At 69.4% G+C, this 57671-nt stretch carries 49 protein-coding genes and 2 pseudogenes (2 of these 51 cut by a window edge); 29 read left to right on the forward strand and 22 right to left on the reverse strand.

Annotated elements, in window-relative coordinates; all coding sequences use genetic code 11:
• The 3 genes from IEZ13_RS10310 to IEZ13_RS10320 all read right to left on the reverse strand — a co-directional run.
• Positions 1-59, reverse strand: partial view of an IS701 family transposase gene (locus tag IEZ13_RS10310; RefSeq protein ID WP_183220805.1) — the 5' portion only. Its footprint begins 1180 nt before the window's first position; 59 of the gene's 1239 nt are visible here — the first part of the coding sequence; the start codon lies at positions 57-59; its stop codon lies off the left edge, out of view.
• A gap of 617 nt (positions 60-676) precedes the next feature.
• A complete protein-coding gene (locus tag IEZ13_RS10315) occupies positions 677-1108 on the reverse strand; it encodes a restriction endonuclease (RefSeq protein WP_229794591.1) in 432 nt (143 codons plus the stop codon).
• A 101-nt stretch (positions 1109-1209) separates the two neighbouring features.
• Positions 1210-2082: a hypothetical protein gene (locus IEZ13_RS10320; protein WP_183220632.1), complete on the reverse strand. Its 873-nt coding sequence runs from the start codon at positions 2080-2082 to the stop codon at positions 1210-1212.
• A 256-nt stretch (positions 2083-2338) separates the two neighbouring features.
• Here IEZ13_RS10320 and IEZ13_RS10325 point away from each other — a divergent pair, with 256 nt between their 5' ends.
• Positions 2339-2806 (forward strand): DUF4440 domain-containing protein, encoded by a 468-nt coding sequence (locus IEZ13_RS10325; protein ID WP_183220807.1) that lies wholly within the window; start codon positions 2339-2341, stop codon positions 2804-2806.
• A gap of 278 nt (positions 2807-3084) precedes the next feature.
• Here IEZ13_RS10325 and IEZ13_RS10330 read toward each other — a convergent pair whose 3' ends face one another.
• The 4 genes from IEZ13_RS10330 to IEZ13_RS10345 form a co-directional block, all read right to left on the reverse strand.
• A complete protein-coding gene (locus tag IEZ13_RS10330) occupies positions 3085-3315 on the reverse strand; it encodes a DUF397 domain-containing protein (RefSeq protein WP_372441857.1) in 231 nt (76 codons plus the stop codon).
• 214 nt (positions 3316-3529) lie between these two features.
• A complete protein-coding gene (locus tag IEZ13_RS10335; RefSeq protein WP_183220634.1) occupies positions 3530-3709 on the reverse strand; it encodes a hypothetical protein in 180 nt (59 codons plus the stop codon).
• Positions 3710-3740: 31 nt separating this feature from the next.
• Positions 3741-4043 carry a hypothetical protein gene (locus IEZ13_RS10340; RefSeq protein WP_183220636.1) on the reverse strand — a complete coding sequence of 101 codons (303 nt, stop codon included), beginning with the start codon at positions 4041-4043 and terminating at the stop codon, positions 3741-3743.
• Positions 4040-4192, reverse strand: coding sequence for a hypothetical protein (locus IEZ13_RS10345; RefSeq protein WP_183220638.1), 153 nt, complete (start codon positions 4190-4192; stop codon positions 4040-4042). Before IEZ13_RS10345 ends, IEZ13_RS10340 begins: the two co-directional genes overlap by 4 nt.
• Positions 4193-4544: 352 nt before the next feature.
• Between IEZ13_RS10345 and IEZ13_RS10350 the strand changes: the two genes are divergently transcribed.
• Entirely contained in the window at positions 4545-5726 is a 1182-nt protein-coding gene (locus IEZ13_RS10350) for a helix-turn-helix domain-containing protein (RefSeq protein WP_183220640.1), read from the forward strand.
• Between the two features lie 201 nt (positions 5727-5927).
• Here IEZ13_RS10350 and IEZ13_RS10355 read toward each other — a convergent pair whose 3' ends face one another.
• Together IEZ13_RS10355 and IEZ13_RS10360 are read right to left on the reverse strand one after the other, a co-directional pair.
• Positions 5928-8564 carry a transglycosylase domain-containing protein gene (locus tag IEZ13_RS10355; protein ID WP_229794592.1) on the reverse strand — a complete coding sequence of 879 codons (2637 nt, stop codon included), beginning with the start codon at positions 8562-8564 and terminating at the stop codon, positions 5928-5930.
• Between the two features lie 316 nt (positions 8565-8880).
• Positions 8881-9732 (reverse strand): TIGR02569 family protein, encoded by an 852-nt coding sequence (locus IEZ13_RS10360; protein ID WP_183220644.1) that lies wholly within the window; start codon positions 9730-9732, stop codon positions 8881-8883.
• Between the two features lie 160 nt (positions 9733-9892).
• Between IEZ13_RS10360 and IEZ13_RS10365 the strand changes: the two genes are divergently transcribed.
• The 7 genes and pseudogenes from IEZ13_RS10365 to IEZ13_RS10395 all read left to right on the forward strand — a co-directional run.
• A complete protein-coding gene (locus tag IEZ13_RS10365; protein WP_183220646.1) occupies positions 9893-10897 on the forward strand; it encodes an ABC transporter substrate-binding protein in 1005 nt (334 codons plus the stop codon).
• Positions 10894-11955 (forward strand): iron chelate uptake ABC transporter family permease subunit, encoded by a 1062-nt coding sequence (locus tag IEZ13_RS10370; RefSeq protein ID WP_183220648.1) that lies wholly within the window; start codon positions 10894-10896, stop codon positions 11953-11955. The genes IEZ13_RS10365 and IEZ13_RS10370 overlap by 4 nt, the downstream gene beginning before the upstream one ends.
• Positions 11952-12986: a FecCD family ABC transporter permease gene (locus IEZ13_RS10375; protein WP_183220650.1), complete on the forward strand. Its 1035-nt coding sequence runs from the start codon at positions 11952-11954 to the stop codon at positions 12984-12986. Before IEZ13_RS10370 ends, IEZ13_RS10375 begins: the two co-directional genes overlap by 4 nt.
• Positions 12986-13792 (forward strand): ABC transporter ATP-binding protein, encoded by an 807-nt coding sequence (locus IEZ13_RS10380; protein WP_183220652.1) that lies wholly within the window; start codon positions 12986-12988, stop codon positions 13790-13792. Before IEZ13_RS10375 ends, IEZ13_RS10380 begins: the two co-directional genes overlap by 1 nt.
• Before the next feature lie 110 nt (positions 13793-13902).
• On the forward strand, positions 13903-15585 hold the full coding sequence (locus IEZ13_RS10385; RefSeq protein ID WP_229794593.1) for an ABC transporter ATP-binding protein: 1683 nt from the start codon (positions 13903-13905) through the stop codon (positions 15583-15585).
• Positions 15586-15596: 11 nt separating this feature from the next.
• Positions 15597-17327: an ABC transporter ATP-binding protein gene (locus IEZ13_RS10390; protein WP_229794594.1), complete on the forward strand. Its 1731-nt coding sequence runs from the start codon at positions 15597-15599 to the stop codon at positions 17325-17327.
• 88 nt (positions 17328-17415) lie between these two features.
• A pseudogene (locus IEZ13_RS10395) lies at positions 17416-17637 on the forward strand (phospholipase A2); the annotation flags it as partial.
• Between the two features lie 128 nt (positions 17638-17765).
• Here IEZ13_RS10395 and IEZ13_RS46390 read toward each other — a convergent pair.
• Positions 17766-18218, reverse strand: a complete 453-nt coding sequence (locus IEZ13_RS46390; RefSeq protein ID WP_229794595.1) for a PfkB family carbohydrate kinase — start codon at positions 18216-18218, stop codon at positions 17766-17768.
• Here IEZ13_RS46390 and IEZ13_RS46395 point away from each other — a divergent pair.
• The 3 genes from IEZ13_RS46395 to IEZ13_RS10410 all read left to right on the forward strand — a co-directional run bounded on the left by IEZ13_RS46395 (position 18205) and on the right by IEZ13_RS10410 (position 21242).
• On the forward strand, positions 18205-18621 hold the full coding sequence (locus tag IEZ13_RS46395) for a glycosyltransferase (RefSeq protein ID WP_372441858.1): 417 nt from the start codon (positions 18205-18207) through the stop codon (positions 18619-18621). The two genes, IEZ13_RS46390 and IEZ13_RS46395, sit on opposite strands and share 14 nt — an antisense overlap.
• A 91-nt stretch (positions 18622-18712) precedes the next feature.
• On the forward strand, positions 18713-20914 hold the full coding sequence (locus IEZ13_RS10405; RefSeq protein WP_203833761.1) for a glycerophosphodiester phosphodiesterase family protein: 2202 nt from the start codon (positions 18713-18715) through the stop codon (positions 20912-20914).
• Positions 20915-20918: 4 nt separating this feature from the next.
• Positions 20919-21242, forward strand: a complete 324-nt coding sequence (locus IEZ13_RS10410; protein WP_183220664.1) for an STAS domain-containing protein — start codon at positions 20919-20921, stop codon at positions 21240-21242.
• Between the two features lie 11 nt (positions 21243-21253).
• Here the strand turns inward: IEZ13_RS10410 and IEZ13_RS10415 are convergent, their stop codons facing one another.
• Positions 21254-22120, reverse strand: a complete 867-nt coding sequence (locus tag IEZ13_RS10415; RefSeq protein WP_306421509.1) for an EAL domain-containing protein — start codon at positions 22118-22120, stop codon at positions 21254-21256.
• A pseudogene (locus IEZ13_RS47450) lies at positions 22100-22315 on the reverse strand (diguanylate cyclase domain-containing protein); the annotation flags it as partial. The gene IEZ13_RS10415 and the pseudogene IEZ13_RS47450, both read right to left, overlap by 21 nt.
• Positions 22316-22371: 56 nt before the next feature.
• Between IEZ13_RS47450 and IEZ13_RS10420 the strand changes: the two are divergent.
• Positions 22372-22788 carry a hypothetical protein gene (locus tag IEZ13_RS10420; protein ID WP_183220668.1) on the forward strand — a complete coding sequence of 139 codons (417 nt, stop codon included), beginning with the start codon at positions 22372-22374 and terminating at the stop codon, positions 22786-22788.
• Between the two features lie 78 nt (positions 22789-22866).
• Here the strand turns inward: IEZ13_RS10420 and IEZ13_RS10425 are convergent, their stop codons facing one another.
• Complete coding sequence (locus tag IEZ13_RS10425; protein ID WP_183220670.1) at positions 22867-23889, reverse strand: tetratricopeptide repeat protein; 1023 nt, start codon at positions 23887-23889, stop codon at positions 22867-22869.
• 280 nt (positions 23890-24169) lie between these two features.
• Here IEZ13_RS10425 and IEZ13_RS10430 point away from each other — a divergent pair, with 280 nt between their 5' ends.
• Positions 24170-24721 carry a phospholipase gene (locus IEZ13_RS10430; RefSeq protein ID WP_183220672.1) on the forward strand — a complete coding sequence of 184 codons (552 nt, stop codon included), beginning with the start codon at positions 24170-24172 and terminating at the stop codon, positions 24719-24721.
• 166 nt (positions 24722-24887) lie between these two features.
• Positions 24888-26432, forward strand: coding sequence for an MFS transporter (locus tag IEZ13_RS10435; protein ID WP_183220674.1), 1545 nt, complete (start codon positions 24888-24890; stop codon positions 26430-26432).
• 5 nt (positions 26433-26437) lie between these two features.
• Here the strand turns inward: IEZ13_RS10435 and IEZ13_RS10440 are convergent, their stop codons facing one another.
• On the reverse strand, positions 26438-26611 hold the full coding sequence (locus tag IEZ13_RS10440; protein ID WP_183220676.1) for a hypothetical protein: 174 nt from the start codon (positions 26609-26611) through the stop codon (positions 26438-26440).
• Between the two features lie 146 nt (positions 26612-26757).
• On the opposite strand from IEZ13_RS10440, the gene IEZ13_RS10445 reads away from it, so the two are divergent.
• The 4 genes from IEZ13_RS10445 to IEZ13_RS10460 all read left to right on the forward strand — a co-directional run bounded on the left by IEZ13_RS10445 (position 26758) and on the right by IEZ13_RS10460 (position 33691).
• Positions 26758-27909, forward strand: coding sequence for an endo-1,4-beta-xylanase (locus IEZ13_RS10445; RefSeq protein WP_183220678.1), 1152 nt, complete (start codon positions 26758-26760; stop codon positions 27907-27909).
• Between the two features lie 139 nt (positions 27910-28048).
• Positions 28049-31831 (forward strand): GTPase, encoded by a 3783-nt coding sequence (locus tag IEZ13_RS10450; RefSeq protein ID WP_183220681.1) that lies wholly within the window; start codon positions 28049-28051, stop codon positions 31829-31831.
• Positions 31828-33411 (forward strand): GTPase domain-containing protein, encoded by a 1584-nt coding sequence (locus IEZ13_RS10455; RefSeq protein WP_183220683.1) that lies wholly within the window; start codon positions 31828-31830, stop codon positions 33409-33411. Before IEZ13_RS10450 ends, IEZ13_RS10455 begins: the two co-directional genes overlap by 4 nt.
• 40 nt (positions 33412-33451) lie before the next feature.
• Entirely contained in the window at positions 33452-33691 is a 240-nt protein-coding gene (locus tag IEZ13_RS10460) for a hypothetical protein (RefSeq protein WP_183220685.1), read from the forward strand.
• A 78-nt stretch (positions 33692-33769) separates the two neighbouring features.
• On the opposite strand, the gene IEZ13_RS10465 is transcribed toward IEZ13_RS10460, so the two are convergent.
• A complete protein-coding gene (locus IEZ13_RS10465) occupies positions 33770-35821 on the reverse strand; it encodes a family 43 glycosylhydrolase (protein ID WP_203833762.1) in 2052 nt (683 codons plus the stop codon).
• A 287-nt stretch (positions 35822-36108) separates the two neighbouring features.
• Entirely contained in the window at positions 36109-37377 is a 1269-nt protein-coding gene (locus IEZ13_RS10470; protein ID WP_183220687.1) for a CE1 family esterase, read from the reverse strand.
• A gap of 375 nt (positions 37378-37752) precedes the next feature.
• On the opposite strand from IEZ13_RS10470, the gene IEZ13_RS10475 reads away from it, so the two are divergent.
• The 5 genes from IEZ13_RS10475 (at position 37753) to IEZ13_RS10495 (ending at position 45498) form a co-directional block, all read left to right on the forward strand.
• Positions 37753-39360, forward strand: a complete 1608-nt coding sequence (locus IEZ13_RS10475) for a glycoside hydrolase family 27 protein (protein WP_183220813.1) — start codon at positions 37753-37755, stop codon at positions 39358-39360.
• Positions 39360-41165 carry a family 43 glycosylhydrolase gene (locus IEZ13_RS10480; protein ID WP_183220688.1) on the forward strand — a complete coding sequence of 602 codons (1806 nt, stop codon included), beginning with the start codon at positions 39360-39362 and terminating at the stop codon, positions 41163-41165. The genes IEZ13_RS10475 and IEZ13_RS10480 overlap by 1 nt, the downstream gene beginning before the upstream one ends.
• Before the next feature lie 45 nt (positions 41166-41210).
• The gene (locus IEZ13_RS10485; RefSeq protein ID WP_183220689.1) at positions 41211-42602 is read left to right on the forward strand and encodes a non-reducing end alpha-L-arabinofuranosidase family hydrolase; all 1392 of its coding nucleotides are present in this window, start codon (positions 41211-41213) and stop codon (positions 42600-42602) included.
• A gap of 418 nt (positions 42603-43020) precedes the next feature.
• Positions 43021-44493, forward strand: coding sequence for an endo-1,4-beta-xylanase (locus IEZ13_RS10490; protein WP_183220690.1), 1473 nt, complete (start codon positions 43021-43023; stop codon positions 44491-44493).
• 111 nt (positions 44494-44604) lie between these two features.
• Positions 44605-45498, forward strand: a complete 894-nt coding sequence (locus IEZ13_RS10495; RefSeq protein WP_229794596.1) for a fructosamine kinase family protein — start codon at positions 44605-44607, stop codon at positions 45496-45498.
• A gap of 34 nt (positions 45499-45532) precedes the next feature.
• Here the strand turns inward: IEZ13_RS10495 and IEZ13_RS10500 are convergent, their stop codons facing one another.
• Complete coding sequence (locus IEZ13_RS10500; RefSeq protein ID WP_183220691.1) at positions 45533-47248, reverse strand: IlvD/Edd family dehydratase; 1716 nt, start codon at positions 47246-47248, stop codon at positions 45533-45535.
• A gap of 43 nt (positions 47249-47291) precedes the next feature.
• Between IEZ13_RS10500 and IEZ13_RS10505 the strand changes: the two genes are divergently transcribed.
• Positions 47292-48146: an SMP-30/gluconolactonase/LRE family protein gene (locus IEZ13_RS10505; protein WP_183220692.1), complete on the forward strand. Its 855-nt coding sequence runs from the start codon at positions 47292-47294 to the stop codon at positions 48144-48146.
• 2 nt (positions 48147-48148) lie between these two features.
• Here the strand turns inward: IEZ13_RS10505 and IEZ13_RS10510 are convergent, their stop codons facing one another.
• The 3 genes from IEZ13_RS10510 to IEZ13_RS10520 form a co-directional block, all read right to left on the reverse strand.
• Positions 48149-50149, reverse strand: coding sequence for an ABC transporter permease (locus tag IEZ13_RS10510; protein ID WP_183220693.1), 2001 nt, complete (start codon positions 50147-50149; stop codon positions 48149-48151).
• Complete coding sequence (locus IEZ13_RS10515) at positions 50146-51522, reverse strand: extracellular solute-binding protein (RefSeq protein ID WP_229794597.1); 1377 nt, start codon at positions 51520-51522, stop codon at positions 50146-50148. Before IEZ13_RS10515 ends, IEZ13_RS10510 begins: the two co-directional genes overlap by 4 nt.
• Positions 51523-51671: 149 nt before the next feature.
• Positions 51672-52442, reverse strand: coding sequence for an IclR family transcriptional regulator (locus tag IEZ13_RS10520; RefSeq protein WP_183220695.1), 771 nt, complete (start codon positions 52440-52442; stop codon positions 51672-51674).
• Positions 52443-52552: 110 nt separating this feature from the next.
• Here IEZ13_RS10520 and IEZ13_RS10525 point away from each other — a divergent pair, with 110 nt between their 5' ends.
• The 4 genes from IEZ13_RS10525 to IEZ13_RS10540 all read left to right on the forward strand — a co-directional run bounded on the left by IEZ13_RS10525 (position 52553) and on the right by IEZ13_RS10540 (position 56361).
• Positions 52553-53800, forward strand: coding sequence for an FAD-dependent oxidoreductase (locus IEZ13_RS10525; protein WP_183220697.1), 1248 nt, complete (start codon positions 52553-52555; stop codon positions 53798-53800).
• A gap of 8 nt (positions 53801-53808) precedes the next feature.
• Positions 53809-54297 (forward strand): MarR family transcriptional regulator, encoded by a 489-nt coding sequence (locus IEZ13_RS10530; protein WP_229794598.1) that lies wholly within the window; start codon positions 53809-53811, stop codon positions 54295-54297.
• Between the two features lie 73 nt (positions 54298-54370).
• The gene (locus IEZ13_RS10535; protein ID WP_183220700.1) at positions 54371-55588 is read left to right on the forward strand and encodes a PQQ-dependent sugar dehydrogenase; all 1218 of its coding nucleotides are present in this window, start codon (positions 54371-54373) and stop codon (positions 55586-55588) included.
• Positions 55589-55695: 107 nt separating this feature from the next.
• Positions 55696-56361, forward strand: coding sequence for an NADPH-dependent FMN reductase (locus IEZ13_RS10540; protein ID WP_229794599.1), 666 nt, complete (start codon positions 55696-55698; stop codon positions 56359-56361).
• 40 nt (positions 56362-56401) lie between these two features.
• On the opposite strand, the gene IEZ13_RS10545 is transcribed toward IEZ13_RS10540, so the two are convergent.
• Both IEZ13_RS10545 and IEZ13_RS10550 read right to left on the reverse strand, forming a co-directional pair.
• Positions 56402-57400 (reverse strand): serine hydrolase, encoded by a 999-nt coding sequence (locus tag IEZ13_RS10545; RefSeq protein WP_183220702.1) that lies wholly within the window; start codon positions 57398-57400, stop codon positions 56402-56404.
• Positions 57401-57559: 159 nt separating this feature from the next.
• Positions 57560-57671 carry the 3' end of a LacI family DNA-binding transcriptional regulator gene (locus tag IEZ13_RS10550; protein ID WP_183220704.1) on the reverse strand. 902 nt of this gene lie beyond the right edge of the window, so only the last 112 of its 1014 coding nucleotides appear in the window; its start codon lies beyond the right edge, outside the window; it ends in the stop codon at positions 57560-57562.

Raw genomic sequence — 57671 nt, forward strand, 5'->3', positions numbered from 1 at the left:
AAGTCCCGGACCCGGCGCCGCGGCTCCGGCCGGGTGAAGCGTTCCCCGATCGTGTCCATCAGCTCGCTGAACAGTCCGGACCATCGCTGGACGTCTACTCTGTAAGCGGCAGCCACCGCCGTTTTCGGGGTCCACACAACCATCGGGACTCAGCGGTGGCTGCTTGCTGTCCACGGACAAACCCACACCGCTACGCAGCTCAGAACGGATCTCCTGCTGGAGTACTAGAGGACGCTCGTTCTGCTGCTACGGTGCTTGCCATTCGGGCGCCGGAGTGGTTCGACTGGCAATTGCGAGGTGGGGCGTGCGATTTTCGCTTCTGTGGCGATATGGCGCATCGTCGAGTCATGACAGGCTATCTGACAAGGAGCTCGGCTCGCTCCTGGCGGATCTGGATGACGGCAAATATGATACCGAGCATGGTGACGTCTGGCTTTCAGAAGAAGCCACAGGACGGGGCATTGGTGTTTTCGCCGGCGACCGTGGGCTGGTGGTCCTGGAAAACACTGAGCCAGGCGGCGAATCATTCCACCGAGTCGGGGTACTCCGTGAGGACGCCTTCACGTTGCTTCGACGCTTCGCCGATGGAGAGCTGGGCGCCATCCGAGGCGAATCCTGGCTCCGGGTTACGGATCCATGTGAGCGATCAGCGGCATGAGAGTAAAGACCATGATGGCTACCCAAGATGAATTCCACCGTGCGCCGTCAGAAGAAGATTTCGAGAATGCAAGAGCTCGATCAGGTCCTCAGGGCCACGCAATCGGCGAATATCATCGGCAGTAATTACCAAGACTCGTATACGTCGAATCAGCGCATTGGTGCCGATATTGAAGGCACGACTCCTGTGTTCCTGGTTTCCTGTAATTCCGCTGGCTGCAGCGAGGATCCCCAGTTCGCAACCGCGATCCGCCAAGACGTTTACAAAGTAACCCAAGGTTGTGCTGTCCACAGGGGTGGTCCAGTTCTTGCATTCGACGAGGAAGAAGTCCGGAAGCATGCGCAGCCCGTTGTCGGCCCGAGTATTGGCTACGGTAATATCCACCTCCTCGGTGCCGTATTGATTCAATGTGTTGCGCTGAGTCCGGCAGCCGGGAATAGACGTGAGCATGTAGTCGAGCATATTCTCGTATAGGCGCCCCTTCTTCAGGTGGGATGCGGCGGCACCCGCAAGCCGCAGATATGCGTCGAGTCTCGCCTCAAAAAGGGTACTCATTGACCGCTTGCCCCGTGCATAATGGCATTGCGCTCGTTGTTCAATATCTGCGCAAGCCCTTCATCCTGAAGCCTTGTTGCTAGCTCTTCGATGTTGAGCGCCATGATGTACGGCCAGGAAGCCCCTCCCCGAATCTTTACCCCACCGGCATCGGTGATCGAGAAATAAAGTAGGAGTGCCCAGGTGGCTCCCCGGCTATTGGCAGCTGCTCGCAATCTGTCTATGCTTCCGCGAGCGACCTCTGGCCTGCGCAGCAGCTTTACCTCAATCAGAAGAGGGCTGGAAAGGAACTTCTCAGTCCCTGGTATCCACGCCGCAAAATCGACCGGTTCATCGTCGCGGTCAATGGATACTGCCTCGCCGCCTGCAGCAGTAATAAGTTGAAGTGATGCTCTTTCGAGACGCTCGGCCGCCGCCGAAGGGTCCTGCTGCTGTGAATTTGAACGAATGTCGGCCAGATCTTCCTTGATTTCTCGCAGAATATTCCTGTCAATCATTGGAACAGGCGCGCTCACCGGTGACGGACTTCCGCTAAACGTTCGAACAAATAGACCAATCTGGTCATGCAGGGCCAGGGCACTTGTTAGCGGCACACGAGTGGTGGGTATTGATGATAGGGCTGGGTCTAGCCGTCTTGGCGGCTCGGCGATGACTAGAGTTGGTAGCTGCGCTCCGACGGCCTGGCCAATCTCCAAAAATATTGAAGCTGGCGTCTCCCATCCCGCGTCGGCCGAAAATACTGCACATAGAAGGTCGACTTGGGGAAGCCACCCAGGTCCAGGTGTGGAATCTCGGCCGAACACATCACCGGGCTCGACAATATCGATGTCCAATGAGACCAAGGCGGCGTACACCTCGGTCAGGTTCACACCGGGCTCGGCTATCAAGTAGCAACGCACGAGTTGAGATTAGCGGAGTTCGCGTTGGCGGTGCGCACTCAACTCGGCACGATCGGACGTCCACGGCCCGCGGCTCCGGTGACTCGCCGTAGTGTCCGATCGGCGGCAGGAGTCAATGCCTGCTGTTGCGCTGTCCGATCCATCGTCCTGACGACTGCTTGACCTCAACACGGGTTGAGTTTTTAGCGTCAGTGGCATGCGCGGGACCGATAGCGAGGAGCGGCTAATGGAAGAGATCACGCAACGGGTGGCGCTGGACGACTCGACCCTTCGTACGACTGCGACGAAAGTCGCTGCGGATCTGGCGGCGCAGTTGCAACGAGGCGGAGACGCCTTGGACGCCGACGTCTACGACGCCTGGTTCGCCGCCGACATCCTCTGGGGCAGTCCTTACGGAGCGACTCTGACAGGGTTCGAGGGGTTGAACGCGATTCACCACCGATTGATGAGCCAGTCGGCGCCGCTGACCGCGCCCCCGGCGCCGGCCTCACAATTCGAAGTCGTGTCGGTCCTGGCGCCCGCGCCCGGCGTCGTTGTGGCGCATATCCGCCGTCAGGCACTCGCTGTGGACGGCTTTTCCGAGATGGCCCTCTACGTGCTGATCGAACGCGAAGACCGGTGGTGGCTGGCCGCCGCTCAAAACACGCCGGTCAGGCGAACAGACAGCACGCGGCCCGCGTCTCCCGCCGGCTGAACCATCGGTGTCGGTGGTTGTGGCAACGCACTCACATCGGCGAAGCCGGGTGGCGGACGCCCGGACCCACCACCACCGGGAGTGACCGTTGGCGAGGCAGTGCCGCAGTCCGAACACTAACGCTGTTGCATGTTCGCTTGGCCTGTGCCGCTCAGGTGCCCTGTCGGCGGAGAACGCCGAACCGGCGAAGGGATCATCCACCTTCAACCGAGTCCGAGGGCGAATAGGCCAGCGGCCGGGGTCACCTTGCGCGTGGTCCCGGCCGCCGGCTCCTCGGATCAGCTCAGGTCGAATTCGCCGTCCTTCGCGCCGCCCACGAACGCATCCCACTCCGCCGTGGTGAAGATCAGCGGCTCCCTGTCCGGGTTCTTCGAGTCGCGGACCGCGATCGCCTGCCCGACGACCGCGACCTCTACACAATGTCCGGCCGAGCCGGACCGGCTGCTCTTGCGCCAGCCGGCGCCGGCCAGGTCAGCCTCGTCGACCTGCATCCCCTTGACCTCGATCACGATGTACTCCTTTCCTGCCCGGCCGGTGCGGCCGGGAAGCTCAGCCGCTGCCCGGCAGTGCCCAGAGCTCGGATTACCCGGACCACGGCGGCGCACTCTGCGGACCATCCACATGGGTGATGGTCAAAGTCGACGGATACGCCAGCGGGGGAGCATGAACCGCCACCTGTCGAGGCTTCGGTGTCCGCCGGGCACCGGGACCAGGTCGAGCGGATCAGTCACGGGCCGCCGCCGACGCGAGATGGAGGCGGTAGATGGCGTTCTCGCCCTCACCGTCGTCGAGCGGTGCGAGGGCGAGCTGGTCGGTGGGGACCCGTCGCACGTACCCGAAGCCGGATCCGCTGTCGATCCACACCTCGGCCCAGCCATCGGTCGGCAGTATGCGTGGGCCCACGGCCAAGAGCGGCGGGGGCAAAGTGTGCGGCTCAGGCATGGCGAATCGGCAGCCCCGATGCGGGGTTGCCGTGCGTGCCCCGGCAGATGCCGCACAGGGCGCGGGTGGCGTCTCGTGGCGTTGGACTGGACATCGGTGTGTAGAGGTGCGGGCCGTATCCGACCTGCTCCACCACCACGTGCGGCGTGTCGTCGACGTTGCCGCAGGGGCACCAGCGGTGGCTCGGGTAGTCCGTGATCGCCCGGAGCACCGGTAGGGTCGCCCGGTTGCCGTCGCCGGCCTCGCGGCAGTGCGGGGCGTGCAGTACGACGCCGGGTGGGTAGTCGCGCCTCATGCCGCCCGCCTTCTCTGTGCCCGCACCGGGTCGGGTACGGCCTGGCCGTCGTCGAGGATCCGGCGGACCGCGGCGGACCGCTCGGCGGCCTCGCGCCGGGCGGCGTCACGCTCGGCGTGTGCGGCGGCGACACGGCCTCGCCAGCACATGCGACGGATGATCTCTGCTATCACGCTCGCCTCCCCGGGGGTTCGGGGAGCGGCGGGCCGGACAGCCTCCACGAGGAGACGGCCCGCCGCTCACGGGTAGCGGCGGGTAATCACGAACTTCTCACGGTCACGCAAGACCCGCCGCCGCTGCACTGATAGTGCGATGCGGCAAGGCCACCGTGAGGCATCTCCCTGTTGACAACCGGTGCCGATCCAGACCACCCACACGAGGTATAAGGGCAGCGCCACTGTTGCCACCAGCCGTACCGCGGGGATCAGCGGCCACGGAAGGCAGGCGATGGTGTTGACAGGCGTTGACGCAGACGATCAGAGCGTGGGCAGCCCCGGCGAAATGCTGCGACGCTTACGAGACGCCAGCGGCTACTCACTCGGCGGCCTAGCCGCTCGGGCCGGCATGGACCGCACCCTGATCAGCCGGCTGGAAACCGGCGACCGGCAGATGCGGCTCCACCACGCCCGACAGCTGGACGCGGCACTCGGCACCGAACCGCTGCTGTTGTCCCTCGTTCAACAGCCACCGGAGGGAGGCGACGGCATGCGACGACGATCCACGCTGTGGATGCTCGGCGCCGCCCTGAGCGTCACCGCCGCCACCACCGGCCGGGCCACCGTCGACGAGCTGCTACGCCGCGGCCTCCTGGACGCGGTTGAGCATCCGGAGGACTGGGACGCCACCGTCGCCGAAATGCAGCGCCGCCTGGTGCTGGCCCCGGATGACGAGTTCGGAACCGCCCTCGGCGCGAAGTTGATCGTCGTACGGCAGGCCATCGCCGACGAGAAACGCGCCGACGACGTCCGCGCCGCCGCCATGCTTTCGCTGTTCTACGGACTGTGGCAGGGCAATGGCGGGCATTTTCCCGAAGCGCTCGGCTGGTATCGCACCGCCGCGGCGTTGGCCGAGCGCGGCGGCGACCCGCACACCGAGACCTATGTACTCGGCCGGGCCGCGTCCCGAGCCGTTTACGAGGGCATGCGCCGGCGGGAGGTGACCGCGATGGCCGAGCAAGCCCTGGCCGTCACCGACACGCCGACACTCGGCCGACTGGAAGCCGAATCCGCGTTGGCCGGCGTGGCCGCGATGACCGGCGACCTCGAGGGCGGCCGCGAGCGAGTGCAGGCGATGCGGCGGATCGCCGACCAGCTCGGCGACAACAGCCCGACCGGAGCCCACGCCCGCACCGTGAACTTCCACCTGTTCGTCGAGGCCCGGACCGGCGACATGAAAAGCGCCGAGCGGGCGCAGGAGGAGGCTGAGCAGGCACTCGTGCGGACGCCGCTGTGGCTGGCCGAGTCCCGCGTCTACTACGCGCTGGCCATGGCCCGGGCCGGGGCCGCGCGCGGAGCTGCAACGCTCGCGCTCGATGCGATCCAGACCGTACCGTGGTCTGTGCACACGCTCGCGATGGCCGCGGCCGACGTTCTGACCGCGGTCCCGCGGGACAACCGCACCGACGAGGTGGAGGAGCTCCGCCGCTACGCGTCGCCGGTGCCCGGTCCCTGGGAGACGCTATGACGGATGTACAGCGAGACCACGATCCGGGTCGGCAGTCCACGAGTCGCCGGCGTGAACGGGTGCGCGTAAGTGAACGTCACGAGCGCGGTCCGGTGAAACGGCGACGCCACGAGGATGCGAAGGCCGCCGGCGCCGACGAACAGCGGCAGGCTGTGAAGTAGTCCGAACGGATCCTTCCCGCCGCTGTATCCCCCCAGGGGCCTACCCGCCCGCCGCGCTGCTGGCGCCTCGGCCGCTGTCTGCCGGTTTCACCGATGTGGACGGGCCCGGATCCGGTGCTGGCGACGGTGACGTGGAACCCGATGGCGTGGGCTTCACCGGCGCTGTGGGTAGCGGCTGTGAGTGGACCGTGCGTTCGGGGAGATCGAACGTCCAACCCTGTTTCTTCAGCTTCGGGATCAGCCGGGTCAGCGCCTCGACGGTCTGGTCGCGTTCGCCGCCGCCGTCGTGTACGAGTACGACCGCGCGGGGTTGGAGCTGCTTCTCGATCCGGTCGGCGATCACGTCGGCGCCGGGCAGCAGCCAGTCGTCCGGGTCGACGACCCAGCCCAGGGGAGTGTGCCCGAGGTCGGTGCCGGCCATGGCCGACTTACCCCACGAACCGAAGGGCGCACGGAAGAACGGTACGGTGACACCGGGTACGGCCGCGGCGATGGCGGCGTCGGTGCGGGCGATGTCGGCGCTGGCCTCGGCCGCGGAGAGCCGGCCGAGGTCGTCGTGCTTCCAGGAGTGGTTGCACAGGACGTGACCCTCGGCGACGATTCGGCGTACCAGATCCGGGTATTTCTCCACCTCCTCGCCGACCACGCAGAACGTCGCCCGCACATGCTGCTCCGCGAGCAGGTCGAGCACCTGGGCCGTGTACGGCGAAGGCCCGTCATCGAAGGTCAACGCGAGCCGCTGGCCCTTGCCCGCGGTGCGCACGACCGGAATGCCGCGGCCGGGTTTGTCGTCGGAGCCCTTGTCCTTGTCCGTGGGCTTCTTGCTCTCCTTCGACCGCCCCGCGTCGCCGACATCCGTACGCCCGACATGGACCGGCTTCGGGAGCGCGGTCTTCGGAATGTCGTTCAGGGCGACCTGGGTGAAATCCCGCCAGAGCTGGGCCGGCAGGGTCCGTCCTTCGATCGCTCTGCCCAGACGGTCGCGGATCGGTCCCGGCTGGGCCTTGCCGATCCAGACCGCCGAGGCGAGTTCGGGCGTGTAGCCGACCATCCACGCGACCTGGTTGTCCTTGGTGTCGCCCCACTGCTGAACACCGGTCTTGCCGGCCGCGGGCCGGTTCGGCACCGCTCCGTCGTCGCGCACCACGGCACCGAGCACGGCGGACACGTCGGCGGCGGCTTCGCTGTCCAGGACCCGTTTCGAGGTGGGGACGACGGTCCAGACCTGGCGCCCGTCGGGTGCGGAGACGTTCTCGACGAAATGCCGGTCGTGCCGGACTCCACCGGCGGCGAAGGTCGCGTACACGCTCGCCAGATCGTCCGGAGCGACCGCGTATCGTCCGATGGCGATATCCGAGCGGGTCTTTCCGGGCGTCGGCTCGCCCTCGGCGTCCACCAGGGACCGGGCGCCCGCGTATTTTCGCTGGACACCGAGGTCGTACGCCATCGTCCGGACCTTGTCCGCCCCGATCTTCTCCGTGACCGCGTAGAACGGGGTGTTGAGGGATTTCACCATCGCCTGTTCCAGCGTGCAGACGGGGCACTGCTGGTTCGCGGGGTTCTCCAGCGGCACGCCGAGACGGCCGGTGAACGTACGTGGCGAACTGCCGTCCCAGCGTGACAGGTATCCGATTCCCTCACGCAGTGCCGCGGCGAGCACGATCGGCTTGAACGTGGACGCGGCGGGGTACGCCGCCGAGGCGTAGTCGAAGAAGCCCCGCCCCTGGTCGCCGCCGTAGTATGCCCGGACCCCTCCGGAACCGGGGTCGACCGCGACCAGCGCGACCTGGAGGTCCTTCGGCTGCCCCGCGAGATGGCCCGTGACCTGGGAGACGGCCGCGTTCTGGGCGACCGGATCCAGCGTGGTGACGATCGACAGGCCCTGGGTGTGCAACGCCCGCGAGGTGATGCCGTGTGCGGCCAGTTCCTGCTCGACACGTTCGATGACCAGGCCGTTCGGTCCGGTGTCGCCGGCCGGCGCGGGGTTGACCACGGGATAGTCGGGTACGGCGTCGAGCCAGCCCAGTTCACGCTCCGACTCGATCACCCAGTTCCACCGGGCCCGTGCCGCCTCGCCGTCGTTCGCCGGGTCGAGGTTGTAGGGGTCCCTGATCACCGCGGCCAGCACCGCACCCTGCGCGGCGGTGAGCCGTTCCGGGGTGATGCCGAAGTAGGCGTGGGCGGCTGCCGCGATCCCGTACGCGCCGCGGCCGTAGTAGATGGTGTTGAGGTACCGCTCGAGAATCTCGTCCTTGGAATACTCGCGCTCCAACTGGACGGCGAGCGCGAACTCCTTGCCCTTGCGCTCCACCGAGACCTCCTGGGTCAGGAACGCGTTACGGGCGTACTGCTGGGTGATGGTCGACGCGCCCTGGTGGCCACCGCTCACGTTGGCGGCGACGGCTCGCAGGACACCGCGGATCGAGACGCCGTTGTGGTGGTAGAAGTCGCGGTCCTCGGCGGCGAGCACCGCGGAACGGACGTCCGCGGGCACGGCCGAGAGCGGCACGTCATTGTGGTTGGTGGTCCCGACCCGGGCCAGGATGGTACGGCCGTCGCGGTAGTACAGCGTCGACGCCTGCGGCTCGGATGGATCGGTGGGCAGCGGGACCGACCGCACATACGCCTCTGCGGCCCCGGCCGTCGCGGCGCAGCAGACGACCGCGACGACGGCCACTCTCGTCACTATCCGTCGCCATCTGCTTCCCCCGCCTGCAGTCTGTACATTTTCCACGCCCACTGGACGCGGCCGGCACCATGATCCGTGGTATCGATTTGTCGACTACTTTGCGTGCGCGAATCACCACATCTGCATCTACTGCGGGTGACCTGGTGTTTCGTGGAGGTTGCCTGATCAGCCTATGAACCTTGTCTCTTTCCGCCCCGCGACCTCGAAAGTTCGATATTTACAGACCGTGAGCGGACGGGCACGTCGTCGAATCGACCTCCGTGGGGCTCGGCCGCTTCCTTCATTACCTAGCGTGTCGGAATGATTATGTACGGTGGGTGATCGTCGCGACGACGGGGCGGTACGCGTCCTCCGGCTCCTGTGGCCAGCCCGCCGCGTCCCATGTTCCCAACCGGAAGATCGCGGCCCGGACCAGCATCTGATTCCATCCCGGCAGATGCGCCCAACGGTCGATCACCTCGGGGCCGGTGCCGTGCCACACCATCGCGTCCACCGCCGCGACCGCCGAGGACCAGGACGGCGGCCGCCAGTACGCCGGCCAGTCGATCACCGCGGGTGGCAGGCCGTCGCTGAACAGGATGTTGCCCAGCAGGTCACCGTGGACGATCTGCTCGGGCAGGGTCACCGGCCGGCGCAGGGCGAGCAACTCGTCCAGCAGCCTTGACGGTCGGCGCGGACCCGGAGGTGGCGTGTCGCAGAAGGCGAGCTGCTCGCCGTACACCCAAGGGTTGTGTCGGGTGTCCAGAAACCCGGGCCGCGGCAGCGCCGCGACCAGCTCGTGGAACGCGGCACCCACCCGGATGACGTCGTCGACGCGGCGCTGGTCGGGGTGCCCGGCGACGGCCTCGGTCGCCTCCCAGCCGCCGGCCAGCCAGTCGCCGTCGGCGGCACGGACCGGCCGGGCGATCCGGAACCGCGGCGACTCGGGGAGGGCGGTCAGCACCTCGGCGCGCCAGCGGACCTCGTCGTCGCCCTCGGACGGCTTCATGACTATGTCCCCGACCCGCCAGGTGCCGCCCTTGCCGCCGGCGAGTCGAACCGCGTCGCCGACGGCGCCGAAGGCGGCACATACCGCGCGGGGCGGTCCCTGATCGTCCATCGCTGGTGGCCGTTTCTCGAGGTTGCCGCTGACGGCCCGGCACGATACCGGGAACATGCGTGAAACCGCCGACCGGCGCGGCTGTGCCCGCTAGCGTCGACTGCGCATATCCGATATATGCACCGAGACACTGATTTTAAGATCCTTTTGGTGAACACTGAGGTGAGGATTGCCTAATCGGCACTGACCAGCGCATTCACCGAAATCGGAGAACCACATGGCGACCACCCCGTCCCTACCGCGCCGGAACCTTCTCCTCGGCGCGGCGGCCGCCGGGCTGCTCGCGGCCTGCGGCGACAGCGCCGACAAGGAGACCCCCGACACGGGTACGTCCCCGGCGGCCGGCGGCGGAACCTTCCCGGCCACGGTGACCCACCAGTTCGGCAGCACGACCCTGGACGCGGCACCGCAAGCGGTCGTCTCGCTCGGCTGGGCGGACGCCGACGCCCTGCTCGCCCTCGGTGTCGTGCCGATCGGCATCCTCGACTGGTTCCAGGCATGGCCGACCGGGGTGGGCCCCTGGGCGCAGGACAAGCTGAACGGAGCGACGCCCACCGTACTCAAAGGCCCGGAGATCAACTTCGAGAGCGTGGCGGCACTACGGCCGGACTTCATCACCTTCACCAAGAGCGACAACGTCGAGGCCACCTGGGAACAGCTCGAGAAGCTCGCGCCCACGCTGTCCGGCCCGGCCGACACCCCACCATACGGAACCACCCTCAAGGACCAGACCGAGATGATCGCCGCGGCACTCGGCCGTAAGAGCGAGGGAGAGGCGCTGGTCGCCGCCAACGACAAGGCGCTCGCCGACGCGAAGGCGGCCAACCCGGAGTTCCACGGCAAGAGCGTGGTCGTCGCGGCCGCGTTCGGCGGGCAGTACGGCGCCTACACGCGCGGCGACGGCCGGGTGCAGTTCATGGAGGCGCTCGGCTTTGTGAACTCGCAGAAGATCGAGGACCTCAACCCCGCCAACTACTACGCCCCGATCTCCAAGGAAGAGGTCGGCCTGCTGGACGCGGACCTGACCGTGGTCTTCGGTATCGGCGGCGGCGAGGAACTCAAGAACGACCCGGTTCTCAACAGCATCCCCTCGGCCAAGGACGGCCGGATGCTCATCATCGACGACGCCGACCTGGCCAACGCCTTCTCCACCAACTCGGTACTCAGCACCCCCTACACCATCGAGCGATTCGTACCGATGGTGAAGGAAACGCTGGCGTGACGTCGGCGGCCGAGCGGGCCGGTTACCGACCTCCACAGGCACGGGTTCGCGCCCGGGGCGGGCTGACCGCGCGTGCCCTGGGTCTGCTGGTGGCGGTGGCGGTCCTCGTCGTGGTCGCCGCCGTCAGCATCGCGGTCGGCGCCAAACCCATCCCGCTCGGCGTGGTCTGGGACGCGTTGTTCGCCGACGGCGCGAGCGCCGAGAACGTCCGGATCGTGATCGACCTGCGGATTCCTCGTACGCTGATCGGGCTGGCCGCCGGCATCGCGCTGGGCCTGGCGGGGGCGCTCATGCAGGCGCTCACCCGAAACCCGCTCGCCGACCCGGGGATCCTCGGCATCAACGCGGGCGCCGCGGCGGCGGTGGTGCTCGCGATCCGGGTACTCGGCGTCACCTCGTTGATCGGTTACATCTGGTTCGCGTTCGCCGGTGCCGCCGCCGCGTTCCTGGTGGTCTACCTGCTCGGTACCAGCGGCCACGCCGCCGCGTCACCGGAGCGCCTCGCGCTGGCCGGCGCGGCCGTCGGCGCCGCTCTGCTGGCGGTCACCAACGCCGTCGCCCTGCTGGACACCACCACCTTCGACCGGTACCGGCTGTGGACCGTCGGGTCGCTCGCCGGCCGGGACCTCACCGTGTTGTGGGGCGTCCTGCCGTTCATCCTGGCCGGCACGGTGATCGCGGTCGCTCTGGGACCTTCGCTGAACGTCATCGCGCTCGGCGAGGACACCGCCCGAGGGCTCGGCGCCAACCTCGACCGGACCCGGGTGCTCTCCGCGGTGGCCGTCACCGCGCTCTGCGGCGCCGCCACCGCGGCGGTCGGGCCCATCGCGTTCGTCGGGCTCGCCGTGCCGCACATCGCCCGCGCCCTGGTCGGGCCGGACCAGCGCTGGCTGCTGCCGTACTCGCTGGTGCTCGCACCGATTCTGCTGTTGGTCGCGGACGTCATCGGCCGGGTGGTCGCGCGGCCCGGCGAACTGGAGGCCGGCCTGGTCTCGGCCCTGCTCGGGGCGCCCATCTTCCTCGCCGTCGTGCTGCACCGCCGGATCGTGCCGCTGTGACCCGCCGGCTCACCGTCCGTGCGCCCGGCATCGCGCTGCGGCTCGACGTACGCACCCTGTGGGTCAGCGGCGCACTCCTGATCACCGCGTTCGCGGCCGTCGTGTTCACCGTCGTGGCGGTGGGGATCTGGTTGCCCCTCGCCGACATCGTCGAGATCCTGCAGGGCGGCGGCCGGCGCGCCGACCGGTTCATCCTGCTCGACCTCCGCCTGCCGCGGGTCTGTCTCGCACTGCTCACCGGTGCCGCGCTGGCAGTGTCCGGAGCCGTCTTCCAGAGCCTCTCGCGAAATCCGCTCGGCAGCCCCGACATCGTCGGCTTCACCACGGGCTCGGCGACCGGCGCGGTGCTGTCGATCGTCGTCTTCGGTGCCGGGCCGGCCGGTTCCGCCGTCGCGGCCGTCGCCGGTGGCATCGTCACCGCTCTGATCGTGTACGGGCTGGCCGCCCGCGGCGGCGGCTCGGTCCGGCGGCTGGTGCTCGTCGGCATCGGGATCGCGGCGATGCTGGTCGCGGTCAACAGCTACCTCATCAGCCGTGCCCGGCTGGACGCCGCCCAGTCCGCCGCGGTCTGGCTGGTCGGCACCCTCAATGGGCGGACCTGGCAGTACGTGTACCTGCTCGGCATCGCCCTCGCGGTTCTGACCCCGCCGTTGCTGCTGCTGAGCCGACGGCTGCAGATGCTCGCGATGGGCGAGGACTCGGCGCGCTCGCTCGGCGTCCCGGTGCCGGTGTCCCGGCTGTCGCTGATGGTCCTGGCGGTCGCGGTCTGCGCCGTCGCGACCGCGGCGACCGGCCCGGTCGCGTTCGTGGCACTGGCCGCGCCGCAGGTCACCCTGCGGCTGACCCGTTCGCCGGCGGTGCAGCTGCTGCCGGCGGCGATCACCGGGGCGCTGCTGATGGTGCTCAGCGACCTCGTCGCGCAGCGGATCCTGGCGCCCGCTCAACTGCCGGTGGGCGTGGTGACCGGCGCGGTCGGCGGGGTCTATCTCGCCTGGCTGCTCAGCGCGCAATGGCGGAAGGGGAACGGTTGATGACATCGCGGCTGTCCGGCTCGGAACTCACCCTCGGCTACGAGAACCGGGTGGTGGCCGAGCGCCTGAACGTCCAGATCCCGGACGGCGCCTTCACGGTGATCGTCGGTCCGAACGCGTGCGGCAAGTCGACGCTGCTGCGTGCCCTGTCCGGGCTGCTGTCGCCCCGGCACGGAACCGTCGTCCTGGACGGGGCGGCGATCAGTTCGTACCGGGCGAAGGAGGTCGCCCGGCGTCTCGGTCTGCTAGCCCAGTCGGCGACCGCGCCGGAGGGCATTTCGGTGGCCGACCTGGTGGCCCGGGGCCGGTACCCGCACCAGCGGCTGCTGCGCCAGTGGACCCCGGAGGACGAGTACCAGGTCGCGGAGGCGATGGTGGCGACCGGAGTCACCGATCTGGCGGACCGGGCCGTCGACGAGTTGTCCGGCGGCCAGCGGCAGCGGGTGTGGATGGCGATGGCGCTGGCGCAGCAGACGAACATCCTGCTCCTGGACGAGCCAACCACGTATCTGGACATCGCCTACCAGATCGACCTGCTCGACCTGTGCGCTGACCTGCACGAACAGGGTCGTACCCTGGTGGCGGTCCTGCACGATCTCAACCAGGCGTGCCGGTACGCCACCCACCTCATCGCCATGAAAGCCGGGACCATCGTCGCGGAGGGTGACCCTCGCGAGATCATCACAGCGGAACTGGTGGAACACGTCTACGGGCTGGCGTGCCAGGTGATCCCGGATCCACAGACCCACACACCGCTGGTGGTTCCCGCGGCCCGCGCCGCCCGCGGCGCCCGGCCGCCCGGCTGACCGCGCGAAACGTGTCCGGGTCCGGCCCGACCGGCAGGCGATGGCGATCCAACATCGTCGGTTTGTTAGGTTCGCCTGTCCTAAACACGTGAATGAAGGGCGCACACTCTGTGGGAGACCGTTTGCTGCGCCCGGCCCTGCGGCGCCAGCGGGGCCGGCTGACGGCCGGGGTGGCGTTCCTCTGCCTGCACCAGGCCGCCGAGGCCATGGTGCCGGTGACCATCGGTGTGGTCATCGACCGGGCGGTGGCAACCTCGGACACCGGCGCGCTGCTGCTCTCGCTGGCCGCGCTCATCCTGCTGTTCACCGTGCTCTCGCTCGCCTGGCGGTTCGGGGCCCGGTTCTCGACCGCCGCCAAGGAACACGAAGCACACCTGGCCCGGGTAGGGATCGCCGAACGCGCACTCGACCCGCGCGGGCAGCGGTCCGGGCTGCGGGACGGGGAACTGCTCAGCGTCGCCGCCTCGGACGCCGACCGGTCGGCCGCGGCGATCCGGACGGCCGGCGCGGCCGCCGCGGCCTGCACCGCACTGCTGGTGTCGGCGGCGGCGCTGGTCATGGTCGATCCCTGGCTCGGCGCCGGTGTGCTCGTCGGCGTACCCCTGGTGTTGATGGCCCTGCAGCGCCTCGCGCCGCTGCTCACCCGCCGCAGCGAGGCCCAGCAGGCGTCTCTGGCCGGGACCAGCGCGCTCGCCGTCGATCTCGTCGCCGGGCTGCGCGTGCTGCGCGGCGTCGGCGCGCAGCACCACGCCGCCGGCCGATTCGCGGCGGCCAGCCACGACGCCCTGGCCGACACCCTGCGCGCCGCCACCACGAAAGGCCTGCACCTGGGCCTCACCAGCACGGTGAACGGCCTGCTCCTGGCCGCGGTGACCGGCGCGGCGGGATGGCTGGCGCTGAACGGGCAGATCACGGTGGGTGAGCTGGTCGCGGTGGTCGGGCTGGCACAGTTCATCGCCGAGCCGGTCCAGACGCTGGGCTGGTGCGTGCAGTCGCTGGCCACCGCACGGGCCTCGGCCCGGCGGGTGGCCAAGGTCCTTCACGCGGCGCCGACAGTGCGCCCGGGCACCGAGAGCGCGCCGCCGCCGGCTTGCGAGCGGCTCGTTCTCACCGATCTGCGGTACGGGACGCTGACCGGCCTGAATCTGCGGATCTCAGCGGGTGAGACGGTCGGGATCGTGGCCTACGACCCGCGGGACGCCGAAGCGCTTCTGGCGGTGCTGGCCGGAACCGTGCCACGCGAGGACTACCAGGGCACGGTGCGGATCGACGGAGTTCCGGCGGAGTCACTGCGACTCGCGGAGTCCCGGCAGGTCGTGCTCGTGGAACCGCACGACGTGGCGCTCTTCGAGGGGACGCTGCGGGACAACCTGGCCGCCGGTGCGGCCGGTGACGACGACACCCTGATGGCAGCGGTCCGGGTGGCCGCCGCGGAGGACGTCCTGCACAACCACGGCCTGGATCAGGTGCTGACCGAGCGGGGCGCCAACCTCTCCGGCGGTCAGCGGCAGCGGGTCGCCCTGGCCCGGGCTGTCGCGGCCGCGCCGCCGGTGCTGGTGCTGCACGACCCGACCACCGCGGTGGACGCGGTGACCGAGGCGCTCATCGCCGAACGACTCACCACGGCCCGCCGGGAACCACCACAGGCGACCGTGGTGGTCACCGGCAGCCCGGCGTTGCTGCGGGCCACGGACCGGGTGCTGGTGCTCGACGACGGGCGCATCCGCGCCGAGGGCACCCACGACGACCTGGTCGCGGCCGAGCCGACCTATCGAGAGGCCGTACTGCGTTGACCCGGAGCCTGTTGCCCACCGCCACGCCACCACAGACCTGGGCGGCGATCCGGGCGGAGTTCGCCCGGCTGCCCGGGCTGAGCGCGGCCGCGGCGGCACTGCTGATCGCGGCGTCCGCCGCCGGTCTCGTCGCGCCCTGGGTGCTGGGCCGGCTCGTGGACGACGTGATCGCCGGGACCGGGGCGGGCCGGATCGCGTACTGGGCCGCGGTGATCGCCGCGGCGGCACTGGCCGGCGGGGCGCTGACCGCCGCCGCCACGGCGGCCGCGGCACGGCTCGGCGAGACCGTGCTGGCCCGCCTGCGGGAACGGGTGCTGGACAGGGCGCTGCACCTGCCATCGGCCACCCTGGAACGGACCGGGACCGGGGACCTGGTGTCGCGTATCGGAGACGACGCCACCGTGGTGGCGTCAGCGATCACCGCGAGCGGGCCGCTGGTCGTGAGCGCGGCGCTGTCCGTGATCCTCACCGCCGGCGGACTGTTCGCCCTGGACTGGCGGCTGGGGCTGGCGGGGCTGGCGGCGGCACCGGGGTACGCGTTCGCGTTGCGGTGGTATCTGCCCCGATCGGCGCCGTACTACGTGAAGGAGCGGGTGGCGTCGGGCGAACGCACCCAGGCCCTGGCCGGCGCCCTCCGAGGTGCGGCGACAGCCCGCGCGTACCGCATCGAGAAAACCCACGTGGCGCACGTCGCGGCATGCTCGGCGACCACCCGCGACCTCACGCTGGAGGTCTTCCAGATCTACACCCGGTTGGTGGCCCGGATCAACCGGGCCGAGCTGATCGGCCTGGCGGCCGTGCTCATCGCCGGGTTCCTACTGGTACGCGAGCAGATGGCGACCGTCGGAGCGGCAACCGCGGCGGCACTGTACTTCCACCGGCTTTTCAATCCGATCGGGATGCTGCTGCTCGAATCGGACACCGTGCTTCAGGCCGGGGCGAGTCTGGCCCGCCTGGTCGGCGTCGCCTCCCTGCCCGCGGCCCCGGCCGCCGCCGGCACCGATCCCGCGGTGACCGGCGGCGATCTCGAAGTGGTGGTGGCCGAGCATCACTACGACGAAGGGCCGGTGGTCCTCGCCGACATCACGCTACGGCTGGCCGCGGGATCGAGGGTCGCGCTGGTCGGCGCGAGCGGAGCCGGGAAGAGCACCCTGGCCGCCCTCGCCGCGGGCATCGTCGCACCGACCCACGGCACCGTACGGCTCGGCGGCGTGCCCCTCGGCGAACTGGGCGAGGTCCGCACCCGGCAGCGGATCGCCCTGATCAGCCAGGAGGTGCACGTCTTCGCCGGGCCACTGCGCGACGACCTGCGGCTGGGCCGGCCGGACGCGAGCGACGACGAGCTCCTCGGCGCGCTCGAACTGGTCGGCGCGACGGGCTGGTTGCGGGCGCTGCCCGGCGGGCTCGACACGCATGTCGGCGAAGGCGGGCACCGGCTGACCCCGGCCCAGGCTCAGCAGCTCGCCCTGGCCCGGCTGGTCCTGGCCGATCCGGAGGTCGCCGTACTGGACGAGGCCACCGCCGAGGCGGGCAGTTCCGGCGCCCGCGAGCTGGAACGCGCGGCGGACGCCGCCACCGCGGGCCGCACCACGCTGATCGTGGCCCACCGGCTCACGCAGGCCGCGACCGCCGACCGGGTGCTCGTCCTGGACCGGGGCCGGATCGTCGAGGAGGGCTCGCCGGACGATCTGCAGCGGGCCGGCGGCCGGTACAGCGAGCTGTGGGCGGCCTGGAACGGGTAGCGACCGTTTTCCCATCGATTTAAAAATTGCCATGTAACGATGGCTTTTCGGGCGGGAGCGGCGCCGAAACTTAACGCACGTTCGAGTGGCGATGGGGATCTTCGACGCCAGCAAGAGCCGGCTGGACTCGATGTTCTACGCGGACCTCAAACGTAATTGCGCCACCTATGCGGCGGCCGTCCGGCCGGCCTGCTACAGCCTGGCCTGGACCTACTATCAGGCCGTCTCGATCTTCGGCTCCCTGGCCGCGGTCAGTGAGCAGGACCTGGCCGAGGCCGCCGAACTCAAGGCCGCAGCCACCGCTGAGTGACCCTTCTCGCCGAGGCGGGGCCGCGTGGGGCGGAACAGGATTGCTGGCGGTGGCGCTGGCTTCCTGCCCTATTTCAAGACCGGCGACGCGACCCCGGCCGGGCCGGTCAGTGCGGGCCGTGGGGACGGTCAGCGGGCGGGCAGCTTCGTCAGCTTCACCCGCGTGACGAGTTGAGCGATGGCGTCGCGGTGGCCGGTTCCCAGACCGTGGCGAGTCACATTGAGGGCGCCGGCCGCAGCGCCGGTGCGTACGGCCTCACGCAGGTCGCCACCGCGGGCGAGCACGGTCGCGACGCCGGCGGTCATCGAGTCGCCAGCGCCGCGGTGGTCGACGGTTTGCAGCGGTGGCAGACGGACGAGATGCGCCTCGTCGTCGAGCAGGGCGATGCTGGGCCGTTCCGCCCGGCTGATGAGAACGGACGCGGCGCCGTCCGCGCGCAGTTGGCGTGCCGCGTGGAGCAGCGCATCGTCGTCGTCGCCAGCGGCGCGACCCGAGTTGATCAGCTCTTCGTGGCTGATCTTCAGGAAAGCGACGCCGCCCTCCAGCACGGCGCTCAGGTGGTCGCCGGTGAGGTCGGCCACGACGCGCACGCCGTGGTACGAGACGTTCGGTCAGACCGTGCAGGAAGCGATGGCCAGTGGGCTGCCGGTGGTCGCGCCGGCCGCCGGTGGCCCGCTCGACCTGGTCGCTCACGGCCGTACCGGATATCTCGTAGCCCCACATCAGCGTGCCGGGTTCACCCTGGCCGTGGCCGAGCTGACCGCGGACGCCGCCCGGCGGCGGGCCTTCGGCGCGGCCGGGCGCGAGGCCGTACACGGCAGCGGATGGGCGGCGATCGGCGACGAACTGATCGGCCACTACCGGGCGGCACTGGGTGTTTCGCCTGCCGGCCAGGTGACCTCGGGATCCGGCCTCCGTCCCCTTCCGGCAACCACGTCATCGATTCACCGGCTTCCCCTGGTTGTCGATGTCGATTCACCGTGATGTATCTCTTCGCTTCGCCGGCCGCCGCACCGGCCGCCCAGGCTGTGCGGCGGGGGCGGGACCGATCCCGTCGGTGGAGGGAGACGCGCTGATGTGGGGATTGCGCCGAAGCACGGTGGCACTGCTGGTGGCCGGCACCATCGCCGGCACGTTGGCGGCACCGGCAGCGGCCGGCGCCCGGAAGGCCGGCTTCGATCTGCAGGCACACCGCGGGGGCCTGGGCCTGCGGGTCGAGAACACCCTCGCCTCGTTCGGCAATGCGCTCCAGCTGGGGGTGTCCACGCTGGAACTCGACGTACAGATCACCGAGGACCGGCAGGCGGTGGTCACTCACGACCGGCGGGTCAGCGGAACCAAATGCGCCGACACCGCGCCGGCCGAGCCCGCCGATCCGGAGTTTCCGTACGTCGGCAAATACGTCAACACCCTGACCCTGGCACAGGTGCGCACCCTGGACTGCGGATCGAAGACGCTGGCCGACAAACCGGGCCAGCTCGCCGTACCGGGCGCACGCATGCCGCTGCTCAGTGAAGTCTTCGCCCTGGTCAACCGGTACGAGGCCGGCAACGTGCGGCTGAACGTCGAGACGAAGGTCGAGGCGGGCGCGCCGGCCGAGACGGCACCTCGCGAACTGTTCGTCCAGATCACCGCCGCCGAGGTCCGTAAGGCCGGACTGCTGCGGCAGGTCACCATCCAGAGTTTCGACTGGGGCGCGCTGATGCGGATGCGCCAGGTCGAGCCGCGGCTGCCGCTGGTGGCGCTCACCAAGTACGACTTCCTGCAGGTGGGCCGGCCCGGCGCCTCGCCGTGGCTGGGCGGCATCGACATCGACGACTTCGACGGCGACCCGATCCGGGCCATCCGCAGCTTCGGCGCCACCACCTTCTCACCCGTGCACGGCTTCCCGCAGAACGGCACCGTGACCGACCCCGCCTACCGGCCCTACGTGACCCGGGAACTGGTGCGGCACGCGCACGCCAACGGGATCAAGGTGGTGCCGTGGACCGTCGACGACACCCCGACGATGAGCAAACTCATCGACGACGGCGTCGACGGCATCATCACCGACTACCCGGACCGGCTGCGTACGCTGCTCGCCTCGCACGGCCGGCGGCTGCCGCAGGCGTACGCGTCGCCCTTCGACGTCCAGGCGCACCGCGGCGGCCGGGCCACACGGCCGGAGAACACCCTGCCGGCCTTCGCCCACGCCCTGGAGAATCCGGCGATCTCCACGCTGGAACTGGACACCGGTGTCACCGCCGACGGGCAGCTCGTGGTCCTGCACGACCGTACCGTCAACGGTTCGCACTGCGCCGACACCGCGCCTGTGCGACCCGGTGACCCGCAGTTCCCGTACGTCGGTGACCTGGTCCGCGATCTGACCCTCGCCCAGCTCAAGACCCTGGACTGCGGTTCGGGGACACCGGCGGACCAGCCGCGGCAGGTCGCGGTGCCGGGCGCCCGCATTCCCACGCTCGCGGAGGTGTTCGCCCTGGTCGAGCGCAGCGGCCGCAAGGACATGGCATTGAACATCGAGACGAAGATCAGCCCGCTGGTCGCGGACACCGCGCCCTATCAGATCTTCACCCGTACGCTGGTCCGCGAGATCCAGCGGGCCGGGTTCACCGACCGGGTGACCGTGCAGTCGTTCGACTGGCGCACCATTCGCTACGCCCGCCAACTGGACCGCCGTCTCGAGACGGTCGCGCTGATCTGGCAGTACGGTCCGGCCGAATGCACGACTCCGGCCGACGAGTGTTCGTTGCAGCCGGTTTACGGCGATGCGACGGTGAAGAGCCCGTGGACCGGCGGTCTCGACTGGTGGCGCCACCGCGACGTCGGCGCCCTGGTGCGTGCGGCCGGCGCCGGCACGGTCTCGGCGAACTGGCAGGTGCACGACCCGCGGCAACCGGTCGTCACGTCCGCCGACTGGTACCTGCGGCAGAACCCGGCCTACTTCCACCTTCCACGGCCCGCGGGTCGCGGTGTTGCAGGACAGGTACCGGCTGAAGGTGGTGCCGTACACGGTGAACGACGCCACGGTCATGCAGCGTGTGATCGACCTCGGGGTGGACGGCATCATCAGCGACGACCCGGACCTGCTGATCGGCGTGCTGATCCGCAACGGGCTGCGCTGAATCGCACTCGGCGGGGCGCCGGTCCCGGGCGCCCCGCCGAGTGCTGCCTTCGTTGCCCCGCCGTGACCTGGATGAACTCTTCCTTCGTGGACTCGACCGCGGAGTCGCCTCCCCATAACCTGACGTCTCGGAGAACACCGGGTAACGGAAGGTAACGCGATGACGACCACCACGGTCGACGTCAACACCAGGACCGACGGCACTCTCGTCATCCACCCCCAGGGCATCCTCGACGACACCGATGCGGCCGGACTGTGCCGCACGCTGGTGCAGGCCATTCGTCACACACGGCCGCTACGCCTGGTCCTGGACCTGGCCGATGTCCAGCGACTCGATCCGATCAATCTCGGCACCTTCGCCGCGGCATGCCACCTCGGCGACGATCACCAGGTCGCGGTGTTCCTCGACCACTCCTCGACGGAACTCGCCGAGCAACTGGCGGCAGCCGGTGTTCCCCGGCATCGGCTGCGCGGTGTCACCTGAGCCGCTGCCCGTCACGACCGGCTGACGACACCACTTTCGAGTTCGCTCACGAGATGCTCGAGAGGTAGCGGACGACCCAGCAGATAGCCCTGCGCGTACGGGACGCGCAGCTGGCGAAGGACGGCAAGTTGTTCCGGGGTCTCGACGCCCTCCGCGGTGGTCGGCAGGTCGAGATCCCGGCCGAGCTCGGTGAGCAATCTGACCACGGCATGATCACCAGGGTGTGAAAGCATCCCGTGCACGAAAGCCCGGTCGATCTTGATGCCTGCGACCGGCATGACCGACAGATGCCGCAGTGTGGACGATCCGGCACCCATGTCGTCGAAGGTGAACGCCACCCCGTGCCGGTGCAGCACCTGTAGCTCGGCAACGACCGCGGTGAGCAGGGTCAGATCGACGGTCTCCGGCACCTCGATGCGCAGCCGGCCGGCTGCGAGACCCGTATCACCGAGGACGGCCAGGACCTGCGCGGCCACGTTGCCGGACCGCAGCGTACCGACGCTCACGTTCACGTTGACGTGCTCCGGCACCCGATCGGCCAGACGAGCGATCAGCTCCGCCATGTCGCTGCACGCACGCCGCAAAACCCAGTCGTCGAGATCGCGCAGCTGCCCGGCACGCTCAGCCTCAGGCAGGAACCTGTCCGGAGCCAGGAGCCCCTTGACGGGGTGCTGCCAGCGCACGAGTGCCTCGATGCTGACGATGCGGTTGTCAACGGTCGACCGGATCGGCTGGTAGTGCAGCCTCAGCTCGCCGCTACGGATGGCCGAGACCACTCCCGTCGCGGTCGTGCCGCGGACGGCGCCGAGCTGCGCGCCGACGTCGGTGACGACCCGTACGGTGTCGCCGCCGGCCTTCTTCGCCTGATACATCGCCATGTCGGCTTCGGCGAGCAGAGCGCTCGCATCGGTCTCGGGCGCGGCCAGCGCGACGCCGACGCTGGCACGGCTGTGCTGTTCCGGCGGCAGGACGTCGTCGGAGGCCGCCACGGCGGCACGGATGCGCTCGCCCATGCAGGCCGCGATGTCCGGGGTCGCGTCCCTGGGCGCAAGGGCACACAGGATGGCGAACTCGTCGCCGCCCCACGTACCTCACCCAGGTCGGTTCGACGCCGACCTACCGGGGCTCGATGCCGATCTGCGGCAAGAGCGCGGCGGGCAGGTACAAGATCACCGCCTACGGCATGGTGCAGCCGATGCGGGAACCGGCTCAGTACACGAACAGCATCAACTCGTTCCTGTATCTCAAGCGACCGTCGAAACTGACCCTGAACGCGACTCCCGAGCCGGTGGTGAAGGGCAAGAAAATCACCGCCAGGGGTGTGCTGACGGTCGACGGCAAGGTCGTCGTCGGCGTCCCGGTCAAGATCTATTTCAGGGCGTACGGGGCGAAGTCCTACACCTACAAGGGCGCCGCCAGGACGAACGCCAAGGGTGTCTACGGCACGAGGTTCACCGCGGCCAGGAGCGGTGTCTGGAAGGTCGTCTACGCCGGTGGCCCCGCGCGCAACCCGGCTGCCGCCGTCGACGCGGTCAAGGTCAGGTAACCCTTCGACGCGATGCGCAGAGGGCCAGACGCCAACCCACTTGTAGCGGCCGTGGTGCGGCATCCGCCTACCGCCCGGTCAACCGCGGGGAGGTGGCGTACCCGAAACGGTGATCACGGCTTCGGCGACGTCCAGCAGGCTGTTCAACCGCCACAGCGATTCGGATCTGTCGATGGTGCGCGCAAGCGCCGCGGCTCTGTCGAAGTCGCCGGCGTCGGCCAGGACGCCGGCGAGCCGGGACAGGGCGCCGGCCCGGGCGAAGCGGTCGGCGAGCGCGAGGGCGCGGCGCTCGGCCCGTTCGAGGTCGCCGGCGCGGGCGTATGCCTCGACCACCTGCTGCAGCGCACCCAGACGCGTAGCCGGGTCCGCGACGGCCGTGGCGAGATCCTCGGCTCGCAGTGCCAGCGGCATCGCATGCTGAGCCTGGTCGGCACGGGCGAGGGCGATCGCCACCTGCGCGTACGCCCCGGGTCGGCGATTCGGTTCCGCGTCGGCGGCAAGGCGCTCGGTCTCGTCTGCGACCCGCCACGCGTCTTCGTACCGCCCCTGTTTCGCCATCGCCTCGGCGACCCAGGTCAGGGCCCGCACCGTCGTCGCCGCGGCCGTGATCGAGCGGCCGACCCGCTCGGCCTCGTCGACCAGCCGCGTGGCGTCCTGCGGCCGGGCCTCGGCGATCAGGAGCAGTCCGGTGACCCGTTCCACCGGGATCTTGATCGACCGCGCCCACCGTTCCGCCGGCCTTGGCGATCCGATGACGGCCAGTATGCCGACGATCTGCGCCTCGGCGTGCGCACCCCAGGGCGACTGTTGAACGGTGCCGGCGAGTTGCTCGGCCCGGCGTACCTCCGTCGCGGCCTGGTCCATCCGGTCGAGCCGGGCATACACCCTGGCAACCTCGACGATGCTGCCCACCCGCATGGCTGCGTCGTAGTGGGCGTCCGTCAGTTCACTGGCCGCCCCCACGGCCCGCTCGGCCCACTCGGTCTCCCCGAGCGCCGCGTAGGCATGCGCCACCCGGGCGAGAGGACCGGCTCGGTAGTCGTCCGTCAAGAACTCGATGAGCTGCTCAGCCTCGTGGATGAGGGCCATGGCCTGCGGCACCCCTCGAGCATGGCGGAACAGTGCAACCGGTTCGCCCCGAGCTTCGTCAAATTCGGACCTTCTGCAGCACGGCTGCGGCCAGCGGCCGAGTTGTCCTGGTTGGGCCGCTGTACGTTCCCCCACAGATTCGGAAATTGACATGTAACGATGACCTCAGGGTCAGGTGGGGACCCGAATCTGAGTCCACGTTCGAGTGACTCGTGAGTAACCCCACGGTCGCTCGGGCGCCCACCGGCAGCCCGCCCTCCACGGGGGGCGGGCCGTTCGACAGGAGCTCCGGATGTCCACATCCACTGGCCTCACGTCTCCCCGCCGTACCGTTCTGCGACTGCTGCTCGCCGCGGCGCTCGCCGCCCTGGCCGCTCTCGGCCCGGCCGGTCCCGCGTTCGCGGTGACCACCGCCGAGAAGCTCGCCGTCCTCTCGTCGTTCACCCAGACCAACGTCACCAGCTACAACAGTTGGAACGCCGCCCGGCAGAACCAGGGCGCATGGTCGGCGTACGCCTTCGACTGGAGCACCGACTACTGCTCCTCCAGCCCCGACAACCCCCTGGGCTTCAACTTCGAGCTCTCCTGCTGGCGGCACGATTTCGGCTACCGCAACCACAAGGCGATGGGGATCTTCGACGCCAACAAGAGCCGGCTGGACTCGATGTTCTACGAGGACCTCAAACGTAAGTGCGCCACCTACGCGGCGGCCGCCCGGCCGGCCTGCAACAGCCTGGCCTGGACCTACTATCAGGCCGTCGCCATCTTCGGTTCCCTGGACGCGGTGACCGAGCAGGATCTGGAAGCGGCCGCCGAACTCAAGGCCGCAGCCATCGCTGAATGACCCTCCTGCCCCAGTGAGACCGACCGGGCCGCGAGCGGATCAGTAAGGTCCGCCCGGACATTTCCGCTCGCGGTCGCTGGTCGAACTTTCCGAAATGGTTATAAACTGCCTGATTTTGGACTTACCCTCAGGGCTGCGGAAGGCCGTTGGCGAGAGCGGAGACGCGATGAGCGCGATGGGTGCGGCCGCGACCCCGCACCGCCGGATCGCGCTCTTCGGGCTGTGCCTGGCCGCGGGGATGGTCTGGCTCGCGTTCGCCGACGCCGGGATCGTGCTGCCCACGGTCGCGCAGGAACTCGACATCGACCTCACCGACCTGCAGTGGGTCAACAACGCGTTCAGCCTGGCCTGTGGGGTGGTGGTGCTCAGCGCCGGGCGCTTCTCCGATGTGTACGGCCGCCGCCTGATGTTCCTCATCGGCACGGTGATGTTCGGCGTCTTCGGGCTGCTCAGCGCCCTGTTGTCCGGGCTGCCCGGTTTGATTGCCGGGCGTGCGCTGATGGGTGTCGGGGCGGCGTTGATCCTGCCCGCCACGCTCGCGCTGATCCCGGTCATGTTCGACCGCGACAGCCAGCCCGGCGCGTTCGGCACCTGGATGGCGGTGGCGTGGGTGGGGCAGGCCGCGGGCCCCGCGGTCGGCGGGCTGTTGACCGCGACCGTGGGCTGGCGCGCGATCCTGTGGATGAACGCGCCGCTGGCGGTGCTCGCGTTCTACCTGGTGCTGCGGTACTGCCCCGAGTCCCGCGACGTCGAGGCGCCCCGCGGCGTCGACGTGGCGGGCCTGCTGACCAGCGGCCTCGCCGCCTTCCTCCTCCTGTACGCGTGCACCGCCGGCCAGGAGGACGGGTTCGGCTCGCCGCTGATCGTCGCGTGTTTCGTGGCCTCGGCCGTGCTGTGGGTGGCGTTCGTCGTCGTCGAGGGCCGGGTCCGTAATCCGCTGGTGGAGCTGCGGCTGTTCCAGGCGCGCGACTTCGACGGCGCCCTGGTGGCCAACCTGACGATGAACCTGGTCTTCGCCGGCATCTCCTACGTGCTGGCCCTCTATCTGCAGGACGTACGCGGCTACTCGCCGTTCGTCGCGGGCTGCCTGCTGCTGCCCGCGACCGTCACGATCCTGGTGTTCAACCCGATCGGGCAGCGGATCGGGCAGCGGCGCGGGCCCAGGGGGCCGATCCTCACCGCGATGTTCATCATGGCGCTCGGGGCCCTGGTCGCCGGCATTCTTTCCACCTCGTCGCCGTACTGGCTGCTCGCGGCCGGTCTGCTGGTGCTCGGCGCCGGCATCGGGCTGCTGTCCACCCCGCTGTCGGACACCGCTGTCGCGGGCCCGCCGGCAGATCTCGCCGGTACGGCGTCCGGCCTTTTCAAATCGACCAGCATGCTCGGCGGATCCCTGGGGGTGGCGCTGTTGGCCGCCGCCTCGGGCGCGTTCCAGACGAACGCCGGCACTCGCCTGGGCCACGAGGCCGGGCTCACCGACGGGCAACTCGACCGGCTGCGGCAGGCGCTGACCGCCTCGAAGCAGGGGCAGAGCCAGCTCGCCGGACTGTCCGACGCGGACCGCATGCGGGTGATCGACGGATACCACCAGGCGCAGGCGGCCGGTGCGGCCGGTGCGGTCAAGTTGGCCGCGGTGATCGCGCTCGCCTGTGGACTGCTCCTGCTCTGGCTCTGGCCACGCTCCCGGCGTACGCCGGGAGCGACCCGCTAGCTGAATCAGCTCTTGGGCGGCGAACCGGAGAGGCCGAACTGGGCGTTCTCCAGGGTCACCCAGGCCATTCCGTACCAGCCGCACCCCAGGTACTCACTCGGCACGTACAGCCAGTGGTCGGTCGGCCCGGACGGGCCGCGGCCGAGCACCTGATTTCGGCGGCGCGTGGAAGGTCGCATCCCACGAGCTCGACCACAATTTCGGGCTCAGTCACGGGACGGCGGCCCTTGACCGCCCGCGGCGACAGGCATAGATTCCGTTCGTTACTTCCGGAGTGTATCCGAAACTTTCGATCGTTCCTCGACATCTCCGATAAGGAGTTCCCGTGCGCCGTCCATGGCTTCCCCTCGCTGTCGCCACAGCTACCGCACTACTCGGCGGACAGCTCGCGTTCGCCGGTTCCGCCACCGCGGGCTCCGACCCGGTGGCCGCGAAGCCATCGCCCGCACCCGCCTACCCGGCCGACTCGTTGCGGGCGCTCGCCGCCCGGGTGGGCCTGCGCATCGGCACAGCGGTGAACGCGGACGAGCTGGGCTCCAACGAGAAGTACACGCAGATCACCGCTGAGCAGTTCTCCAGCGTCACCGCGGAGAACGCCATGAAGTGGGCCGAAGTGGAGGCCGTCCGCGGCACCTACACCTGGGAGAAGGCAGACCAGCTCGTCGCGTTCGCCGAGAAGAACCGGCAGTTGGTGCGTGGTCACACGCTGCTCTGGCACAACCAGCTGCCCGCGTGGCTGTCCACCGACGGCTACACCACCACCCTCTCGAACGAGGAGGTGAAGGCGGTCCTCAAGGAGCACATCTTCGCTCAGGTACGCCACTTCAAGGGCGACATCTGGCAGTGGGACGTGGTCAACGAGGCCTTCGACGACAATGGGCAGCCCCGCCAGACCATCTGGTACAAAGCCTGGGGCGGCACCGGCTACATCGCCGACGCGTTCCGCTGGGCGCACCAGGCCGATCCGAAGGCGTTGCTGTTCTACAACGACTACAACCTGGAGTTCACCGGGCCCAAGAGCAACGCGGTGTACGAGCTGGTCAAGTCGCTGAAGGCGCAGCGCGTGCCGATCCACGGCGTCGGGTTCCAGGGTCACCTGTCCACTCAGTACGGCTACCCGGACCTGCTGAGCAACCTCGAACGCTTCGCCGCGCTGGGGCAGAAGGTGGCGCTGACCGAGGTGGACGTGCGTACGCTGACCAAGCCGGATGCCGTCAACGTGCCGGTGGACGCGCTCGCCCCGTACGCCCAGGAGAGCTACTGGTCCCGTTCACTGAAGGCGTGCCTGGCCGTCCGCGCCTGCATCTCGTTCACGCCGTGGGGGTTCGGCGACTCCTACTCCTGGGTGCCCGGCTGGTTCGACGACCCGCAGGCGGGCGCTGCTCTGATCTACGACGAGCAGCTGAACCCGAAGGGCCAGTACCACGTCCTGCAGCAGGATCTGGCGCTTGCCGCGGGCGCCCCGCACCGCGGCTGAACACCGCCGGATGCCGTGCTCCAGCCGGAGCACGGCATCCGTTGTCGCTGCCGGACCGGCTCGACCACGGGACAGTCGGGTACGGCGTCTAGGATCGGCGGCGACAGACGACGGGGCGCCTGCGGAAAGTGATGACGAGTTGACCTCAGACTTGGTGTCGTTCGAGGATGCCGTCCGGTCGGCCGTCGAGCAGGGGAGTGCCGAACTCGCCCGGCTGGACGAGATCGTCGGCGAACTGGCCCGCGCGTTCGCGCCAGGGCAGCGGGGCGGGCCGGCGTCATCGCCCCTGATCACCAGGCTGGACGACTTCACCGCCGAGTTCCCGGCGCATCTGCGAGTTCACCTGGATCGTGAACGGGAGTCGCTCGCATCGTTCAACATCGCGTTCTTCGGGCGTACCGGGGTCGGCAAGAGCACCCTGCTGTCGGTGTTCGGCCGGCTCGACGGGACGTACGTCTCGCCTGGTGAAAGTGACTGCACCACCGAGGTGCAGGCTGTCGAGTGGCGCAACTGCCGGCTGTACGACACCCCCGGCATCAACGGCTGGGGCCGCACCGAGAGCCGCGAGAGTCTCGAGGCCAAGGCGCGCCGGGCGGTCGAGGTCGCCGATGTCGTGCTGCTGTGCTTCGACTCCCAGTCCCAGCAGGCGATGGAGTTCGCGAAGATCGCCGCCTGGATCAGGGACTACGGCAAACCGGCGGTGGCCGTCCTCAACTCCCGCAACGCGCAGTGGCGCCATCCCGCGCGGGTCGTCGCGCCCCTGCGGCGGAACCTGTCCGAGCAGGTGCGGCAGCACGCCGACAACATCCGGACCCACCTCGTGACGATCGGGCTGCCGGAGACGCCGATCGTCGCGATCCACGGCCAGCGGGCCCTGTTCGCCCGAGCTGCCACCCCCTTCCGAGGGGTGGCCGCGGACGGCCTCGACTTCGAACGCGACACCTTCGGCATCGAGTACCTCGAACGCTGGTCGAACTTCGGGACGCTGGAGCGCCTGATGGCCCACCTGATCGAGGAGGGCGCCGCCGATCTGCGGCTGGCCGCGCTGCGCAGGGACGTCGAGTCGCGATGCCGCCGGGGGATCGGTGAACTCGAGGACCTGGCGGCCGCGATCGACCAGGAGGCCGGATCCCTCGAACGTGACATCGAGTCGCTGTTCGCCGTGCTCGGCTACCCGGACGACGCCGAACGGGCCGGGTGGCCGCACGACGCGGCACTGGGCGCGGACCTGGTCGAGGTGTCGGAGGCGGCGCGGGGAGTCCCGTACACGTCCCCGCCCAAGGGGACGCTGGACCGCTTCGTCCGGCATCTCACCGCCTCGCACCTGGCCGGATGCCGCCGGCAGGCGAAGGCCGACGTGGATGAGCTGATCCGCACGGCGTTCGCCGAGAAACGAGCGGTCGAGGAGACGGAGTTCATCGAGGCGGTGTTCGACGAGGACGCCGTCGGCGCCGCGGTGGCGGCCGTGTGGGCGGACCGCGGGGAGTTCCTGCAACGTGAGCTCGAAGTCGCGGTGGGCCCCGAGTCGACCGGCAACGCGATGACGGTGTCGCACACCGCGAAGATCCTCGGTGGCGAGGGCAGCGGCGTGATGGGTGACGTCGTCAAGGGGTCGGGCATCGCGCTGGGTCTGGGCGCCGCCGCCGTACCGCTCGCCGCGCTCCTGCTGTCGAACCCGGTGGGATGGGTGATCGGCGCGACGGCCGTGGGCGTCGGGATCGTGAGCCAGGTCCAGCAGTACTTCGGCAGGAAGATGAGCGACGAGGAAGCCGAACGGGCGCGGGAGGCGAGATCCCAGGCGACGGTGACCGGCCATCGCGCGGTGGACGAGACCTTCACCGGGTACGAGGACTCGCTCGTGGCCGAGAGCCGGAAAGCGGCGTGGACACTACTGGGTCCCGCGGTCACCGAGTCACTGCGTACCGCGATCGAGCTTCGCACCGCACGCGCCCGGATCGACCGGCTGATCGACGACCTGCGCGCCCACGCCGGTGCGATCGCGCCCGCGCCCGCGGTGGCCGACGTCCTGCAACGGGCCCAGCGTCGCATGGGCGGATCGACGGCCGAGGTGACCCGCCTGTTCCTCGGCGAGGACTGGCTCGAGGCCAACTTGGATCCGCATCGGCCGGCGCAGATCGATCAAACCCTTCAGCAAGGGTACGCCGAGCGCCGTCACCAGGACCACGAACGACTGACCCGGGTGCTGGCCACGGCGTGGAACACCCCGTCGACGGCGGCCATCCACTCGTGGCGGGCCGACCTCGAGGAAGCCGCCCGGCACGACCCGGAGCTGTTCGACATCGTCCGGGCCTTCTGGAGCGTCGACGGAGCGAAGCCGGCCTTCGCCGTCCTCGGTGACTACAACTCGGGCAAGTCGTCGCTGATCCGCCGGATCATGGTGGACAGCGGCCGGGAGACACCCGCGGCGATCGACATCCGGGCCACGCCGGCGACCGCGGCCACGACCCGCTACCCGTTCCCCGGGTTCGACCTCGTGGACACGCCCGGCCTGCAGAGCGGGCACGGCGAACACGACACCATCGCGTACGAGGCCATCGTCGAGGCCGCGCTGGTGTTCGTCGTCGTCCACATCAACCTGCTGGTCGGCAACACCGCGCTGCTGGAGGACCTGGCGCGCGGCGCGGAGACGATCGCCGCGAAGGGCGGCCGGATGGTGTTCCTCATCAACCGGTGCGACGAACTCGGTATGAACCCGCTCGCCGAACCCGCCGCATTCCTCAACCTCCAGGACCGCAAACGCGAAGAACTGCGCACCGCGTTCGCCGCCCGCGGCATCGAGATCGGCACCGACCGGATCCACTGCCTGTCCGGTGACCCGTTCGGCCTGGTCGGAGCCGTTCCCGGGGCGCAGCCCGCCGCCTTCGACGAGAACCGGCTGTGGGACGGCGTAGCGGCGCTGACGAGCACCCTGTCCGGCCTCACCGACGAGCGACTGTCCGCCGCATCGTCGTCGGCGGCCTTCGACACGGCGGTCACCGGCCTGAAACGGCGCCGCCATGCGCTGGAGCAGGCACAGGCCGACGCCGAGAACGAGATGCGCCGCTCGGAACCGGTGATCGCCACCGTACGGGCCGCGGTGAAGGACGCCGTGATCCTGGAGAACTCGCTGCGCGAGGCCGCCCGCCGCACGGTGGACCGCCACCTGGTGGCAGCCAAGTCCGCGGTCGTGAAGATCGAACGCAAGGACGCCAAGAAGCTGGAGGACCTCGTCCAGTCCTGGTGGAAGGCCCCGGAGTTCGAAGCCGACCTCGAACGCTACCTGGCCGACGCGGCACACCGGCTGGACGAGTGGTACAGCGACCACATGTCCGCGATCGGACGCGAGATGCGCGCCGCCGAACTCCAGGTCGCACCCGAACTCGCGGCGGAGTTCCAAGCCAAGGGAAACGCCTGGTACGAGAACGTGACCTCGGGCGCCGGCAATGTCGCGGGCGCCGTGGCGCCGCTGGTGAACGCGCTCGGCACCCGGGACGCGGTCTACGCCATCGGCAAGTACTTCGGCCACAGCTTCAAGCCCTGGGGCGCCGTCAACGGCGCCGCCCGGGTCGCCCGGGCCGGATTCGTGCTCGGGCTCGTCGCCTCGGCCGCCGACGTGGCGATGATGGCCAACGACAAACACAAGGACGGCAAACACAAGGGCCAGCAGGACTCGGCCCTGCGGGAGATCGACGAGTCGGCCGCCGGGCTCGTCGAGCAGATCATGCGCGGTGACCGGGGTGACGGTCCCGTCGGATACCTGGAACAGCAGATCAGGGAGCTCGAGGCGCTGCTCGGCGTACACCTCGATCGCGAGACGTCCCTCCAGACGGAGATCGACTCGGCGAGAACGCGGGCCGGGACGGCCGATGCCCTGATCACGGCCGCGGACGAACTGACCGGCACAACGGGGAGGAACGAGTGACCGTGGTCGACATCGATGCGGTGCGGGACTGGCTGGGCCGGCTGCCGGGCGGATCGCTGGCCGGACGGTACGGCGCCGCCTGGGACGCCTTCCAGAGTCTGGACAAGCCGGTCGTGACCCTCTTCGGGTCCTACGACACCGGCAAGAGCTCCCTGCTGCGCCGGCTGATCGCCGACGCGGGCGGCACGGCGCCCGCCTGGCTCACCATCAGCGCCCGTCACGAGACCTTCGAGGTCAACGGCGTCGAGGTCGGCGGGTGCATCGTCCGTGACACCCCCGGATTCTCGGTCGGCGGGTCCGACATCCGGGCCCAGAACAACACCCGCGAGGCCCTGGCAGCGGTCGATCTCACGGACGTCGGCGTCCTCGTGCTGACCCCGCAACTGGCGACCGCCGACCGCGACCAGCTCCAGCAGCTGATCACGCGCGAGTGGCCCGCGGGAACGCTGTGGATCGTGATCTCTCGGTTCGACGAGGCGGGCGTGAACCCGGAGTACGGGCTCGCCCCGTACCGGGAGCTTTCCGCTCGAAAGGTCCGTGAACTGCGGCAACAGCTGACGTTCGACGACCCGACCCCGGTGTACGTGGTGGCGCCGGACCCGTTCGGGCTGGCCGGCTCCTACACCGATCTCGGCCCGGAGACCTGGGACGCCTACCGCGCCTGGGACGGCATGAAGGACCTGACCGACGCTCTCGGCGCGGTGTCGCCGTCGGACCTGCCCGGATGGCGGCACGCCGCCGGGCAACGCTACTGGACGGCGGTCCTCGACGAGACCGTGACCGAACTGCGCCGGCAGCTGGCCGACTACACGGTCCGCGCCGAGGTGGCCACCAGCGGCATCACCCGCCGCCGGGCGTCCGAGAACGAGCTCGACGCCATCGACCGCGCCGCCCGGGCCGGCCTCGACGGTCTCGTCGAGGAGGTGCTGCGCCGCGCGGGGAACCCGGCCTCCGGCGCCGACGAGGTCCAGGCCGAGATCCAGCGTGCGCTCGGCGAGTGGTTCGAGAAGCACGAGCTCCGCCTCCAGCGGCTGCGGCAATCGGTGCGCAAGTCCACCGAACGCGACCACGCCCACCCCGCCTGGACCGACTTCGCCTCCCTGGTCGCCACCCTCGAATCCGGCGCCACCGCGACCCCGGCCGAGGGCCTCGCCGGACGGGTCGAGTCGGTCGGGCCCATGCTGGTCGGCGTGCTGAAGGCGATGAGTGACGCGGCCGGGCCGCTCGCCGGCAAGAAGACCCGCACGGCCAAGGCGGCCGAAGGGCTGGGACGGCACCTCGGCACCGTCGAAGCCGCGGTTCCCCTCGTCGTGTACGCGGCGAAGATCTTCGACGACTACCGGGCGGACCGCGCCCGCGCCAACCAGGACAGAGCGGCGGCCGACCGGCGGCAACAGCTCATCGACGCCTGCACACAGCACGCCCTCGACACCTGGCAGCCGTACGTCGACGATCTGCGCGACGAGATCGTCGCCGCGACGAGCGACCGCGCCGACCTCGACGAGAGCCTGCACCAACTCGTCGACCAGCTACGCGAAGCCGTGACCGAGGGCGAGCGCCTCCTCGCCCCGCCGCGGTAGCCCGACGGCGCCTGTTGCGCCGGCCACGCAGACTGGGGGAGTGGGCACGATTCAGGACCCGAACGCCGACCGCGACTGGTTGAAACGCAGCTACCCCGACACCGGTGGCAACCCGTTCACCGTCGAGGCACAGACGGAGATGATGGGCAGGCTGGCCGAGGGCACCGGGGACAGCCGGATGGCCCGAATCGGCCGGGTCGTCATCCGGGTCACCGTCTGGATCACGCTGGCCTCGATCTTCCTGTCGATTCTCGCGGACGCCCTGAACCGGCGGGGGTGAACGGCAGGGGCGACGAGCACGCCGCGATCTGCCGGATGACCGGTCGCCGGGTTCGGTTCGGCGACCGGTCATCCGGGGTCAGGGTGCGGTCAGGTCGAACCGGGTGACGATGACGGTTCCGCCGAGCGCGCTGGTGGCGTAGTTGAAGATGCCGAAGCGGTAGCCCATGAAGAACTGCCAGGCGTTGTTCAAGGTGAACGCCGGCCCGAGGATGGTGAACGTGGTGCCGTTCGTGCTGTAGGAGAAGGTGGCGGTCCGTCCGGAGCCGGGCCGGATGTCGGCGGTGACCCGCAACCAGATCCGGCCCCCGGTGACGGTCGCGCCGGCCGCCTCGGTGCCGGTGCCGGTGGTGGCCCAGCTCGAGTTCATGGTCAGGCCGTTGGTCATCGACACCCGGGTGACGCCGTTGTCCTTGCGGACGCCGATCCACGCCGAGGAGTCGCGCAGCATGGCCAGGCCGGCGCGGTCGCCGTTGGCCATCGACGAGTAGTTCAGCTCGATGGTGGCGGTGGAGGCCGGTCCCTGGATGCGGTGGGTGATGGTGTTGCGGGCGTTGTACAGGTCGTTGGTCACCGTCGCGGTGGACAACCGCAGTCCGTTGCCGACGCTGAACCGGCTGGTGTCGGGATTGTGGTTCCATTCCCAGCGGTGGCCGAGCGTGGCGGAGGTGAACGTGTCCGGGCCGATCATCGGTTGCACGGTCCTGGAGGTGCTGATGTTCGGCTTCGGGTAGGTGGCGCCCCACCGGCCGTCGACCGTGGTCAGCACCGGCCAGTCGTTGCTCCAGGTGATCGGGGCCAGCGTCGGCACCCGCCCGCCGGGGAAGGCGTCGGTGAACGCCATGTACCACCAGTCACCGTTCTGGGTCTGCACCAGTCCGCCCTGGTGCGGGACGCCGCCGCCGGAGATCGGGCCGGGAAGATCAAGAAGGACCTGACGTTGCTCGTACGGACCCCACGGGCTGGTCGAGCGCAGCACGTACTGACCGTTCGCCGGACGGGTCAGCCAGATGTAGTAGTAGTTGCCGCGCTTGTACATGCGGGCGCCCTCGAGGGTGCCGATGCTCGACGGCGTGGTGTAGACGGTCTGCGCCCGCACCTGGGAGGTCAGGTCGGCCGACAGTTGGGCGACGCTGATCGTGCCGTTGCCGTAGGCCACGTACGGGGTGTCGTTGTCGAACAGCAACCCGGCGTCGTAGTAGCAGCTGTTGATCCGGGCCTTCTTGGTCCAGGCGCCGTCCACCGCCGACGCGGTGTAGACGTAGGTGCGGTTGAACTCGGTGCAGCCCAGCCAGTAATAGGTGCTGTTGCTCGGCCGGTAGTTGAACGCCGACGCCCAGATCCCCTTGACGTACGCCCGGCCGCCGGACAGGTCGTAGGCCGTCGAGTCGAAGTCCAGTCGCGGCACCGAGTGCCCGGCGTACTCCCAGTTCACCAGGTCGTACGAGCGCAGGATCGGCGCGCCCGGCGAGTAGTGCATGGTCGACGCCGACCAGTAGTAGGCGTCGCCGACCCGGATGATGTCGCCGTCAGCGAAGTCCTGCCACACCACGGGGTTGGTGAAGGTTCCGGTGCCCGGTGTGCTCGTGCCGAGTTTGACGAGTTGCCACTGCTGGTTGGCGCCGTTCCAGTCGGTGTACTGGACGATGTTCGCGCCGTCCGCGGTGGACGCGCCCTGCACCTCCACCGCCTTGCCGCTGTTGCGGTTGATCAGCTGGATGTAGCCGTCGATGTCCTGCACGCTGAACTGCTGGTTGGCGGCGTTGTTGTCGGTCCACTGGATGACGGCCGCCCCGTCGGCGGTGGAATTGCCGGTGACGTCGAGAACCTTGCCGGACAGCTTGGACCGCAGGCGGTAGAAGCCGCCGCCGGAGTCGACGAACTGCCACTGCTGCTGGGCCTGGTCGTTGCGGCTCCATTGGGTGATCCGGGCGCCGTCGTTGGTGGCCTGGTTGTAGAGGTCGAGGGCCTTGCCGCTGGTCCGGTTGACCAGCACGTAGGAGGCGCTGGTGTCGATTGTCGCGGCGGACGCCGGGGACGCGGTCACCGCGACGGCTCCGCCGCCGGCGAGCAGGGCCATCGCGGCCAGAGCGGTACGCCATCGGCGGCGCCGTGGGGATGCGGCCTTCATCGTCAACTCCTCAAACAGGGGGAAACACGGGGATGAGCCGGATTGAGAACGCTCACACACGTGCAGGCATGGTGTCAGAGGTTTCGGCGACATTTCAAGGAGTCAATATTTAGGCGCCGTTTTCCATTCTCGGAGCAACATTTCTGTTATGAGTCCGGGGATGAGGGAGTCGAGTCGGTCGCCGGGCGATGGGCGTACGAGATGGGAGCGTTCGGCGCGGAAGGCCGCGGTGCCAGACCGCCATGATCGCGGCAACTTTCGGCCGCGGCCTTCCTTGCCGTCCCCTGTCAACCCGCTGTGCAGGCCGATCCGTTGAGCGCGTACCCGGTCGGCGCTCCGCTGTCGCCGGTGTGGGTGGCCTGGAACCCGAAGCTGACCGACGCGCCGGGCGCCAGAGTGCCGTTGTAGCCGGCGTTGGTGGCGGTGACCCGTCCGGAGGCGGGCGTGTAGGTGGCGTTCCAGCCGTTGGTGATGGTCTGGCCGGTGGGCAGGGCGAAGGCCACGGTCCAGCCATTGACGGTGGAGCCGCCGGTGTTGGTTACGGTGATGTTCGTGGTCAGGCCGTTGTTCCAGGCGTTGACGGTGCTCGTGACACGGCATGCTGCGGGGCCGGGCGTCGGGCTGGACGGCGGGTTGGACGGCGGGTTCGACGGCGGGTTCGACGACGGGGTGGTGCTGCCGAACTGGCTGAAGAACTGCCAGACCTCGCCGGACACCCAGGACGATGCGGCGTTGCGGTCCACCGGCAGGGGCACGTGGTCGCCGTCGAACGCCGCCCACTGCACCGGATATCCGGCCCGGCATCCGGAGTACGCGGTGGTGATGTGGGTTCCGCTGCCCTGGGCCGGCTCGGGCGGGTTCTGCGCCGTGCAGCCGTTGGCGCGTACGAAGCTGTCCCGGAGGGACCGGCCCATGGAGATGTTCAGGACGCTGTCGCGGATGCCGTGAATCCCGAAGTAGGCGACCGGCTGGGAGGTCGAGGAGCAGCCGCTGAGGTTGGCGCCGGCGATCGGGGCGACCGCCCGGAAGACGTCCGGCCGGGCGCAGGCCAGGGCGTAGCTCATGGCGCCGCCGTAGCTGAAGCCCAGCGCGAACCTCTGCGAGGTGTCGACGCACAGGTCGCTCTCGACCGCGCGCAGGATGTCGTCGACCAGGGTGACGTCGCGGCCACCGGTGTTGGCCCAGCCGGCGTCGAGGCCCTGCGGCGCGATGAAGATCGCGCTGTCGCCGGCCCGCTGCTGTAGTCCGTAGAAGCCGTTGGCCACCACGTCGTTGGAGCTGCCGTTGAGCCAGTGCAGGCCGACGACGAGCCGGTACGGCCGGCTGCTGGTGTAGTTGCCCGGCAGCCGCAGCTGGTAGGTGCGGGCCCGGCCGCCGCTCTGGATCGTGTGGGTGCCGTCGCGCAACGTCGGGGTCCTGCCGCATCCCGCGGTGGCTGCCAGGGCCGTGCCCTGCTCAGCCGACGCGGTCCCGCCGGTCAGGATCGCCGTGCCGGCGGCGATCAACAACGCCACGGCAGTGACAGCTGGGCCGAGAAGTGCTCTTCGTTGTGCCATCGGAGGGCCTCCGCGAGGTGAACGTGCATCGAAAGTCTTGAATGCTGCCCGGTGCTCCGGATGTTACGGAGCCGTTACGTAAATTTCAACGGGAAATGGCTGTTCCCGGGCGGCGACCATGTGGAGCCGGCCCGCATAACAGAAATCGCCTTTTCGAATGACGGCAAAAGACCTCTTGAATGTCTCGAAACATCCTGGCAACCTTCCGACCAGCTGTTAGCGCTCTCAGGTCGGAGTGGCGCCTCGCCAACTGCCTCGTGAGCAGCGGTGTGAGCGATAACAGACCCTCGGTTCCCCGCTTGTCGAGGAGGCATCCCCATGCCCAGCAGAAGACGGGACCTGCACCAATGCCCCCAACCAACTCTGGACGAGGCGATGATGAGAAAACTGGCGACCGTACTCACCGCCGTACTGCTGCTGTTGCTGCCCGCACCCGCCGCCCGGGCGCTGGACAACGGCGTGGCCCGCACCCCGCCGATGGGCTGGAACAGCTGGAACACCTTCGGCTGCAACATCAACGAGACGCTGATCCGGCAGATGGCCGACGCGATGGTCAGCAGCGGCATGCGCGACGCGGGCTACCAGTACGTCGTCGTCGACGACTGCTGGATGAACCCGAACCGCGACGCCTCCGGCAACCTGCAGGGCGATCCGACCCGCTTCCCCAGCGGGATGAAGGCGCTGGGCGACTACCTGCACGGCCGCGGCCTCAAGTTCGGCATCTACCAGGCGCCGCTGGACAAGACCTGCGCCCAGTACTTCGGCAGCTACCCCGGCGCCACCGGCAGCCAGGGACACGAGGCGCAGGACGCCCGGCAGTTCGCCGCCTGGGGCGTCGACTACCTCAAGTACGACTGGTGCTCGCCGAGCGGCACGATCAACGACCAGGTCACCACGTTCGCCCGGATGCGCGACGCGCTCGCCGCCACCGGCCGGCCGATCGTCTACAGCATCAACCCGAACAGCATCCACGCCAAGACCGGCCCCCAGCGCAACTGGGGCGACGTCGCCAACATGTGGCGCACCACCGAGGACATCACCAACGCCTGGGACACCGGGCAGACCAACGGCTACCCGATGGGCGTGAAGAACATCGTCGACGTCACCGTGCCGCTCGCCGGTTACGCCCGGCCCGGGCAGTTCAACGACCCGGACATGATGGAGGTCGGCCGCAGCGGCATGACCGACACCGAGCAGCGCAGCCACTTCGCGCTCTGGGCGATCATGGCCTCTCCGCTGATCGCCGGCAACGACCTGCGCTCGATGAGCACGGCCACCCAGACCATCCTGAAAAACCCCCGGCTCATCGCCGTCAACCAGGACACGCTCGGCCTCCAGGCGACCCAGATCTCGTACGACGGCACGCGCCGCGTGCTGGCCAAAACGCTGGCCAACGGGGACGTCGCCGTCGCCTTGTTCAACCAGGGCGCATCCACCGCCACCGTCTCGACCACCGCCGCGGCGATCGGTAGGTCGGGCAGCTCCTTCACCCTGCAGGACGCCTGGAGCGGCGCCACGACGACCAGCACGGGCGCCATCAGCGCCAGCGTCCCCAGCCACGGCACGGTGGTCTACCGGGTCAGCGGCGGAACCAGCACGCCGCCGACCGGCACCACGTTCGTCAGCGCCGCATCGGGACGCTGCCTGGACGTCCCCAACGGCACCACGGCCAACGGCACGCAGCCGGTGATCTGGGACTGCAACGGCGGCACCAACCAGCGCTGGACGGTCACCGGGCAGAGCATTCAGATACTCGGCAAGTGCCTCGACGCCCCGATCGGCGCCACCGCCGGCGCCAAGGTCCAGCTCTGGGACTGCAACGGCGGCGCCAACCAGCAGTGGACGGTCAACACCGACGGCACCGTCCGCGGCACCGCCTCCGGACTCTGCCTGGACGTCGATCGCAACCTGACCGCGAACGGCACGCTCGTCCTGCTGTGGACCTGCAGTGCCGCCGCCAACCAGCGATGGAGTCGTGTCTGATGCTCAGGAGAACTCTCTGGGTCCTCGCCCTGATGTGCGCGGCCGTCGCCGTGCCGTCGCCCGCACAGGCCGACAACCCGATCGTGCAGACCGTCTACACCGCCGACCCCGCGCCATTGGTGCACAACGGCCGCGTCTATCTCTACACCGGCCACGACGAGGACAACTCCACCTACTTCACCATGAAGGAGTGGCGGCTGTACTCGTCCGCCGACATGGTCAACTGGACCGACCACGGCTCACCCATGAGTCTGGCCACTTTCAGCTGGGCGAGCGCCGACGCGTGGGCCGGCCAGGTCGTTCAGCGCAACGGCAAGTTCTACTGGTACGTCCCCGTCAAGAACCGGTCGACCGGCCGGATGGCCATCGGCGTCGGCGTCGCCTCCAGCCCGGCCGGACCGTTCACCGACGCCCTCGGGCGACCGCTGGTCGAGAACGGCGAGATCGACCCGACGGTGTTCGTCGACGACGACGGCCAGGCCTACCTCTACTGGGGAAACCCCAACCTCTGGTACGTACGGCTGAACACCGACATGATCAGCTACTCCGGCGGGGTGAACCAGATCCCGCTGACCACCGCCGGGTTCGGCACCCGCACCGGGAACGCCGGCCGGCCGACGCTGTACGAGGAGGGGCCCTGGGTCTACAAGCGCAACGGCCTCTACTACAACGTCTTCGCCGCCAAGTGCTGCTCGGAGTTCATCGGCTACTCCACCGCGCCCGGCCCCACCGGACCGTGGACCTACCGCGGCACCGTGATGCCCACCCAGGGCAGCAGCTTCACCAACCACGCCGGAGTCGTCGACTTCAACGGCGGCTCGTACTTCTTCTACCACAACGGCGCGCTGCCCGGCGGCGGCGGTTACACCCGCTCGGTAGCCGTGGAACGGTTCAGCTACAACGCGGACGGCAGCATCCCGACGATCACCATGACCACGGCCGGCGCGCCGCAGAACGGAACGCTCGACCCGTACGCCCGGCAGGAGGCCGAGACGATCGCCTGGAGCTCCGGCGTCGAGACGGAACCGGCGAGCGAAGGCGGCATGAACGTCGGCTTCATCGACAACGGCGACTACATCAAGGTCAAGGGCGTCGCCTTCGGATCCGGGGCCACCTCGTTCTCGGCACGGGTCGCCTCCGCGGCCGGCGGCGGCCGTATCGAGTTGCGGCTGGGCAGCCCCACCGGCACTCTCGCCGGGACCTGTACGGTGCCGGGCACCGGAGGCTGGCAGACCTGGACGACCGTCACCTGCCCGGTCAGCGGCGCCACCGGCACCCAGGACCTTTACCTGCGGTTCACCGGCGGCACCGGCTCACTGTTCAACATGAACTGGTGGCAGTTCACCGGCGCCGCCGGCACCACGAATCTGCTCACCAACGGCACCGCCGAGAACGGCACCACCGGCTGGCGGGTGTTCGGCAGCGGCACCCTGTCGTCGGACACCGGCGTCGTGCACGGCGGCGCCCGGTCACTGGCACTCACCGGCCGGACCGGCGCGTGGAACGGCGCCGCCCAGGACGTCACCGCGCAACTGGTCAGTGGCAGGACCTACACGACCAGTGTGTGGGTGCGCAGCCAGGGCGCCGCCGCCACGACGGCGAAGGCGACGCTGGCGATCACCGCGGGCGGCTCGACCAGTTATGTCTCGCTGACCCCGGCGACGGCGGTCGACGCCTCCGGCTGGGTCCGGTTGACCGGCACCGCGACGGTCTCCTGGAGCGGCACGCTGTCCGGCGCCACCTGGTACGTCGAGACCGCCTCGGGCACCGACGGCTACTACCTCGACGACGCGGTGTTCCAGTGAGTGCGGCGAGGACGACCTCAGTCAACCCTTCTTCGGGGAGCAGCAATGACAAGATCTAGATTGTTCAATGCGGTATTGGTGTCGGCCGGTGTCGCACTGCTGGCGTCGACGGCCGCCGCCGTGGCGATGCCCGCGAACGCCGCGGCGGCCGGCTGCTCGGTGACCTACGCCGTGTCGTCGCAGTGGCAGGGCGGGTTCAACGCCGACGTGTCGATCACCAACCTCGGTGATCCGCTGTCGAGTTGGACGCTGACGTGGTCGTACGGCGCCGGCCAGACGGTGACGCAGGCGTGGAACGCGACCGTGACGCAGAGCGGCTCGGCGGTGACGGCGAAGAACGTCGCCTACAACGGCTCGGTCGCGACCGGTGGCACGGTGTCGTTCGGTTTCAACGGGTCGTGGACCGGCAGCAACCCCGTACCCGCAAGCTTCGCCCTCAACGGCGGGACCTGCACCGGAGCGGCCGGTCCCCCGTCACCGTCCAGCTCGCCGTCGTCCTCTCCGTCCGCCTCGCCGTCGACGCCGGGCGGTTCGTGCACGCTCCCGCCGACCTACCGCTGGAGCTCGTCGGGCGTTCTCGCCAGCCCCCGGTCGGGGTGGGTCTCGCTGAAGGACTTCACCACCGTCGTGCACAACGGCAAGCACCTGGTCTACGCGTCGAACGTCGCCGGATCGTCCTACGGCTCGATGAACTTCAGCCTGTTCACCGACTGGCCCGGCATGGCCTCGGCCGGCCAGAACGCGATGAGCCAGGCCGCCGTGGCGCCCACGCTGTTCTACTTCGCCCCGAAGAACATCTGGGTGCTGGCCTACCAGTGGGGTGCCTGGCCGTTCATCTACCGGACCTCCAGCGACCCGACCAACCCCAATGGCTGGTCCGCGCCGCAGCCGCTGTTCACCGGCAGCATCTCCGGGTCCAGCACCGGCCCCATCGACCAGACCCTGATCGCTGACGGGCAGAACATGTACCTGTTCTTCGCCGGCGACAACGGCAAGATCTACCGGGCCGGCATGCCGATCGGGAACTTCCCCGGCAGCTTCGGCTCCTCCTACACCACGATCATGAGCGACACCACCGCCAACCTGTTCGAGGCGGTCCAGGTCTACAAGATCCAAGGTCAGAACCAGTACCTGATGATCGTCGAGGCCATGGGCAGCCGGGGTCGCTACTTCCGCTCCTTCACCTCCAGCAGCCTGAGCGGCAACTGGACGCCGCAGGCCGCCGGCGAGAGCAACCCGTTCGCCGGTGCGGCCAACAGCGGCGCCACCTGGACCAACGACATCAGCCACGGTGACCTGGTACGCGCCAACCCGGATCAGACCATGACCGTCGACCCCTGCAACCTGCAACTGCTCTACCAGGGCAAGGACCCCAGTGCCGGCGGTGCCTACGACCAGCTGCCGTGGCGGCCGGGCCTGCTGACCCTGCAACGGTAGGCACGTACGGACCTTCATCGGTGGGGTACCGGCCCGGCACACTCGATTCGCCGTCGAGTGCGCCGGGCCGGTGTGCATATGGAAATCCTGGAAGCCGGAAACGGTGCGGCGAGAAAAAGTCGCCAGAAGTGTTATGTGGCGAGGCTCGCTGAGGTCGGTGCTGACAACGCGCCGAAACTTCCGGAACTCGCCACGATTGGAGGCGCTATTCGCTGAGTATGTCCTCCAAGTTTGGCTGAAAGAGCAGGTGAGAGTGCATCTATGCTCTCTGATACTTCCGACACCCTCCCGGAAGGTATTGTTTCGGAGGCGTTACCGTGTCAGCATGACTTCGCATTGAAGTCCGTCGCTAACAACCCGGCTGGTGCGTTCCCGGATCCCCCTTCGCTCATATTCGGCGGTGGCCGCGATATGTGCGATGTCCGACGCATCGCCGAGAAAGGAAGCTCCTGTGGCAACCAGATCCCGCTCGTTGCGGGTTCGCACGCTGATTGCCGGCTCGGTCGCCGCCCTCGGGGCGCTCGGTGCCGTGATGGTCATGCCGAACGCCGACGCCGCGGCGAGCACGCTGGGCGCCGCGGCCGCGCAGTCCGGCCGATACTTCGGTACGGCCATAGCCGCCGGCCGGCTCGGCAACTCCACCTACAGCACCATCGCCGCACGCGAGTTCAACATGATCACCGCCGAGAACGAGATGAAGCCGGACGCCACGCAACCCCAGCGCGGCCAGTTCAACTTCAGCTCCGGCGACCAGATCTACAACTGGGCGACCCAGCGCGGCCTGCAGGTTCGCGGCCACACCCTCGCCTGGCACGCACAGCAGCCCGGCTGGATGCAGAGCCTCAGCGGCAGCAGCCTGCGCCAGGCGATGATCGATCACATCAACGGCGTGATGGCCCACTACAAGGGCAAGCTCGCCGCCTGGGACGTCGTCAACGAGGCCTTCAACGAGGACGGCAGCCGCCGCTCGTCCAACCTGCAGGGCACCGGCAACGACTGGATCGAGGTCGCGTTCCGGACCGCGCGCGCCGCCGACCCGTCGGTCAAGCTCTGCTACAACGACTACAACATCGAGAACTGGTCCTACGGCAAGACGCAGGGCGTCTACCGCATGATCCAGGACTTCAAGTCGCGGGGTGTGCCGATCGACTGCGTGGGTCTGCAGACCCACTTCACCGGTGGCAGCTCGCTGCCCGGCAACTTCCAGACCACGCTGTCGAGCTTCGCGGCGCTCGGTGTCGACGTGGCCCTGACCGAGGTCGACGTCACCAACTCCTCGACCTCCCAGTACGCCGGGCTGACCCAGGCCTGCCTCAACGTGCCCCGCTGCATCGGCATCACCGTCTGGGGCGTCCGCGACAGCGACTCATGGCGCTCCAGCGAGAACCCGCTGCTGTTCGACGGCAACGGCAACAAGAAGGCCGCGTACACCTCGGTGCTCAACGCCCTCAACGGCGCCACCCCGAACCCGTCGTCGCCGGCCCCGAGCGGGAGCAGCGGATCACCGTCACCGGGCGGTGCACAGCGGATCGTCGGAGCCCAGTCCGGCCGGTGCATCGACGTGCCGAGCGCGTCGCAGACCAACGGCACGCGGGTCCAGCTCTACGACTGCAACGGCCAGACCAACCAGCAGTGGACGCTGACCTCCAGCAAACAGCTGACCGTGTACGGCTCCCGGTGCCTGGACGCCGCGGGCTCCGGCAACGGCTCGGCCGTGCAGATCTACAGCTGCAACGGTCAGGCCAACCAGCAGTGGAACGTCAACTCCAACGGCACCATCACCGGCGTCCAGTCCGGCCGCTGCCTGGACGTGTGGGGCACCGGCAACGGCCAGCAGGTGCAGATCTACGACTGCAACGGCCAGGCCAACCAGCGGTTCAGCCTGAGCTGACTCGATCGCGGCGAAGCGGTGGTGGCATCATCCGCCCCACCGCTTCACCGGCCGCGGGTGCTGTCGCCTCGGATCGGGAAGATTCTGTGTACGCGTGACCGGAGGAGCCTGGTGTCGATCCCCTCGACAGTTGTTCTGGAGCAGCGGTTGTCCCGGGCGGGGATCCGCGACGTCGTCACCGTCGAGCCGGTGAGCGGTGGACTCGCCGCGCTCGCCGGCATCGCCGTTCGCGACAATGCGCCGTCGGTCTTCGTCAAAGCCTTCGCCGAGGCACGGGACGGCGACGGTGACGCCTTCGTCGCGGAGGCCGAAGCACTGGCGGCCCTGCGGGAGCTCGGAAAGCTGGCGACACCCGAGGTGATCGTGGCCAACCGAGAGGTGCTCGTGTTGTCGCTTCTCCAGCCGAGACCACACGATGAAACCTTCTGGGAGCAGTTCGCGTACGCGCTCGCCCACCTGCACACGAGCACCGTCCATCCCCGCTTCGGATGGCACCGCCACAACTGGCTGGGCCGCCGCCGGCAGGTCAACACGTGGTCCGACGACGGATTCGCCTTCTTCGCTGAGCACCGGCTGCTCCGCTGGCTCACCGAGCCGCGCGTCGAGGCCGCGCTCGAACCCGCCGACCGGGCAGCGCTGGAACGGTTGTGTGATCGGCTGCCGGAGCTGTTGCCGGACCGGCCGGCCTGCCTGACCCACGGCGACCTGTGGGCCCAGAACGTGCTGGCCACGGCCGACGGGCGCGCGGCGCTGATCGACCCGGCGGTGTCGTACATGTGGGCCGAGGTGGACCTGGCCCATCTCTGGACCACCGCGCCGCCGCCGGAGTCGCGCCGCTTCTTCGATGTCTACGCCGAGGCGACCGGTCTCGACGACGGCTGGCCGGCCCGCATGCCGATCATCCAGCTGCGACAACATCTGGCGGTCCTGGCCCAGTTCGACGACGACTGGGGCGCCGCCGAGACGATCCGTGCCACGCTGACTCCGTTCCGGGCCGGGACCTGACCGCCCGCGACCCGCGATGGCATCCAGGTGGAATTCAGTGGGATTCGCGGGAGACGCGGTCGCCGCTGGAGCCGCGCAGGAAGTCACAGTCGGCGCCGGTGTCGGCCTGGCCGACGGTGTCGACGTAGAGGCGCTCCCAGCCGCGCGACGGCGCGGCGTAGGCCTTCGCCGCCTCCGGTGACGGCTCGCGGGCGGCCCACTGTTCGGCGGGGACGTCGGCGTCGAGGCGCCGGTTCGCGACGTCGAGGACGATCATGTCGCCGGTGCGGACCTTGGCGAGCGGCCCGCCGGCCGCGGCTTCCGGGGCGACGTGCAGGACCACGGTGCCGTACGCCGTACCCGACATCCGCCCGTCGCAGACGCGCACCATGTCGCGTACCCCCTGCTCGAGAAGTTTCGCCGGCAACGGCATGTTGGACACCTCCGGCATGCCCGGGTAGCCCTTGGGCCCGCAGCCGCGCAGCACCAGCACCGAGTCGGCGGTGACGTCCAGATCCGGGTCGTCGAGGCGGGCGTGCAGGTCCTCGACGGAGTCGAAGACCACGGCCGGCCCCCGGTGGCGCAGCAGGTGCGCAGACGCGGCGGCCGGTTTGACGACCGCACCGTCCGGCGCCAGGTTGCCGTAGAGGACCGCGATCCCGGCGTGCGGCCGCAGCGGCTCGGCCCGCGGCCGGATCACCTCCCGGTCGTAGACGCGGGCGTCGCCGAGGTGGTCGGCCAGCGGCCGGCCGGTGACCGTGATCGCGGCCGGATCCAGCAGGTCACGGACCTCGGCGAGGACGGCGTGCAGGCCGCCGGCACGGTAGAGGTCGTCCATCAGGTAACGGCCGGCCGGCAGCAGGTCGACCAGCAGCGGCACGTCGGCGCCCGTACGATCGAAATCGTCTTGGGAAAGGTCGACGCCGAGCCGGCCGGCGATGGCGAGCAGGTGCACGACGGCGTTGGTGGAGCCACCCAGGGCGGCGAGGGCGACGATCGCGTTGAGGAACGAGCCGCGGGTCATCACCTGGCTGGGGCGGCGGTCCGCGTCGACGAGTTCGACGGCGAGCACACCGGTCGCGTGGGCGGCCTCCAGCAGGCGGCTGTCGGGGGCCGGGGTGCCGGCCACCCCGGGCAGGGTCATGCCCAGCACCTCGGCGAGCAGTCCCATGGTGGAGGCGGTGCCCATCGTGTTGCAGTGGCCCCGGCTGCGGATCATCGACGACTCGGAGCGCTGGAACTCGGCCGCGCCGAGCGTGCCCGCGCGCACCTCCTCGGACAGTTTCCACACGTCGGTGCCGCAGCCGAGCGGCACGCCGCGGAAGGTGCCGGTCAGCATCGGGCCGCCGGGCATCACCACGGCCGGCAGGTCGACGGAGGCGGCGCCCATCAGCAGCGCGGGGATGGTCTTGTCGCAGCCGCCGAGCAGGACGACGCCGTCGATCGGGTTGGCGCGCAGCATCTCCTCGATCGCCATCGCGGCCATGTTGCGCCACAGCATCGCGGTCGGGCGGACCTGGGTCTCGCCGATCGACACGACGGGCAGGTTCAGCGGGATGCCGCCGGCCCGGTGGATGCCGTCGGCGACGCTGCGGGCGACCTCGTCGAGGTGGGCGTTGCACGGGGTCAGGTCGGAGGCGGTGTTGGCGATGGCGATGTGCGGGCGCCCGTCGAAGGCGTCGGCCGGCAGACCGCGCCGCATCCAGGCACGGTGGATGTAGCTGTTCCGGTCGTCACCGGCGTACCACTGCGCACTGCGTCGCTGATGCATCGCCCACCTCCGCCGTCACTACAATTCCATGAATATGAATGGGATGACCAGACGGCACAGCGCCCGCCCGGCTACCGACGCCGGATGGTTCCTCGGGGAGGGGCCGGTCTGGGACGCCGCCCGGCAGCGTCTGCTGTGGGTCGACATCATGGCGGGCGACGTGCACGAGGGCCGGCTCGGCGACCGTGTCGAACCGGTCCGTACCTGGTCCTTCGAGCAGAGCGTGGGCGCCGTCGCGGTCGCGGAGAACGGTGACCTGCTGGTGGCCGAGCGGGAGACGCTGACCCGGGTGGATGCCGACGGCGGGCGTACGCATCTGGCACGGGTGCTGCCGCCGGGATCGCCGGGCCGGCTGAACGACGGCGCGGTCGACCCGTCCGGCCGGTTCCTGGTCGGCAGTCTCGGCGGTGATCGGGAGGTGCTGGTCCGTTTCGAGGGCGGCGGCTGTACCACCATCGACGACGACCTGACCCTCTCCAACGGGCTGGCCTGGAGCCCGTCCGGTGACCGGTTCTACAGCGTGGACACGCTCACCCGCACCGTTTACGTGCGCGACTACCCGGTGGGGGAGCGGTCGGTGCTGTTCACCGTCGACGACGGGTACCCGGACGGATTGTGTGTGGACGCCGCCGGCAATCTGTGGCTGGCCGTCTGGGGCGGGGGCCGCGTCGAGTGCCGGTCGCCGGCCGGTGACCTGCTCGCGGTGGTCGAGGTGGACGCCCCGCACACCTCCAGCGTCGCGTTCGCCGGCCCAGAACTGGACGTCCTGGTGATCACCACGGCCACCCAGCACCTCACTCCTGCCGACCTGGCGGCCCATCCGTCGTCCGGCCGGCTTTTCACCGCCCGCGTCGGTGTCACGGGAGTGCTCACGCCGTACTGGAATCCGGGCCTTTGATCTCATCCTTTGACCGCGCCCGCGGTGAGCCCTTCGGTGAGGAAGCGCTGCCCGAACGCATACATGACCACGACGGGAATGCTGACCAGCAGTGACGCGGCGGCGAGTTGTCCCTGCGGCACGACGTCGCCGGCGATCATCGACTGCATCCCGACGGGCAGCGTCTTGTACTCGTCCTTGGTGATGAACACGAAGGCGAAGAGGAACTCGTTCCAGGCGTTGGTCAGGGTGAACAGCGCGACCGCCAGCAGGCCCGGTTTGGCCAGCGGCAGCACCACCCGGCGGAACGCCTGAATCCGGGTGCCGCCGTCGACCAGGGCCGCCTCCTCCAGGTCGACCGGAATCGATGCGAAGTAGCCGGTCAGCAACCAGGTGGCGAACGGCAGCGTGAACGTCGGGTAGGTCAGCACCAGCGACCACAGCGAGTCGGTGAGCCGGGTCTCGATGAGCAGTTGATAGAGCGGGATGAACAGCAGCGCGCCGGGCATCACGTAGGTGAGCAGCACCGTGACGGTGAAGCCCTGCGCCCCGCGGAACCGCAGCCGGGCCAGGGCGTAACCGGCCAGGGCGGCGCAGAGCAGGGCGACGGTGGTGGACGCCGCCGACACCATCAGGGTGTTGAGGTACCAGCGGCCGAACTGCTGGTTGGTGAACAGCGTGCCGAACTGCTCCAGGGTCCACGGTGTCGGCCACAGGTCGTTGTCGCGCATGACGACCTGGGTCTCCGACTTGAACGCGGTGACCGCGATCCAGTACATCGGGCCGAGCACGAAGGCGAGCAGGCCGGCCAGCGCGATCCCGGAGGCGATCCGGGACACCACCGTGGACGCCCGGCGCCCGCCCCGGTCGGCCAGCGCCGCGATCATCCGGCCGATCCCGGCCACGATCAGCAGGATGATCCCGAGGACCACCGCCGCCCTCCAGAAGATCTCCGGCGACGCCCAGAACAGCAGGCCGGTGACCACGGCGGTGACGGCCCAGCCGAACGCCGTGCGGGTCGGCCCGGTCCACCGTGGCGGCCGGTTGCCGTAGTCCTGGCGCAGTAGGCGGACCAGGACGAACACCAGGCCGGCGATGATCGGCAGCATGACCAGGGTGGCGGCCGCGCCCGCGCCGTACTGCAGTTGCAGGATCGCCTTGGAGTAGGCGACCAGGACGTACGGGGCGGTGACGTCACCGGGGCCGCCCTGGGTCAGCAGCCAGATGAGGTCGAAGTTGTTGAACGTCCAGATCGACGACAGGGTCACCGTCACGGTGATCACGTGGCGCAGTCCGGGCAGCGTGACGTGCCGGAACCGCTGCCAGGGCGTCGCGCCGTCGATGGTGGCGGCCTCGTAGTGCTCGGCGGGGATCGCCTTCAGCCCGGCGAGGAAGCAGACGGTGAAGAACGGCACCCCCTTCCACACGTTGACCAGGATCACCGACGGCATGGCCAGCGACGGGTCGGACAGCCAGCCGGCCGGCCAGCTGTCGACCAGGTGCAGGCTCGCCAGCAGCGGGCCGATGCCGGAGCTGGTGAGCAGGGTGTTGACGCTGCCGAAGATCGGGTCGAGCAGGGACCGCCAGCTGAACGCGGTGACCACGGTCGGGACCACCCACGGCACCAGCAGCAGGCCGGTCAGCAGGGCGCGCCCGCGGCGCAGGCGGTGCAGGAGCAGGGCCGCGGCCAGGCCCAGCACGACCTTGAACACCTCGGCGTACGCCGTGAAGACGAACGAGTTCACCACGCCGGTGCGGAACTGCCGGTCACCGGCGAGCGCACGGTAGTTGTCCAGGCCGACGAACACGCTGTCGGCCCCGTGCCGTTCGGTCGTGCTGGTGACGAACGACTGGACGATCGGCACGAGCACGAGCACGCCGACGAGCACGGCGGTGGGCGTCAGGAACAGTGCCGCGAGCCGCCAGTCGCGGCCCAGCCGGCGCTGGGCCGCGGTGAGGGAGCCCGGCCCCGGTGGCGATGTCGCCTTCACCACCGGGGCCGGCGCCGTGCGCAGCGACCTCACTGCGGCAGCCCCTGTTGGGAGAAGATCTGCACCATCTTGGCGTGGGCGTCCTTGACCGCCTGCGCGGGCGCCGCGCCCTGTACGACCTGCTGCATCATGTCGGTGAGGACGTAGGCCGCGACGACGGCCTGCTGTCCGGCGCTGGCTTTCTGCGGGAAGGACAGGCCGTTCTTGGTCTTCAGCGGCAGTGGCTGCTGGGACATGGTGCGCAGCATGGGGAACGCCGGGTCGCCGCTGTCGAAGAACGGGTCGGCGTCCCAGACCTTCTCCCAGGCGGGCAGCGCCAGGCCGGGTGCCTCCTTGGCCACCCCGACCAGGGCGGGCGCGGTGATCAGGTACTGCGCCAGGAGCCGGGCGAGGGTGCCGTTCTTGGCGCCCTTGAACACCACGAAGCCCTGGGACTGGCCGAGCAGCAGCGATTTGTCGGTGGCCGGGCCGGTGCAGTCGGAGAAGACGTGCGTGTTGTCGTACACCGGATTCTTCTTGGTCTTGGAGTCGGCGTAGACGCTGAAGCTGTTTCGGGTGTAGCCCAGGACGCCGGCCAGCCAGTTCTCGTTGTTGCTGGTGTCGGTCCAGCTGTCCACGCCGGGTGGCAGCATCGGTTTGTACTTGGGGTTGGTGTAGATGTCGCCGAGGAAGGTGACCGCCTGCACCGTCTCCGGGGAGTCGAAGGTGACCTTCCGGCCGTCGTTGGAGGCGATCGCCCCGCCGTAGGAGTTGATCAGCGCCTCGATCATGCCGTTGCCGTCGCCGGAGCGGTTGACGGTCATGCCCCAGCCGAAGCGCCGTTTGCCCGGGTCGGAGATCGACAGGCAGACGTCGCGCAGCTCCTCCCAGGTGTAGACGTCCTTCGGGGTGATGCCCTTCTCCTGCATCCAGTCCTTGCGCAGGAACGATCCGATGCCGATGAAGTGGTACGGGATCGCGTACCACCTGCCGTCGAAGACGCAGAAGTTCTTGGCCTCGGCGCAGGGTTCGCCGTACTGGGCGGTCAGGGCCGTGACGACGTCCGTCACGTCCTCCAGGTCGCCCAGCGTGTGGAACTGCGCGATGAACCGCGAGTCGGTCATGAACGCCAGGTCGCGGGCCACGCCGCCCTTGACCTCGGCGTCGATCTTGGCGACCACGTCGCCCGCGTCGGCTTGGACCAGGCTGTTCTCGATCTTGGTCCCGGTGGCCTCGGCGAACTTCCTGATCGAGGCGTCGAGCGCCTCGTTGGCCGCCGTCGAGTACAGCTTCTGCGACAGCATGCCCATCGTGGAGCCCTTCAGCGCCGCGGCGGCGTCGAGCAGCTCCTTCGGCACCTCCGCCTGGGCCTTGGGCGGCGACTCGGAGCCGCCGCCGCACGCGGCCAGGCCGGCCGCGCCGAGCATCCCTACACCTATACCCAGAAAGCCGCGTCTCTCCATCGCCGCTCACCCCTTTGTTCGAAATTTCGAACGCGGTTCGATATGTCGTATCGAGTGGACGTGACGGTAGGACGTAACCAAGAGAGGTGTCAATGTTTCCGGGTGGTCGCCGATTACCGCGATGCGGTGCGATGCCCCATGCAGGCGGAGAGCGCCGACGCGCCCTCGCGCACCAGATCGGTCCACTTCTCCGGCGCGTCCGGGGTCCAGCGGATGGCCGGCGCCGACACGCTCATCGCGGCGATGATCGCGCCGGAATGGTCCCGGACCGCCGCGGCCACACAGCGCATGGCGGTGTCGGACTCGCCGAGGTCGGCCGCCACCCCCTCGCCGCGGACCTGCTCGAGATGTGCCCGCAGCAGGTTCGGATCGGTGATGCTGGCCGGTGTCATGCCCGCCAGGGGTCCCTTCGCCAGGACGGCGTCCAGCCCCGCCCGGTCGAGGCCCGCCAGCAGGATCTTGCCGACCGCCGTGCAGTGGGCGGGCAGCCGGCGCCCCACCGCGGAGACCATCCGGACCGGGTGCGTGCTGTCCACTTTGACGAGATAGACGACGTCGGCACCGTCCAGCACGGCCACATGGACGGCCTCGTCGCAGGCGGCTGCCACGTCCCGCGCGATGCTCCGCGCCTCGCGGACCAGATCGAGCCGCCCGGCGAACGCCGAACCGAGCTGGAACAACGGCATGCCGAGCCGGTACCGCACCGGCTGGCCCGGGACGGCGATCAGATACGCCCGCTCCACCAGCGTGACCAGCAGCTCATGGACGGTGGTCCGGGGCAGGCCGAGCCGCTCGGTCACCTCGCGGGCCGACAGCTCCGCCCGGTCCAGGAACAGCTCGAGGATGTCGAGCGCGCGGATGACCGCCGGTACCACACGGGCCACGTCGAAAATCCTTTCGATCTCCACAACAGGTTAACCGTGGTGACGTGTCCCGCTGGTCCCGGCGGCTGCCCGGCCTTGCCGCATTTATCTTAGTCGTTAAGATAAATCGCATGGGTATATCGACCGACTTCTCGGTGGCGATCGCCGGCGCCGGCCTCTCCGGCCTCTGCCTCGCCCAATACCTGATGCGCGCCGGCGTGGACGTGCACGTCTACGAGCGGGATCCGAGCCCCTTCGTCCGGCAGCAGGGCTACCGCATCATTCTCGACCGGCACGGGCTGCAGGCGCTGCGCGAAAGCCTGCCCCGCCCGCTGTACCGTCTGGCGCTGACCACCGGCGACGAACCGGGTGGACAACTGCGCTTCACCGACAGCCGGCTGCGAGACGCCTTCACCATCACCTTCAAGGACGAGCCGCACGCGACCCGCCAGGTCGACCGGGCCACCCTGCGGTCGATCCTGATGCTCGGGCTGGACGGGCGCATCCACTACGGCAAACCCGCCGTCGCCGTCGAACGCGGCGGCCCGTCCGGGCTACGGCTGCGGTTCACCGACGGCGGGTCCGTCGCGGCGAGCGTCGTCGTCGGCGCGGACGGCGTCGGCTCGGCACTGCGCGCGCAGCTCATGCCCGACGCGGACCCGGCGAACACCCCGATGGCGGGCATCTACAGCCGCTCGCCGTTGCGGCGCAACGGCGAAAGCGTCATCCCGGGCGCGCTGCGCACCAGTGGCGTCCTGGCCATCGCCGACCAGCCGAGCCGCGCCTTCTTCTTCACCTCCATGCGGTTCGGCGAGAGCCCGCGGGAGGCGTTCGCGCGCCTGGCCCCGGGCGGCTACGCGCCCACCGGCGACGACTACGTCATGTGGGGGCTGCTGCTGCGGCAGCAGGAGGTCCCCATCGGCGCCCGCGGGGACCTGCTGGCACTACGGGATCTGGCCGTCCGGATGAGCGCGGACTTCCACCCGCTCATCCGGCGGCTGGTCGATACGGCCGAGCTGGACACCACGGTGCTCAACCCCTTCGCCGCCGGCCGGCGACCCCACCGGTGGGCGGTGCCCGGGGCGACGATGATGGGCGACGCCGTCCACGTGATGCCGCCGTTCGGCGCCCACGGCGGCAACACCGCGCTGCGCGACGCCGCCCTGCTCGGCCACCGGATCGTCGAGGCTCTCGCGAGCGGCACACCGGTGCAGGAGGCGATCGCCCGCTACCAGGACGAGATGGTGTCCTACGCCTTCCGTGCCGTCGACACCGCCGCCGGATTGATGCGCCGTCTCACCGGAGCCGCGGCCGCCCCGCACTGGATCCTGACCCGGGTGCTACCTCGGCTGCACCGGGTCACCGTGCCGGAGGCATGATTGCGGCTATGTCCCACGAGCCGGACCGTGCGTCCGCGATCGCCGACCTCATGCGCGCCGGGCGGGAGAACTCGCGGCTGTCCATGGTGTTCCGGTACGCCATCGCGGAACGGCTGGGCCTCACCGTGAGCGACCTGGAGTGCCTGGACTTCCTGGCCGACGTCGGCCCGGCGACCGCGGGGCAGGTCGCCGAAAGGACCAACCTCACCACCGGCGCGGTGACCAGTGTGCTGCGCCGGCTCCAGCAGGCCGGCTGGGTCACGACCGAGCGCGATCCGGCGGACCGGCGGCGGGTGATCGTCACCCTGCGGCCCGAGCGGGCCGCCGAGCTGGAGCGGCCGTACGAGCGGTTCGCCGGGCGGGCGAAGCAGCTCATCGAAGGCTACCGAGTCGAGGAGGTCATGCTGCTGGTCCGGCACTTCGAGCGCCTGCAGGCGATGTACCTCGCCGAGTTGGACCACCTCCGCGGCGACAACGCCACGCAACGCTCAGCCTGACGCATTGCCGGGCTTCGATGTATTGTGGGAGCGCTCCCGGAATGCGTCCGCCACTCTGCTCAAGGAGCTGACCATGTCGCCACCGCGTCGTCGCCCGGCCACCCTGCTGGCCGGCCTGCTCGTTCTGGTCCTGTCCGGGCTCCTGTCGACCTCGGTCCCGGCGGCCGGCACACCCCGCGGCCCCGCGGTGCCACTCACCGAGCTGACCGTGGTGACCGAACAGGTGGCCTCCGGTCTACAGCGTCCGATCGCGATCACCGGCCTGCCCGACGGCCGGATGCTGATCGCGGAGAAGAACGGCACCGTCCGCGCCTACCACCCCGACACCGGCCTGACGGCCGAGCCGGTGCTCGACCTGACCGCCCGCATCGACGCGTCGGACAACGAACGAGGCCTGCTCGGCATCACGCCCGCGCCGAACTTCGCACGCACCGGGATCCTCTACGTCGCCTACACGAGCCTGCCTTCCGGCGCGCTCACCCTGGCACGACTGCCCATCGGCGCCCCGGAGCGGCTGCAGGTGCTGCTCACCCAGGAGCACGCCGAGTACGGCAACCACAACGGTGGACAGGTGGCGTTCGGCCGCGACGGCTACCTCTACTGGTCCACCGGCGACGGCGGCCACGCGAACGACCCGTTCAAGGCCGGTCAGGACCTCGGCACCCTGCTCGGCAAGATCGTGCGGATCGACGTCAACCGTGCCTGCGGCGCCAAACCCTACTGCGTGCCTTCCACAAACCCCTTCATTCGTACGCCGGGCGCGCGGCCGGAGATCTGGGTGTACGGCCTGCGCAACCCGTGGAAGTTCTCCGTCGACCCGGTCGACAACTCGCTGTGGATCGGTGACGTCGGCCAGGGCCTGGTCGAAGAGGTCAACCACATCCGCCCCTGGCAGGGCGGGGCGAACCTCGGCTGGTCCTGCAAGGAGGGCACCCCGGTGTTCGACCCGGCGCAATGCCGTCCGGGCGTGCAATACGTCGACCCGGTCTTCGAGTACGAACACTTCCTCACCGAGAGCTGCTCGGTGATCGGCGGCGTGGTGTACCGAGGGTCCCGGACCCCCGAAGCGTGGGGGACCTACGTCGCGAGCGACTACTGCGCGCCCCGTGTCTACGCCGTGCGCCCCCAGCGCGACGGCAGCTACGAGACCGCCACGATCGGCAACTTCCCCACCCAGCCGACCGCGATCGGCACCGACGTGCACGGCGAACTGTACGTGCTCAGCGACTACCCGGGATGGCTGAGCCGGGTGCGGTTCGAGCGGGTCCAGCCGGTCCCCGGGGCGCGGTGACGGCCCACTGGTTCGTTCACCGGAGCGCGGTTCGGCCGGCCGAACCGCGCTCCGGTCGCGTTCGTGAGTTGACCCGTTGCCGGCAGCGGACGAGGTTTAGCCTGGTCATGAGCGCGCTCGCGGCGGCGGAGGGTCCCCGGGTCCCGGGCCGACGGTTCGAGCTGACCGCCGCCATACACGATCCGTCTACCAAGGAGCACAGCTCGATGGCCAGCTACAAGGTCGGATACTTCGTCGGCAGCCTGTCGTCCACGTCGATCAACCGGGAGCTGTCGAAGGCACTCATCCGGCTGGCGCCCGACGACCTCGAGTTCACCGAGATCCCGATCCGGGATCTGCCGCTCTACAGCCCGGACTACGACACGAACTATCCACCCGAAGGGCTCGCGCTCAAGGAAGCGATCAGCCGGTCGCAGGCCATCCTGTTCGTGACGCCGGAGTACAACCGGTCCATCCCCGGCGCGCTGAAGAACGCCATCGACTGGGCGTCACGGCCGTGGGGCCGCAACTCCTTCGACCACGTGCCCGCCGCGGTGGTCGGCGCGTCGATCGGCGACATCCGCACCGCACTGTCGCAGCAGAGCCTGCGCGCGGTCCTCAGCTTCTGCAACACCCGGCAGATGACCTCACCCGAGGCGTACATCAAGTACACCCCGGACCTGTTCCCCGGCAACGGCGAGGTCACCGACAAGACCACCGAGGACTTTCTCGCCGCGTACATGCAGGAGTTCCGCGACCACATCGTCCGAGTCCTCACGGTGCTGCCCCGATAGACACCGAGGCGGGTTCCGCGTCCGCGACCGCGGCGACCGCTCAGCCGCCGTTGACCGGGTGGAACGGTTTGGGCAGGGTGCGGGGCGCCGCCGAGCGGGCCGTGGCCGCCGGGGCCGCGGGCAGGCTGTTCATGAGCGCGCGGCCGATCTTGGCATGCGCCTCCACCGCCGGATGGGTGGCGCCGTAGTTCTCCGGATCGCCCAGCCCATCGGCGAACATCGCGTATGTCAGCAGCGGCGAACCGTTGACGCCGAACATGATGCCGACCTCGTGCCGGGACTCACCGAGGCTGTTGAAGTCGGCGCCGTACTTGGTGGCGACGCGCTCCCGCTCCCGCGACGACATCACCCGCCGGACACCGTCGTGGTAGCCGTTGAGCCACCGGGTGACGCTGAGCAGGAAGTCACAGGACTCCGGCTTGAGCAGCGTCTTGGTCGCCAGCCGCCACAGCAGGTCGTGCATCTCCCGCGGCGTCGTCGTACCCAGGAAGAACCGGTTCGGATTGGCGACCGGCTCGACCCGGGTGTGCACGAACCCCTTGGCCGCCAGAATCTCGTTGATCTCCAAGGCGGGAACGACACGACCACACATCCGTACGGCCGTGTTGTCGGACACCAGCAGCATCGCGGTGAGGAAGTTCGCGACCGTGATCTGGTCACCCCACACCCGGTGCAGATGGTAGATGCCGGAGCCGCCGAGAATGATGTCGGCCGGCAGATCGAGCTTGGTACCCAGGCTCAGCAGACCCCGGTCGATCTTGTCCATGACGGCCGTGGCGACCGCCAGTTTCTGCACGCTGTACCCGTTCGTGACGTGGTCGGCGTCGTCCTCCACGATGGGCCGCAGCACACCGGCCGAGTCCACCGCGGCGATGTGGGTACGCCAGAGCCCGCCGGCCTTCGCCTTCTCCCGCTCATACACCTTCCGGATGCCACGCGTCCCGGACGGCGCGGCTTCGGCGGGCCCGCTCACGCCCGCGCCGACCACCGCCGCGGCACCGATCCCGAGCGCCGAACGACGAGACAGGCTGGATGACATCGTGTCTCCTCAGTGGATGAACAGCGAATCATGGCGCAAGGTACACTATGCCCGCTCAGTCAACGGCCTTTTCGCCCGCGGCCGGCGATCGACACGTGCACCCAGAGTCACGTGGAAGCGCCGCGACCTGCTCGCCTGGAATGGATCGGCCCGTCGCGGTCAGGCCGACTCTCGCACGATCACCTTCGTGGGCAGGATGAACGGTTCCGGCTGCGTGCCGTCGAGCAGTTCGATCAGCATGCGGGCGGCCTCGCGGCCCAGCGCCTGCACC

Source organism: Actinoplanes campanulatus (assembly GCF_014647795.1).
Taxonomy (GTDB): domain Bacteria; phylum Actinomycetota; class Actinomycetes; order Mycobacteriales; family Micromonosporaceae; genus Actinoplanes; species Actinoplanes campanulatus.

Bases quoted from the DNA above. Each gene is read 5' to 3' on its own strand.
- IEZ13_RS10315 (WP_229794591.1), bottom strand. From the start codon at position 1,108: ATGCTCACGTCTATTCCCGGCTGCCGGACTCAGCGCAACACATTGAAT.
- IEZ13_RS10325 (WP_183220807.1), top strand. From the start codon at position 2,339: ATGGAAGAGATCACGCAACGGGTGGCGCTGGACGACTCGACCCTTCGT.
- IEZ13_RS10340 (WP_183220636.1), bottom strand. From the start codon at position 4,043: ATGAGGCGCGACTACCCACCCGGCGTCGTACTGCACGCCCCGCACTGC.
- IEZ13_RS10345 (WP_183220638.1), bottom strand. From the start codon at position 4,192: ATGTGCTGGCGAGGCCGTGTCGCCGCCGCACACGCCGAGCGTGACGCC.
- IEZ13_RS10350 (WP_183220640.1), top strand. From the start codon at position 4,545: ATGCTGCGACGCTTACGAGACGCCAGCGGCTACTCACTCGGCGGCCTA.
- IEZ13_RS10360 (WP_183220644.1), bottom strand. From the start codon at position 9,732: ATGTTCCCGGTATCGTGCCGGGCCGTCAGCGGCAACCTCGAGAAACGG.
- IEZ13_RS10365 (WP_183220646.1), top strand. From the start codon at position 9,893: ATGGCGACCACCCCGTCCCTACCGCGCCGGAACCTTCTCCTCGGCGCG.
- IEZ13_RS10380 (WP_183220652.1), top strand. From the start codon at position 12,986: ATGACATCGCGGCTGTCCGGCTCGGAACTCACCCTCGGCTACGAGAAC.
- IEZ13_RS10405 (WP_203833761.1), top strand. From the start codon at position 18,713: ATGTGGGGATTGCGCCGAAGCACGGTGGCACTGCTGGTGGCCGGCACC.
- IEZ13_RS10410 (WP_183220664.1), top strand. From the start codon at position 20,919: ATGACGACCACCACGGTCGACGTCAACACCAGGACCGACGGCACTCTC.
- IEZ13_RS10415 (WP_306421509.1), bottom strand. From the start codon at position 22,120: ATGGCGATGTATCAGGCGAAGAAGGCCGGCGGCGACACCGTACGGGTC.
- IEZ13_RS10420 (WP_183220668.1), top strand. From the start codon at position 22,372: ATGCCGATCTGCGGCAAGAGCGCGGCGGGCAGGTACAAGATCACCGCC.
- IEZ13_RS10430 (WP_183220672.1), top strand. From the start codon at position 24,170: ATGTCCACATCCACTGGCCTCACGTCTCCCCGCCGTACCGTTCTGCGA.
- IEZ13_RS10435 (WP_183220674.1), top strand. From the start codon at position 24,888: ATGAGCGCGATGGGTGCGGCCGCGACCCCGCACCGCCGGATCGCGCTC.
- IEZ13_RS10440 (WP_183220676.1), bottom strand. From the start codon at position 26,611: ATGCGACCTTCCACGCGCCGCCGAAATCAGGTGCTCGGCCGCGGCCCG.
- IEZ13_RS10465 (WP_203833762.1), bottom strand. From the start codon at position 35,821: ATGAAGGCCGCATCCCCACGGCGCCGCCGATGGCGTACCGCTCTGGCC.
- IEZ13_RS10470 (WP_183220687.1), bottom strand. From the start codon at position 37,377: ATGGCACAACGAAGAGCACTTCTCGGCCCAGCTGTCACTGCCGTGGCG.
- IEZ13_RS10475 (WP_183220813.1), top strand. From the start codon at position 37,753: ATGATGAGAAAACTGGCGACCGTACTCACCGCCGTACTGCTGCTGTTG.
- IEZ13_RS10480 (WP_183220688.1), top strand. From the start codon at position 39,360: ATGCTCAGGAGAACTCTCTGGGTCCTCGCCCTGATGTGCGCGGCCGTC.
- IEZ13_RS10485 (WP_183220689.1), top strand. From the start codon at position 41,211: ATGACAAGATCTAGATTGTTCAATGCGGTATTGGTGTCGGCCGGTGTC.
- IEZ13_RS10490 (WP_183220690.1), top strand. From the start codon at position 43,021: ATGTCCGACGCATCGCCGAGAAAGGAAGCTCCTGTGGCAACCAGATCC.
- IEZ13_RS10500 (WP_183220691.1), bottom strand. From the start codon at position 47,248: ATGCATCAGCGACGCAGTGCGCAGTGGTACGCCGGTGACGACCGGAAC.
- IEZ13_RS10505 (WP_183220692.1), top strand. From the start codon at position 47,292: ATGACCAGACGGCACAGCGCCCGCCCGGCTACCGACGCCGGATGGTTC.
- IEZ13_RS10515 (WP_229794597.1), bottom strand. From the start codon at position 51,522: ATGCTCGGCGCGGCCGGCCTGGCCGCGTGCGGCGGCGGCTCCGAGTCG.
- IEZ13_RS10525 (WP_183220697.1), top strand. From the start codon at position 52,553: ATGGGTATATCGACCGACTTCTCGGTGGCGATCGCCGGCGCCGGCCTC.
- IEZ13_RS10530 (WP_229794598.1), top strand. From the start codon at position 53,809: ATGTCCCACGAGCCGGACCGTGCGTCCGCGATCGCCGACCTCATGCGC.
- IEZ13_RS10535 (WP_183220700.1), top strand. From the start codon at position 54,371: ATGTCGCCACCGCGTCGTCGCCCGGCCACCCTGCTGGCCGGCCTGCTC.
- IEZ13_RS10540 (WP_229794599.1), top strand. From the start codon at position 55,696: ATGAGCGCGCTCGCGGCGGCGGAGGGTCCCCGGGTCCCGGGCCGACGG.
- IEZ13_RS10545 (WP_183220702.1), bottom strand. From the start codon at position 57,400: ATGTCATCCAGCCTGTCTCGTCGTTCGGCGCTCGGGATCGGTGCCGCG.